Source organism: Streptomyces sp. NPDC101393 (assembly GCF_044767385.1).
Taxonomy (GTDB): Bacteria; Actinomycetota; Actinomycetes; order Streptomycetales; family Streptomycetaceae; genus Streptomyces.
Genome location: NZ_JBIWNU010000004.1, coordinates 339,335 through 397,005, shown reverse-complemented (window position 1 = coordinate 397,005; position 57,671 = coordinate 339,335). Strand labels below are relative to the sequence as shown.

The window sequence follows — 57,671 nt, the reverse complement described above, 5'->3', positions numbered from 1 at the left end:
CCGCCGCGCCCCGCACACGCCGCGGCCTTCGACACCGCTCCGGCCGCCGCGGCGCTCGGCCGGCTGCTGCCCGACCACGCCGATCAGTTCCGGCTCCGCGCGCTGTCCAGGGGCGAGGACACGGACACCGAACGGTTCCGGGTGGACGGCTCGGCGGGCCGGATCACCGTCGCGGGCACCAGCCCGGCGGCGCTGCTCACCGGCGTGAACTGGTATCTCAAGTACACCTGCCGGGCGCATGTGTCCTGGGCGGGCGACCAGCTGGACCTGCCCGGCCGGCTGCCCGCCCCCGGCTCCCCCGTCGAGCGCGCCACCGCACTGCGGCACCGCTTCGCCCTCAACGACACCCACGACGGCTACACCGCGCCGTACGCCGACTGGGCGCGCTGGGAGCGGATGATCGACGTCCTGGCGCTGCACGGTGTCAACGAAGTGCTGGTCACCCCCGGATCGGAGGCGGTCTACCACCGCCTGCTGAGCGGTTTCGGCTACTCCGACGCCGAGGCCCGCGCCTGGATCCCGGCGCCCTCGCACCAGCCGTGGTGGCTGCTGCAGAACATGAGCCACTACGGCGGCCCGACGAGCACCGAACTGATCGGCAAACGCGCCGCGTTGGGCCGGAAGATCACCGACCGGCTGCGCGCCCTGGGCATGCACCCGGTGCTGCCCGGCTACTTCGGCACCGTCCCGGAGGGCTTCGCGGACCGCAACCAGGGCGCGCGGACCGTACCGCAGGGCGACTGGGCGGGCCTGACGCGCCCCGACTGGCTGGACCCGCGTACCGAGGTGTTCGGTGAGGTGGCCGCCGCGTTCTACCGCCTCCAGCACGAACTGCTCGGTCCCGCGGACCACTTCAAGATGGACCTGCTGCACGAGGGCGGCGACCCCGGGGACGTCCCGGTGCCGGATGCCGCGCGCGCCGTGGAGAAGGCGCTGCGGACCGCGCGCCCGGACGCGACCTGGGTGATCCTCGGCTGGCAGCAGAACCCGCGCCGCGAGCTGCTGGACGCCCTCGACCACGACCGGACACTGATCGTGGACGGGCTCAGCGACCTGGACACGGTCACCGACCGCGAGGCGGACTGGGGCGGCGTGCCGTACGCGTTCGGCAGCATCCCCAATTTCGGGGGCCGCACCACCATCGGCGCCAAGACCCATATGTGGGCGAGACGCTTCACCGTCTGGCGCGACAAGCCGGGCAGCAAACTCGTCGGCACCGCCTATATGCCGGAGGCCGCCGAACGCGACCCGGCGGCCTTCGAGCTGTTCAGCGAACTGGCCTGGCGCGAGCGCCCGGTGGACCGGGCCGCGTGGTTCGACGCGTACGCCGATGCCCGCTACGGCGCCCGCGACGTCGGGGCCCGCGCCGCGTTCGCCGCGCTGCGCACCAGCGCGTACGAGATCAGCAGCAAGGACGGACGCCCGCACGACTCGATCTTCGCGGCCCGGCCGAGCCTGACCGCCCGCTCCGGCACCCAGTACGCCACCCAGTCCCCGGCGTTCGACGCGGCCACCTTCGACACCGCGTTCGCCGCGCTGCTCACCGTCCGCCCGGCACTGCGCAAGAGCGACGCCTTTCGCTACGACCTCACCGACGCCGCCCGCCAGGCCCTCGCCAACCGGTCCTGGCAGCTGATCCCGCAGCTCTACGAGGCGTACCACCACAAGGACCTGAAGACCTTCCGCGCGCTGTCCCGGCTGTGGCTGCGGCTGATGCGGCTCAGCGAGGAGGTGACCGGCGCGCACCGGCGGTTCCTCCTCGGACCGTGGCTGGCGGACGCCAAGGCGATGGCGTCGAGCCCCGAGGAGGAGGCCCGGCTCGAACACTCCGCCCGCACGCTGATCACCACCTGGGCGGACCGGCCCACCGCCGACGGCGGCAAGCTCGCCAACTACGCCAACCGCGACTGGCACGGCCTGATCGGCGAGGTGCACCTGCCGCAGTGGCAGTCCTACCTCGACGAGCTGGAGGACGCGCTGGCCGCGGACCGGGCGCCCGAGCCGTTCGACTGGTACGCGATCGAGGAGCCCTGGACCCACGAGCGCACCAGCCATCCGCTGCGCCCCACCGCCGACGCGTTCCGCACCGCGCAGCGGGTCCACGACATCCTCGCCAGGGCGCCGTACCAGGGCACCGTCACCGTCGAGGCGGAGCCGGCCGCGCTGCCGCCCGGCGGCGAGGCCACGGTGACCGCCGCGCTGCACAACGCCAACGGACTGCGCGCCACCGGCCGGGTCAACTTCGCGCTGACCGGGCTCGACGCCGACGCCTCGGGGCCGGTGTCGCTGCGGTCCGTGCCGCCCGGCGGCACCGGCCGGGCCCGCTGGCGGGTGACGGCCCCGGACGGCCCCCTCGACGAGCCGCTGGTGCCGCTCGACTACGACCTGACGGTCGACTACGGCCCGAAGGGCGAGTCCCGCGTCCGCGCGTCCCGGCCCGGGTCCCTGCTGGTGGCCGGGCCGCTGGACCCCTACCTGCGGACCGTCACCACCAATGCGGCGGTTTTCGGTCAGGCGGACGACCGTTTCGGGATCAACGGCTCCGGTGTCGACCTGTGGAAGGCCACCGCCGAATTCGGCGCCGTCTACCGGCCGGGCGCGCTGGCCGAGGGCGGCTCGGTGACGGTCGAGGTGACCCGGCAGGACGTGACCGGCTCCTGGGCCCGCGCCGGGATCATCGCCCGCAACCGCCTGGCCTCCCCCGACCCGGGCACCCCCGGCGCCCTCGGTTTCGTCAACCTCTCGGTGACCCCCGGCAACGGCGTCGTGCTGTCCTTCGACGCCAACGGCTCCGGGACCCTGAACACCTACCGGCGGATCACCGGCGTCACCGCCCCCGTGCGGCTGCGGCTGACCCGCGGCCAGGACGAGGACGGGTCCGGTACGTACACCGGCGCCTGCTCCACCGACGACGGCGACAGCTGGCGCGAGATCGCCACCGTCACCGTCCCCGGGGCCGCCGCCGCACAGGACACCGGCCTGCACCAGTCCGCCTCCAACTCCGGTACGGGGCAGCGCGGGACGGCCGAGTTCCGCCGCTGGAAGGTGACCTGACCACCGCGTACGCTGGCCGGGCGCCCGATACGGCATCGCCACGGCGATGCCGCAGGAACCGATCACTAGCGAGGGATCACGGATGAGTGCGGCAGCTGAGAAGGAGTGGCTCTACGCCCTCGACATCTCCGACGCCACCTGGCAGCGCGCTCCGGGTGATGCCGTGGAGGCGGTGGAGATCGCCTTCCTGGAGCGCGGCGCGGTGGCCATGCGCAACTCCACCGACCCGGATGTGGTGCTGCGCTACACCGAGGCGGAGTGGCGCGCGTTCGTGCTCGGCGCCCGGGACGGCGAGTTCGACCTGCGCTGACGTCCGCGCGGCACCACCCTGCACCACGACCGGTGACGGTCACCCGGAAACGGCTCTCCACTCCTCCGGGTGACCATCACCGGATTCACTCGTTTCACCGAACGTGGAGCAGCAGCAGGCGACAACCCCGCGTCCGGACCGTACGACCGACAGCTTCGGCGACGGCGATCTCGGTGACGCCATCGACGTCGAACAGGCCGAAGCGGCGCTGGTGGAGCACTATCCCCGGCTCGTACGGCTGGCCTATCTCGTCCTTCCGCCCGGCGCGAGCCGCGGCCGCCGCGTCCTGACCGCCCATGCGGTCGTGCAGCGGTCCCTGCCGCGCCAGCGCGCCTCCACCCGCGATCTCCCGCTGCCCGTCCCGCGCAGCGGCACCGACGCGTCCGACGGCCCCGGCTACGCCTTCGTACGCCTGCGGGTGCTGCGCGCGGCGCTCGCCACCGGCCGCCGCTCCCGCCTGCGGCTGCCCGCGCTGCCGCCGCCGCTCCCCCAGGTGTGGGGGCTGCGGCTGTTCCCACGGTCCGGCGGTGCCGATGAACTCGCCCTGGACCAGGCGCTGTCGGAGCTGTCGGCGCCCGGCCGGGCGGCGTTCGTGCTGCGTGACCTGGAGCGGCTGACCGCGCCGGACGCGCGCCGGGTGCTGGAGGCCGCCGGGGTGAGCGAGGCCCGGGAGGCGCTGGAGGAGGCGGAGCGGGCCGCGACCCCGGCCGGCAGCCGGGACCGGTCGCTGCTGGAGTCGGTGGAGTTCGACCCCTGCGCGCTGCAGGCCCGGCCGACGGACCTGATCCGGCGGCGGCAGCACTTCCGGGCCGTGCTGGCGGCGGGGGTGGCGGTGCTGGTGTGCGGGGCGCTGCTGGGGCTGCCCGGCGAGGGCTGGGGCCCGGACGGCGCCGCCGCCCCGGTCTACGCACAGAACCCGGCTGCCGAAGCGGCCCTGGATCCTGGCAAGTTGACGAAGGTGCCGGCCACTGCCTGGAAGACCGCGGCGCGCGTGGACTTCGCGTCCTGGCCGGCCCGCGGCGACCGGGTCGATGACCGCGCCCTGCTGCGGCGGGCGCTGGCGGTGTGGGCGCGGCCCGGCGCCGGGGTGCCGGTCTGGGCGACGCCGGGGACCTCCACCGGGCCGGCGGCGGGTCCGGCGCAGCTGCTGTTCGCCGGCGTCGTGGACCACGCGGTGGTGGTGCTGCTGCACGACGGGCTGCGGGTGGTGCGCTACGCCGAGGCGGCGGATGCCGAAGGGCGGAGCGACGGGACGGGCGCCGCGCTCGACTTCGCCCGCGCGGACGGCGCCTCGGCGGCCTCGGCCTCCGCGCTGGTCCTGAACCGCACCCAGCGCAACGTCCGCTATCTGGCGGCGCCTTGGGTGACGTCGGCGCGCTCGGTGGATCTGCTCAAGCCGGATGAGGCGGGCACCCGGCTGGCGATCGACAAGGACGGCGTGGCCGATCCCGTCCCCTTCCCCTCCGCCGATGCGAAGTGCACGTCGTGGCCCGCGCTGCGGATGGGCGGCCGGCTGCTGACCGACCTCGGCGAACTGGCCCCGGCGCGGCTGACGTACGGCTCGCCGGGCAAGCCGGGCGAGGTGCAGGGCCCGAAGGCGCGGGCGGCATGGGCCCGGACGGCCTGCCATCTGCCGGCGGTGCGCGGGCAGGGCGTACGCACCGTGAATTCCTGGGAGTTCGCCGAGCAGCCGGTGCCCGGCGGCGCGGGCACCGCGGCGTGGGTGTGCACCCGCGCCGAGACCTGGCGCGGTGCGGGCAGCCGGACCCTGGCGCAGTTCCAGGCGCCGGCCCCGGGCGGGCAGCCGTACGCGCCGGGTGCGGTGGCGGCGCGGGCCGAGGGCGGTACGGCCTGCGGGCCGCGCGGGCCGCGGGTGCTGGCCGGGGTGCTGTGGAAGGCCCCGGACGGGCGGTGGTGGCTGCTGGCGGCGGGCAGCAAGGCGGTCTCCTCGATCCGTGCGACGGGCGGGGTGCAGGGCGAGGTGACGGGGCGGCTGCTGGCGGTCCCGTCGAAGGCCGGTGACCGGGCGGAGCTGGACGGGCAGCTGGCGGACGGCAAGAAGATCCGGGCGCTGCGCTGACGGGAGCGGGGCGGCGGGCGGAGTACCGGGCGGGCCGGCAGCGCACCGCGCCCGCCCTGCCCCGCCCTCCGCACCGGCAGCTCACCGCACCCGCATCGCCCTCCACACCACGCGATTTCTGCCGCCCGAGGGGTATTGCGGACTCCTTACCCCCCAGTACATTGACGCCATGTCTAATACGGCCTCGTTGCGGCCCCAGCCGGTCGCGTCCGAGCACATCCCGCTGAAGGCCCGCAACGTCGCCTTCGACTGGGCGGACACCCCCCTGCACTGGATACCGGGCGACCCCTCCAGCACCCACACGATCAACGTGCTGCATCTGCTGCTGCCCGCCGGGGAGCGCTGGTTCGTGCACGTCTACAAACAGGTGCTGCCGTACATCCGCGACCCGCGGCTGCGCGAGGACGTCATCGGATTCATCGGCCAGGAGGCGATGCACTCCCAGGCGCACGATGACGTCCTGCCGCATCTCAAGGCGCAGGGCCTGGACCCGACTCCGTACACCGCGCAGGTCGACTGGCTCTTCGAGAAGCTGCTCGGCGACCGCACGCTGCCGCCGGGGCGGGCACGCAAGTGGTGGCTGCTGGAGAGGGTCGCCACGATCGCCGCGATCGAGCACTACACCGCCTTCCTGGGCGACTGGGTGCTCAACGCCGGGGCGCTGGACGCCAAGGGCGCCGACCCCACCATGCTCGACCTGCTGCGCTGGCACGGCGCGGAGGAGGTCGAGCACCGCTCGGTCGCCTTCGACCTCTTCGTCCACCTCGACGGCGGCTACCGGCGCCGGGTGCGCACCTGGGCCACGGCGTTCACCGCGCTGGTCTTCCTGTGGCAGCGCGGCACCCGCTTCTTCATGGCCCACGACCCGTCACTGACCGACGGCAAGGCCGCCTTCGGGGACTTCCTGCGGGGCGGGCGGCAGGGCGTGCTGCCGACCACCGGCCAGATGCTGCGCTCCATCCCGCAATACCTCAGCCGCACCTACCACCCCTCCCAGCACGGCAGCACCGAGCAGGCCGTCGCCTACCTCGACCGCTCGCCCGCCGCGACCGCCGCCGAGTCCGCTGCCACGGCCCCCGCCACCGGAGGCGCCTGAGATGCCCGCACCGCCCCGCATACCGAGCGCGCGCACCCTGTGCGTCGCGGCCGGCCTCACCACCGGCGCCGCACTGGCCCGCCGGGCACTGCGGCGCCGCATCGAGCGGTCCCCGCTGTGGCCGATGCCCGCCCTGGAAGCCCCGATATCGGGCCAGGGCCGGGACCGTGGGGCACCGCCCCTGCGCCTGCGGATCGCCGAACGGACCACGGCCGCCGACGGCGTGATCACCCTGCGTCTGACGGGCGCGGGACTGCCGGCCTGGGAACCGGGCGCGCACATCGACCTGGTGCTGCCGTCGGGCACCGTGCGCCCGTACTCGCTGTGCGGGGACCCGGCCGAGGTGCGGCATCCCGACGGCGGTGCGTACACCATCGCCACCCGCCTCATCGAGGACGGCAGGGGCGGCTCACGCGAGGTGCACGAGGCCCTGCGCGAGGGCATGAGCGTCGAGGTGCGCGGCCCCCGCAACCGCTTCCCGCTGGCCGAAAGCCACTCCTACCTCTTCATCGCGGGCGGTATCGGCATCACCCCGATCCTGCCGATGGTGCGGCAGGCCGAGGCCGCGGGCGTGCCGTGGCGGCTGGTCTACGCGGGGCGGTCGCGGGCGTCGATGCCGTTCCTGGCGGAGGCCGGAAAACTGGCGGGCACCGGCGGCGGCCGTCTGACGGTGGTCGCCGAGGACGAGGCCGGGCGCCCCGATCTGGCGGCGGTGCTCGCCGAAGCGCCCCCGCACACCGCCGTTCACTGCTGCGGCCCCGGCCCCCTGATGGACGCGGTCGCCGCACTGCTGCCCGACGGTCCCAAGGGCCTGACCCTGCACACCGAACGCTTCGCACCGGCCGGGGCGGCGCCCGGTGCGGACCTCCCCTTCGAGGTGGAACTGCGGCGCACCGGCCGTACGGTCACCGTCCCCGCGGGCACCAGCGCGCTGCGCGCGATCCGCGAGCAGGCGCTGCCGGACCTGCCCTACTCGTGCGAGCAGGGCTTCTGCGGCACCTGCCGGCAGCGGGTGCTGTCCGGTGAGGTGGACCATCGCGACGCGCTCCTGACGGACGCGGAACGCGACGACTCCCTGCTGCTCTGCGTCTCGCGGGCCCGGGGCACCTCACTCGCCCTGGACCTGTGACCCCGCCCCTGGAACGGTTCCCACCCGAGGGGCGATTGCCGCCGCCCTCCGTCCGATATCCGGTCCATGATTCCGTGCCGGGCCCCGGGTCGTTAGGGTGTGGCGCATGACGACCGGGGCGCGCCGCAGAATGGGCGTCGAGGAGCGGCGCGAGCAGCTCATCGCCGTCGCACTCGACCTTTTCAGCCACCGTTCCCCCGAGGACGTGTCGATCGACGAGATCGCCGAGGCGGCCGGGATATCCCGGCCGCTGGTCTACCACTACTTCCCGGGCAAGCAGCAGCTCTACGAGGCCGCGCTGCGCCGGGCCGCCGACGAGCTCGCAGCCCGCTTCGTGGAACCGCACGAAGGCCCGCTCGGCGCCCGCCTGCTGCGCGTCATGGAGCGCTTCTTCGATTTCGTCGACGAGCACGGCCCCGGTTTCTCCGCGCTGATGCGGGGCGGCCCGGCGATCGGTTCCAGCCGTGCCGGCGCGATGATCGACAGCGTCCGGCAGGCCGCGTACGAGCAGATCCTCGCCCATCTCGGCATCCCCGACCCGTCCCCCCGCCTCGCGCTGGTGGTGCGCTCGTGGATCTCGCTCGCCGAGACCACCGCGCTGCTGTGGCTGGACGGGCGGCGCATCCCGCGTGCGGAGTTGGAGCGGCAGTTGGTGCACGACTTCGCCGCGCTGGCCGCCGTGAGCGCGGCGTACGACGAGCGGATGGCGGAGCTGGTCCGCGAAATGCTGACGTCCGAACCCCCGGACGGCATGTTCGCCGACCTGGTCACCAAGCTGCTGGCGCTGCCCGAACCGGTGTGAGCCCCGCCGGGGCGACCCTGACGCCGGCGGGGTGCCGGTCATGCCGGGCAGCCACGGCATGCGGGTCATCCCGCCCGCCGAGCCCCCTGCGCGCGGTCACCGGTGACGGAAGACCGCCACCGTGCGGCCCGGGACGTCGAAGGTGCCCGAACTCCGCTCGTAGGCAGCCGACTTGACCACCGGGTCGCTGCCGTGGGCTTGAAGCGGGTGCAGGGCGTAGCGCTCGCCGGATACGGCCGGGACGGTCTGTGTCCGGCGGTGCGGGGTGGCGTTGAAGACGACCACGAGGTTGCCGAGGCGCATGGTCAGCACGCCGGGCGTCTCCTGCTTCCCGGACAGCGGGAAGGAGAGGGCGGACTGCACGCGGGCGCTGGTCGGCAGGTCGAAGGCCGGTTCGGTGGCGTGGATGCGCAGCAGGTCGCGGTAAGCGGCGGAGGTGGCGTTGATCGCGGAGCAGCCGGGGCGGAGTGCCGGGTCGGCCAGCAGGGGCCGGGCGTAGGGCCACTTGTCCTTGTTGTCGGCGGCCGGGGGCAGCCCACGCCCGAAGCCGTTGCCGTCCGCGCAGCGGAAGTGCAGGGCGTTGAACCAGTCGCCGCTGTCGAAGGAGTTGCGGTCGAGGGACTTGGAACGCAGCAGTTCGGAGCCGGTCTGGGAGAGCGCGGGCCCCTGGGAGAGGGCGGCGGTGGCCAGCGCGAGGACCTGCATCCGGGAGCGGTCGGCGGGGGCGGTGCCGGCCGGGAGTTTGAAGGCCAGGGTGTCGTAGAGGGTTTCGTTGTCGTGCGCGTCGGCGTAGGCGAGGGCGTCGCCGGGGTCGGCGGCGTAGCCGGCGGGCGCGCCGTTGTAGTCGATCTGGGAGCCCTTGACGCGGCGCCCGGCGGTGTCGGTGAAGGTGTAGTCGGCGAGGCTGCCGGTCAGGCCGACCTTGATGAGGTCCTGATAGTGCAGGAGCCGGGACCGCTGGGCGGCCGGAGTGCCGTTCCCGGGCGAGGAGTTGGGGTCGGTGAAGAGACCGGAGGCGAAGCCCTGGACACGCGGGTCGGCGTCGAAGGGGCTGCCGCCGCGTACGGCGTCACGCGCCCGGTCGCTGAAGGTGGCGATGCCGGTGCCGGCCATGTTCCGTTGGGTCGCCTGGACGAAGCGGGCGTCATCGGCGGCCTCGCCGAAGTTCCAGCCCTCGCCGTAGAGGACGACCGACCTGCCGTCCACTCCGTCCTTCTGCGGCGTCAGCGCGTCCAGGGCCTTGCGGACGGCGAGGATGTTGGCCTTGGGGTGGTGGCCCATGAGGTCGAAGCGGAAGCCGTCGACCTTGTACTCCTTCGCCCAGGTGACGACGGAGTCGACGACGAGCTTGCCCATCATGGTGTGCTCGGGCGCGGTGCCCGAGCAGCAGGTGGAGGTGGCGACGCTGCCGTCGTCGAGGAGGCGCTGGTAGTAGCCGGGCACGATCCGGTCCAGGACGGATTTCGGGTCCTGGCCGCTCGCGGCGGTGTGGTTGTAGACGACGTCCATGACGGCACCGAGCCCGGCCCGGTTGAGGCCCTGCACCATGCGGCGGAATTCGACGGTGCGGGCCGTCCCCTCCGGGTCTGAGGCGTAGGACCCCTCGGGGACGGTGTAGTGCAGCGGGTCGTAGCCCCAGTTGTAGGCGTCCTTGGCGGCGGCCTTGCCGGTGCACTCCTGCTGGCGGTCGGAGTCCGGTGCGTACGCGGCCGGGTCGCAGTCGGGGTGCGCCTGGTCGGCGGGGCGTTCGGGGACCGTGGCGAAGTCGAAGGCCGGCAGCAGGTGCACGTACGACGTCCCGCTCCGGGCCAGGGACTTCAGGTGCCGCATACCGTCCGAAGCGCGGTCGGTGAAGGCGAGGTAGCGGCCCGGGTGGCGGGAGGTGCGGTCCTCGATGGAGAAGTCGCGGAGGTGCAGCTCCTGGATGCGGGCGTTGCGGAGCGGGTCCGGGCGGGCGGCGGTGGCCCGCGTCGCGGCCGGTTTCCGCAGCGCCCGCCATCCCCGGGGGGCGAGCTCCGGATCGTCCAGGTCGACGACGAGGCTGCGGGTGGAGTCGGCGGTCAGCGCGGTGGAGTAGGGGTCGGTGACCTTGTTGGTGACCGTCTTGCGGACCGTCGGCGCCCAGACGGTCACCACATAGCGGTAGGCCTTACCGGCCCAGTCCGGCCGCCCCTGTACCCGCCACACCCCACTCGTGTCGTCGCGCCGCATCGGCACCGTACGGCCGTCGAGTTCGAGCGCGACGGTGCGGGCGGTGGGTGCCCAGACGGCGAGGGTGGGGCGGTGGCCGCGGTGGAAGACCGGGCCGAGGGCGGTCTTCGCCGCGGCCTTCCCGTACAGGTCGTCCAGCACTCCGGGTATCTGCACACCGGTCGTCCGGCGCTTCCCCGACGGTGACTTCTGGGTGGCGGCCAGACGGCCCCGCAGGGCGGTACGGGCCTTGGCGCGGTCCCGGGGCTCGACCGTGAAGGCCCGGAACGCCGTGAGATGGGGGTACGCCGCGCGTTCGGACGGGCTGAGGGTGCCGGGTGTGAGGTGGATCCGGCCGCGGCCCCGCGGCCCGTACTCCAGTTGTGCGGGGGCGCGCTCCGCGCCCTTCCAGACGACGGTGTCGCGGTCGATCCACTGCGCGGAAGCCGTGGGGGGCGCGGCTGCCGGCTCGGCGGTCGCGGCGGGCGCAGCCGGGAGGGCGGTGGCGCCGAGGACCAGCGCCACGGCGGCGACGGTACGGCGGAGAGGGCCGTTCACGAAGAGGCTCCTTGGGAGTCGTACGGGGGCGGGCGGGCCCGGTGGGGGGCGGGGCGTGGCCGCCCGGCAGGCGGGGAGGGTGCCGGGCGGCCGGTCGGGGCGGGAGGCGGGCGGCGGGTCAGCCGCAGTCGCGCGCCCCCCTGTGCAGGGCCAGTGCGGTGTGGGCGGCCAGCGTCGCGGTGAAGCGGCCCGAGCCGTCCACCGTCACCGGCCGCCCGCTCTGCACATCGCAGTAGCCGCCGGCCGGCAGCGAGGTCTGGAAGGTGCGGCTGAGCGCGGAACTCTCGTGGTTGATCGCGACATAGCCCAGGTCACCGCGCCCGAAGGCGATGGCGTCGCCGCCGTTGTCCCACCAGTGGGTGACGGCGGCGCCGCGCACGGTGTTGCGGAAGGCGACCATGCTCGCGATCTCGGGCCACTTGTGCTGGCACTTCCAGCCGTCCTGCCAGCAGGCCTTGACCTGGCCGCCGAGGGGCGGACCGGCGTCCCGGTCGGTGAACTCGTAGCCGGAGTGGACGTCGGGTGCGCCGTAGGGCCAGGCCAGCATGAAGACGTGGGCGAGGGTGTAGTCGGCGCCGTCCTTGTAGCTGAGGGTGTCGCCGCCGCGCTCGGTGTCGTGGTTGTCGACGAAGACCGCGGCCTTGGCGCCGGGGAGGTAGCCCCAGCCCTCGCCGTAGTTCTTCAGGTAGGCGAGATTCTCGCTGGTGAAGACCCTTTTGAGGTCCCGGGCGTAGCGGAACTCCTGGACGTCGCCGGTGGCTTGGTACTCGTCCGGGGAGACGGCCTCGCCCCCGCCGAAGATGGCCTCCTGCTTCCAGTAGGCCTGCGGATTGCTCAGCCTGCCCTTGATGTCGGCGAGGTCCTCGGCCGCGATGTGCTTGGCGCCGTCGATGCGGAAGCCGTCGACGCCGAGGGACAGCAGGTCGTTGAGGTAGGCGGCGATCCGGCCGCGGACGTACGGCTCGCCGGTGTCGAGGTCGGCGAGGCCGACGAGTTCACAGTGCTGGACGTTCCAGCGGTCGCTGTAGTTGGTCACCTCGGCCGTGCAGTCGTCGACGTCGTGGGCCGAGTAGGTGCCCGGGTAGTCGTACTTGGTGTACGGGGAGCCGCCGGTGCCGGTGCCGGACCCGGCCGCCATGTGGTTGATGACCGTGTCGGCGACGACCTTGACCCCCGCGGCGTGGCAGGTGGCCACCATGTTCGCGAAGGCCGTGCGGTCGCCGAGCCGACCGGCGATCTTGTAGCTGACCGGCTGGTACGAGGTCCACCACTGCGCGCCCTGGATGTGCTCCTGGGGCGGCGATACCTGGACGTAGCCGTATCCGGCGGGGCCCAGGGTGTTGCGGCATTCCGCGGCCACCGAGTCGAAGCGCCACTCGAAGAGGACGGCGGTGACGTCCTTGTCCCCGGGCGGCGCGGCATGGGCCGGCAGCGGCTGCTGGGGCACCAGGAAGGCCGCCGCGCCCGCCACAAGGGCGAGACCGACAGCCGCGGGTCTGCGGAGGGCTTGCCTGATCCGGTGCAGCATGGTTCCTCCTGAGGGGGTGGAGTGACCTTGCTCGGCAACGCGCCGTGCCCGTAAGGCCGTTGAACCGGCGCCGACTGACGGCGGCGCCCCTGATGTTGACGGTTCTAGCTGTCGGAGCCCCACGGTGCAAGGTCTTACGCAAAACATTGCAACGGTGTTACGTTCAACGACAAGCCCCGGTCCGGCCGACCGGAGGGGCAGCTGATCCGTCGGCCGCCTCCACGCGCCCGGCCGGTCGGACCGGACCCACGGGACTCGCCCTACGCACCGCCCGGCAGGTCGAGTTCGGCGCGGACGATCTTGCCGACGGGCGGTCGGTCCAGGACCGTCCAGCAGGTGGCGAGCTCCGCGACGAGCAGCAGTCCGCGACCGGATTCGGCGTCCGGCGGCGGGAGTTCGAGCGCACCGGGGACCGGCGGGCGTTTCTCCGTCCGGGTGTCGGCGACCTCGATGCGGAGCGTGCCGGGGCGGGCGGAGCCGGGCAGTCGCGTGAGGCGCAGTTCGAAGTCCCGGCCGGGCACGCGGCCGTGGGTGACCGCGTTGGCGGCCAGTTCGCCGACGATCACGGCGGCGGACTCGGAGAGTTCGCTGCCGTACGGGAAGCCCCACAGGTCGAGCTGGTGGACGGCGAGATGCCGGGCGAGCCGGGCACCGAGGCGGGTGGCACTGAAGCGCTGCGTGAACATACGTACGGTGAGCGGGTCTTGCGGGGTGCGGTGGGTGGCGTGGGCTGACATGGGGCCAACGGTGGCGCCCACGCGGCCCTTGTGGCCAGGGTTTCCGGCCCTACGGAGCCCGTACGCCGCCCGTACGGAGGGTGTGCGTGCGGGTACTTGGGGTAGACGGCGCGCGTAACGGACCGTAACCATGGACGCGTTGCGTGGCAGACACCATGGGAGGGGCCGGAATGAGCGGCAACGGCGAACCGGAATCGACGGACAGCCTCAAGCAGTTCGGGGCGGTACTCAAGGCGTTCCGGGAGCGGGCGGAGATGACGCAGGAGGCACTCGCCCGGCGGGTGCAGTTCTCACCGGCGACGGTCGCCTCCATCGAGCAGGGGCGACGGCTGCCGCCGCCCTCGGTTCATCGAGCGGGCGGGAGAAGTTCTGGATGCGCTCGGCGTACTGAAGGCCGCGGCGCAATATCTGTCGAGGCAGCCCGGATTAGCAGCCTGGTTCCGGCAGTGGGCCGAGCTGGAGGAGCAGGCGATCAGCCTGTACACCTACGAATGCCGGTTGATTCCGGGCCTGTTGCAGACGGAAGCGTACGCACGGACGCTGTTCGACGAGCGCGTCCCGCCGCTGACCGACGAGGAGTCCGAGACCCAGGTGGCGGCCCGTCTGGCGCGCCAGGAGCTGCTGCGGACCAGGCCGAACACGGCGTTCAGCTTCATCGTCGATGAGCACATCCTCCAGCGACGGACGGGTGGCGTGGAGACCAGCCGTGAACTCATCGACCACGTGCTGGAGTCCTCGGCGCGCCTGCGGAACGTTGAGTTCCAGGTCATGCCTCTGAAGAGGGGTGTCCATGCCGGGCTGAATGGGCCGATCCGGCTTCTGGAAACCCCGGAGAATCAGTGGTTTGCCTACTCCGAAGGGCAGGAAAGCGGCCAGTTTCTCTCCGACCCGAAGACGATCAGCACCCTTCACATGCGGTATGCAAAACTGCGATCGCAGGCCCTCACCCCTGAGGACTCCCGGAGCCTGCTGAAGCAGATGCGAGGAGCGCTATGAGCACCGACGAACTGGCCTGGTTCAAGAGCAGCTACAGCGGCGACTCCGGCGACGACTGCGTAGAAGTCGCCCTCTCCTGGCGCAAGTCCAGCCACAGCAGCGGTGACGGCGACAGCTGCATCGAGATCGCCGCATGCCCCACCACCATCCACATCCGCGACTCCAAGAACGCGGACGGCCCCCAGCTCGCCGTACCGGCCTCCGCCTGGGGGGAGTTCGTGTCGTACGCCAGGGGCCTGGGTCGCTGAGGGACGGGAAACCCTCACCCGGGGGGCGGCAGGCTTCACACGTGGACTCCATGTCCCACCGCAACGAACCCGTGACCAGGATCTGGGCCCCCGAGCACACACGCTGCCCGCCGCAGCCCTCGCACACGGTGAGGTATTCGATGGCGAGGGTGACGGCGCCGGGCCGGCCCCCGTGCCCCCGTGGCCCCCACCGAAGCCGCCCACCCGGCGGCTAGGTGCGCACGGCCCGCCCCGTCGACCCCCTCACCACCAGCTCCGGCTGGAAGACGAATTCGGTGCGCTGGACCGGGACTCCCTGAATCTCCTCGATCAGTGCGCCGACCGCCGCCGTGGCCATGGACTGCACCGGCTGCCGGACGGTGGTCAGCGGCGGGTCGGTGAAGGCGATCAGCTGGGAGTCGTCGAAGCCGACCACCGAGACGTCACCCGGGACGGTCAGGCCGCGCTGGCGGGCCGCGCGGACCACGCCGAGCGCCATCAGGTCGCTGGCGCAGACGATGCCGGTGCAGCCGTCGTCGAGCAGGCCGGCGGCCGCCGCGTGGCCGCCCTCGACGCTGAACAAGGTGTGATGGATGCGCCGTTCGGCCTGCCCCCTCGACAGGCCGAACGACTCCTCCAGTGCCGCCGTGAACCCTTCGGCCTTGCGGCGCGAGGGCACGTAGCGGGCCGGGCCGACGGCCAGCCCGATCCGCTCATGGCCCAGTTCGGCCAGGTGGCGCACTGCCATCCGGGCCGCGGCGCCGTCGTCGGGTGAGACGAAGGGCGCGTCGATGTGCTCGTTGTAGCCGTTGATGAGCACGAACGGGACGCCGCGGGAGGCGAGGCGGGCGTAGCGGGAGGGGTCGGCGGCGGTATCGGCGTGCAGGCCGGACAGGAAGACGATGCCGGTGACGCCGCGTTCCTCCAGCTGCTCGACGAGTTCGTCCTCCGTCGCACCGCCCGGCATCTGCGTGCAGAGCACCGGGGTGTAGCCGTGGCCGGCCAGGGACTGCTCGATGATCTGGGCGAAGGCCGGAAAGATGGGGTTGGTCAGTTCGGGGATGACGAGGCCGACCAGGCCCGCGCTGCGGCGGCGCAGCCGTACCGGCCGCTCGTAGCCGAGGACGTCGAGCGCGGCGAGCACCCGCTGCCGGGTGCCCGCCGCGACGCCCGCCTTGCCGTTCAGGACGCGGCTGGCGGTCGCCTCGCTGACCTGCGCCTGCGCGGCGATGTCAGAGAGCCGCGGGGTGGCGCGGGAGGCGGGAAGGGTCACACCTCCCACCAGACGGCGGTGTCGGCGGGTAGGTCGAACACGTCGGACACGGCTGCCAGTTGGCGGGAGGCGAGGAGCATCCGGCCGGGGGCGTCCAGGCGGACCGGGGCGCCCGTGGTGTTGACCGTGCACACCAGGCCGCCGGGCCGCCGGAAGACCAGGACGCCGTCCGGCGCGTCCAGCCACTCCACCGCGTCCCCCGCCCCGAGCCCGCCGTGCGAGCGCCGCAGCGCCAGCGCGGTGCGGTACAGCTCCAGGGTGGAGTCCGGGTCGCCGGTCTGGGCCTCGACGGTCAGGGCGCGCCAGTCGGCCGGCTGCGGGAGCCAGCTGCCGCCGGACCCGAAGCCGTACGGCGCCGCGTCACCACTCCAGGGCAGCGGCACCCGGCAGCCGTCGCGCAGGCCGTCCTGGCCGGACTCCCGGAAGAAGGACGGGTCCTGGCGCACCTCGTCCGGCAGGTCGATGACCTCGGGCAGCCCCAGCTCCTCGCCCTGGTAGACGTACGCGGAGCCGGGCAGCGCCAGCATCAGCAGGGCGGCGGCGCGGGCCCGGTCGAGGCCGCCGCCGAGCCGGGTGCGGTGGCGTACGACGTCGTGGTTGGAGAGCACCCAGGTGGTGGGGGCGCCGACCGGGCGCATCGCGTCGAGCGAGTCGTCGATGGTGGCGCGGAGCGCCGCCGCGTCCCAACCGGTGTTCAGGTAGTGGAAGTTGAACGCCTGGTGCAGCTCGTCAGGGCGCAGGTAGAGCGCGGTGCGGTCGGCGCTCGGCGTCCAGGCCTCGGCGACCGCGATCCGGTCCCCCGCGTACTCGTCGAGGACGGTGCGCCAGGAGCGGTAGATCTCGTGCACGCCGTCCTGGTCGAAGAACGGGAGGGTCTGCGTGCCGAGGAGTTTGAGCTGTTCACCGTGGCCCATGTCCGGCAGGCCCGGGGCCTTGACCAGGCCGTGCGCCACGTCCACCCGGAAGCCGTCCACGCCCAGGTCCAGCCAGAAGCGCAGGATGGAGCGGAACTCGTCCTGGACGGCGGGGTGTTCCCAGTTGAAGTCGGGCTGTTCAGGAGCGAAGAGGTGCAGGTACCACTCGCCGTCGGGCTCGGGCAGCCGCGTCCAGGCGGGGCCGCCGAAGAGGGACTCCCAGTCGTTGGGCGGCAGTTCGCCGTCCGTGCCGCGGCCGGGCCGGAAGTGGAACCGTTCGCGCAGCGGTGAGCCGGGGCCCTCGCGCAGCGCCTGCTGGAACCATTCGTGCCGGTCGGAGCAGTGGTTCGGCACGACGTCGACGATGATGCGCAGGCCCAGGTCATGGGCCTCGCGGATCACCGCGTCGGCGTCGTGCAGGGTGCCGAACATTGGGTCGATGGCGCGGTAGTCGGCGACGTCGTAGCCGGCGTCGGCCTGCGGCGAGGCGTAGAACGGGCTCAGCCAGACGGCGTCCACGCCCAGGTCACGCAGGTACGGCAGACGGCTGCGGATGCCTTCGAGGTCGCCCATGCCGTCGCCGTTGCCGTCGGCGAAGCTGCGCGGATAGACCTGGTAGATCACCGCGTCGCGCCACCAGTCGGCCGTGGCGCCGGGTGCGGGCCCCGTCCGGGGGGAGGGGGCGGCGTAGTGCTGGGTCATGTCATCCCTTGGTGGTGCCGGCGGTCAGTCCGGATACGAGGTGGCGCTGGGCGAAGGCGAAGACGAGCGCGGCCGGGACGGCGATGATCACGGCGGCGGCGGTCATCGAACCCCAGTCGTTGGTGTACTGGTTGACGAAGGTCTGCAGGCCGCCGGCGAGCGTCAGGTTCTCCTCGCCGGTCATGAACGCGGAGGCGTAGGCGACCTCGGCCCAGGCGGTGACGAAGGTGTAGAAGCCGGTGACGGCGAGCCCCGGACGGGCCAGCGGCAGGATGAGCCGCCAGAAGGTGCCGAAGGGGTTGAGGCCGTCGACCCGGCCCGATTCGTCGATCTCCACCGGGATGGTGTCGAAGTAGCCCTTCATCATCCAGGCGCAGAACGGGACGGCGATCGTCAGATACGTGATGATCAGGCCCATGGGCTGGTTGAGCAGACCCAGCGACGCCATCAGGTTGTAGAGCGGCACGATCAGTACGGCGACCGGGAACATCTGGGTGATCAGCAGCAGCCACATCAGCGGCCGCATGCCGGGGAAGCGGAAGCGGCTGACGGCGTAGCCGGTGGTGGCCGCGACGAAGACACCGAGGACGGTGGTGACGCCGACGATCAGCACGGAGTTCTTGAACCAGGTCAGGAACTCGGTGTCGGCCAGCACATGGGTGTAGTTGGCGAGGGTGGGGTGGCTGAAAAGGGCGGTGGTGAAGGCGTCGTCCTTCGGCTTGAAGGAGGTCACCAGCAGCCACAGCGGCGGGAAGACCGCGACGGCGGCGGCGAGCGCCAGCGCGAGGTGCAGGCCGACGGAGGCGAGCGGGCTGCGCTCATGGCGTTTACGGGGCATGGTCACCACACCTCTCCCTGCTTGCGCAGTGCCCGGCGGTAGACCACGGCGACGAGCGAGAGCATCACCAGGATCAACACGCCCCAGGCCGCGGACCCGGAGAAGTCGCGGGGGCTGTCGATGAAGGAGAGCCGGTAGGCGTAGGTCACCAGGATCTCGGTGGCGTCGCCGGGCCCGCCCCGGGTGAGCAGGAAGATCACCGGGAACATGTTGAAGGTCCAGATGGTGGAGAGCAGGATCACCGTGCTGCTGACCGCGCGCAGGCCCGGCACCGTGATGTTGCAAAACCGCTGCCAGGGGCCGGCGCCGTCCATCTCGGCGGCCTCGTACAGCTCGCCGGGTATGGACTGCAGTCCGCCCAGCAGGGCGACGAGCATGAACGGCACGCCCAGCCAGACGTTGACGGCGATGACCGAAAGCTTCGCCCAGGTCGGGTCGTTGAGCCACGGGACCGCGTCGATGCCGCCGCCGGCCAGCAGCTTGTTGAGGATGCCGTTCTTCTCGTTGTAGAGCATCCGCCAGGTGAAGACGGAGATGAACGCGGGGATGGCCCAGGGCAGGATCAGCGCGAGCCGGTAGAAGGTGCGGCCGCGCAGCGTGCGGTTGAGCATGTTCGCCAGTGCGAGGCCGAGCACGAAGGTGAGCGAGACGCAGCCGACGGTCCACAGGACGGTCCAGCCGAGGCGGTCCCAGAAGACGGAGTCGCCGAGCACCGCCTGGTAGTTGTCCAGCCCGACGAACTTGTACGTCGCGGGGATGTGGTTGACGCCGATGTCCCGCTGGACGTTGGCCTCATTGGCGTCGGTGAGGGAGAGATAGGCGCCGCGCACCAGCGGATAGCCGATGATCACCCCGATGACGAGTACCACCGGGGCGACCATCGTCCATGCGTACCAGTGGGTGCCGAAGGCCCGGCGCACCCGTACAGCGAAGGTCACTTGTAGTCCTTGAGCAGCTTCCGGTAGGCGTCGCCGGTCGCCTTGGCGGCCTGCTCGGGCGAGGCGGCGCCGGTGAGTACCTTGTTCATCTGCACCTTGATCGGCTCGAAGAGCGAGTTGCCCTCGGCGATCCAGGGGCGCTGGACGGCGCCGTCGACGGCGGGCTTGAAGAACCTGACCATCTCGTTGTTCTTGACGGCCGGCACGTCGTACACGGACTTGCGGGTCGGCAGCAGGCTGAGCTTGTCCGTGGTCTGCTGCTGGACCTTGGCGGAGCTCATGTACCGGACGAAGGCGTAGGAGGCGTCGAGGTTCTTCGAGCCGGCGTAGACGGAGAGGTTCCAGCCGCCCTGCGGGGAGCCCTGGGCGGCGCTGCCGCCGGGGACGGGGGCGACGCCGAGGTTCTGCTTGTCCTTGAAGGCCTTGCCGGCGCGGGCGCCCTCGATGTCCCAGGGGCCGTCGACCGCCATCGCGGCCTTGCCGTCCTTGAGGGCCTTGAGCTGGTTCTCCTGGCCGTCGGTGGCGTCGGTGACGGCGGCCTTGGAGTCGACCAGGTCCTTGATGGTCTTGAAGGCCTTGATGCCGGCGCCGTCGTCGATCTCGACGGTCTTGTCGCGGGCGTCGACCATGTCGCCGCCCTCGCCGTAGAGGTAGGGCAGGAACCAGTAGGGGTCGTCGCCGCGCAGGTAGAGGGCGGTGGCGCCGGTCTTCGCCTTGATCTTCTTGGCCGCGCCGGCCAGATCGGCGAAGGTCCGGGGCACCTCGACGCCGGCGTCCTTGAGCAGCTTCTTGTTGTAGAAGAGGCCGAGGGTGTCGATGACCTGGGGGGCGGCGTAGGTCTTGCCGTGGAACTTGGTGCTGCCGACGGCCTGCGGGAGGTAGTCCTCGGTCTTGTCGAGAGCGGCGGTGCCGTCCAGCGGGGCGAGGTAGCCGAGGTTGGCGAAGTCGGCGACCCAGGCGACCTCGGTGCGCATCACGTCGGGGGCGCCGGAGTTGCCGCCGGCCGCGTTCTTGAACTTGGCGTTGGCGTCACCGAAGGGGACGCTCACATACTTGACGTGGACCTTGGGGTGCTCCTTCTCGAACCCCTCCGCGAGCTTCTTGTACGTCGCCTTCTCGGCGTCGTTGGAGGTGTCCCAGAAGGTGACGGTTCCGGACAGTTCGCCACCGCTCTTGGCGCCGCCGCTGTCCTCCCCGCCACCGCACGCCGTCGCCGACAGTGCCAGACCCGCTACCAGCGCGGTGACAGTCGCGCCACGTATGCCACGCCGCATGTGAACTCCTTAGGGAATCGCCTCAGATGGCGGTCTGGAACGTAACAGCGCCGCAATCAAACGGAAAGACCTTGCGGCAAATTGCTGCAAGAACACTGGAACAAATTGCACCGCAGTGGCCGGAACGGCACCCTCCCGACACCCCCTTCCCCGTCACCACCTGCCCACTAGAGCGTTGATTGCGTGGAAGGACCGGAAAGAACCGGCAAGAACCGGCGTACCGGCCATCCGGACACCGGCGTACCGATACGACGTACCGACGCAGCAGGGACGGCAGATGACCCAGGAGCTCACTTCCCCCACCCGCGCCCGCCAGGCGCCAGCACCGGACCGCGGTCCGCAGTGGTGGCGCGACGCCGTCATCTACCAGGTCTACGTCCGCTCCTTCGCCGACAGCGACGGAGACGGCATCGGCGATCTGCGCGGGGTGCGCCGGCGGCTGCCGTACCTGAAGTCGCTGGGCGTGGACGCCGTCTGGCTCACGCCCTTCTACGCCTCACCGCAGGCCGACGGCGGCTACGACGTCGCCGACTACCGCGCCGTCGACCCGCTCTTCGGCAGCCTCCAGGACGCCGACGACCTGATCCGCACCGCCCACGAGGCGGGCCTGCGGGTGATCGTCGACATCGTCCCCAACCACACCTCCGACCGGCACCCGTGGTTCATGGACCCCGACCTCGCCAGGGAGCGCTACGTCTTCCGGCCCGGCAAGGGCGCGAGCGGTGAACTCCCGCCCAACGACTGGGAGTCGGTCTTCGGCGGGCCCGCCTGGACCCGCACCGACCGGGGCGACTGGTATCTGCACCTCTTCGCCCCCGAGCAGCCCGACCTCGACTGGGACAACCCCGAGGTGCACGCCGAGTTCGCCGCCATCATGCGCTTCTGGCTGGACCTCGGCGTCGACGGCTTCCGGATCGACGTCGCGCACGGCATGGTCAAGGCCCCCGGCCTGCCCGATATCGGCCGCGGCCGGCAGGCCACCCTCATCGGCACCCAGGCGCTGCCGTTCTTCGACCAGGACGGGGTGCACGCCATCCACCGCTCCTGGCGCCGGCTGCTGGACAGCTACCCCGGCGACCGGATCGGTGTCGCCGAGGCCTGGGCGCCGACCGCCGCCCGCCTGGCGCTCTACGTCCGCCCCGACGAACTCCACCAGGCCTTCAACTTCCAGTTCCTGAACGCTCCTTGGGACGCCGCCCCGCTGCGCGACGTCATCGACGACTCGCTCGCCGCCACCGCGTCCGTCGGCGCCCCCACCACCTGGGTGCTCTCCAACCACGACGTCGTACGGCACACCACCCGGCTCGGCGGCGGCCTCGACCGGGCCCGCGCCGCCACCCTCCTGATGCTCGCACTGCCCGGGTCCGCCTACCTCTACCAGGGCGAGGAGCTGGGGCTGCCCGAGGTCACCGACCTGCCCGACGAGGTGCGCCAGGACCCGGCGTTCTTCCGCGGCGGCCGGACCACGCAGGCCGCCGGGCCGGGCACCGACACCGACACCGCCCCCGACGGACCGGCCGGGGCCAGTGGCCAGGACGGCTTCCGCGACGGCTGCCGGGTGCCGCTCCCCTGGTCCGGCGAGCGGCCGCCATACGGCTTCGGGGCGGGCGGCAGCTGGCTGCCGCAGCCGGCCGACTGGGACGCGCTGACCGTCGAGGCCCAGACCGGCGACCCGGCCTCCACCCTGGAGCTGTACCGCACCGCGCTCCGCCTGCGGCGCGAGCTGCCCGGCCTCGGCGACGGCCGGATGAGCTGGCGGCCGGCCCCCGAGGGGGTGCTCGCCTTCGCCCGCTCCGGCGTGCTGATCACCGTCAACACCCTCGGCCGGACGGCCGAACTCCCGCTCCCGGGAAGGGTGCTGCTGTCCAGCGCCCCGGTGCCCGTCACCGGGTCCACGGCCCTGCTTCCGGGCGACAGTTGCACCTGGTGGGCAATCTGACACGCGAACGGTAAGGTCCCCTTCATGACCGCCCGGCTGGCCGATATCGCAGTGCAGGCGGGTGTCAGCGAGGCCACCGTCAGCCGGGTGCTCAACGGAAAACCCGGCGTCTCCGCGACCACCCGCCAGTCCGTGCTTGCCGCCCTCGACGTGCTGGGCTACGAACGCCCGGTGCGGTTGCGGCAGCGCAGCGCCGGGCTGGTCGGCCTGATCACGCCGGAGCTGGAGAACCCGATCTTCCCGGCCTTCGCCCAGGTCATCGGGCAGGCGCTGACCCGCCAGGGATACACGCCGGTCCTGGCGACACAGACACCGGGCGGGTCCACCGAGGACGAGCTGACCGAGATGCTGGTGGACCGCGGGGTCGCCGGCATCATCTTCGTCTCCGGTCTGCACGCCGACACCTCCGCCGACATGCAGCGCTACGAGCAGCTGCGCGGCCAGGGCGTGCCGTTCGTCCTCATCAACGGCTTCTCCGACAAGGTGCAGGCGCCGTTCGTCTCCCCCGACGACCGCGCGGCCGTGCAGTTGGCCGTCACCCACCTCACCGCGCTCGGCCACCGGCGGATCGGGCTGGCGCTCGGCCCCAAGCGGTTCGTCCCCGTCCAGCGGAAGATCGAGGGCTTCGTGCGCAGCATGCACGAGCATCTGGACCTCGGGCCCGCGGAGGCCGAGCAGTTCATCCAGCACTCGCTCTACACCCTGGAGGGCGGGCAGGCCGCGGCGGGCGCGCTGATCGACCGCGGCTGTACGGCGATCGTCTGCGCCAGCGACATGATGGCGCTCGGCGCGATCCGTTCGGCGCGGCAGCGCGGTCTGGACGTGCCGCGCGAGATGTCCGTCGTCGGCTTCGACGACTCCCCGCTCATCGCCTTCACCGACCCACCGCTGACCACGATCCGGCAGCCGGTGCCCGCGATGGGACAGGCGGCGGTACGCGCGCTCCTGGAAGAGATCGGCGGTACCCCCGCCCCGCACAGCGAGTTCGTCTTCCACCCCGAGCTGGTGGTTCGCGGTTCAACCGCCTCCGCACCAAAAGGGGCGAAGATCCCCAAACCCCTGCACGCACCCTGAGAGGTACGGGGTCCGGCATCCGTCGTGAGACTGATACAAGCCATCGAATACCCGACCGAAGGATGATCGGCGGGACGTCGCTTTCTGGCAGACTGTCTACCTATGGGTGATGCGCATGTGAGGACGTTGGACGGTCGGTCGGACGGTCAAAGAACCACCCCGCCACCCCACGGCAAGAAGCCGGCCCGCCCCTCGGGCGGTGGCCGGATGGCCCGGCTCCGTGCCCCTCGCACGCCCCGTCTGTGGTTCGAGATCCTGTTGATCGGGGTCAGCTACTGGACGTATTCCCTCATTCGCAACGCGGTACCGGAGCAGAAGGGCCAGGCGCTCCGCAACGCCGACTGGATCTGGCGGGCGGAGCACTCCCTGGGGATCGCCGTCGAGCACACCGTCAACCACGCGGTGAACTCCGTGACGTGGCTGATCGTCTCGATGAACTACTACTACGCGACCCTGCACTTCATCGTGACCATCGGTGTCCTGATCTGGCTCTACCACTGGCATCCGGGCCGCTATTCCGCAGCCCGGCTGGCCCTTTTCGCCACCACCGGTGTCGCGCTGCTCGGCTACTACTTCTACCCGTTGGCGCCACCCCGGCTGATGCCCGGCGGCGGTTTCGTCGACACCGTGGTCCAGCACCAGACCTGGGGCTCGATGGCGTCCGGCAACCTCGCCTCGATGTCCAACCAGTACGCCGCGATGCCGTCGATGCACATCGGCTGGTCGCTGTGGTGCGGCATCACCATCGCGCTGCTGGCGAAGCCGCTGTGGGCCAGGGTCCTCGGGCTGCTCTACCCCACCCTGACCCTGATGGTCATCGTCTCCACCGCCAACCACTTCTGGCTGGACGCCGTCGGCGGCGTGCTCTGCCTGGCCTTCGGCTTCGGACTGGCCTGCGCCTGGTACGGCACGCTGCCGCACCGCCTGGCGCGGTATGTCGGGGTGCCCGAGCCGGGTCTGCTCAAGGCCGGCTGAGCGCGGTTCACGCGACGCCCGCGGGCCTCGCCCGCCGTCACCCGTATGGCGTAACGGCGGGCCGTGCATAGATATACGGGGCGGCGCGCCGCCGAGCGGCCCGTCAGCGCTCCTCAGCCCACGCCCCGGTGGGTCACCAGGCCGCCGGTCATCGTCAGCCGTACGGGCGCCGCAGCCACGTCGTCGGCCGGGGCGGTCACCGGATCGACGGCCAGCGCCGTGAGATCGGCCCGGAATCCGGGCGCGATCCGGCCCGCCTCCGCTTCCTCGCCGACGGCCAGCGCCGCGTGCGAGGTACAGCCCTCCAGCGCCATCAGCCCGGTCAGGGCCTGGCCAGGGGTGACCGGCGCGACCCCCGGATCGCCCGCGGGGCGGCGCAGCCGGGCGGTGGCCAGGACCTGGCGCGGGTCGTGGTGGGCGATGGGCCAGTCGGAGCCGAGGACCAGCACCGCACCCGCGTCGCGCAGATCGCGGCAGCGCCAGGCCCGCCCGGCGCGCTCCTCGCCCACCCGCTGCGACCAGGCGTCGGTGTGGTCGGCGCGGGTGTAGGCGGTGTGCGTGGGCTGCATCGACGCGGCGACGCCGAGGCGGGCGAAGCGGGCCAACTGCTCGGTCGGGACCGTCTCGATGTGCTCGATGCGGTGCTGGTGGCGGGTGCTGCGGGGGTCGTCGGCCAGCAGCTCGACGGTGTCCAGGACGTGCCGTACGGCGGCGTCGCCGATGGCGTGGGTGGCGGTGCGAACCCCGGCCCGCGCGAGGTGGTGCACGGCGTGGGTGTACGCCGCCGGATCCGGCCAGAGCGCCTCGGTGCCCTGGCCGTGGCAGTCGGCGTGCTCCAGCCAGGCCGTCCCGCCCTCGACGGTGCCGTCCATGAAGAACTTCACCCCGCCGACCCGCCAGTGCCGGCCTGCGAGCCGCTGGAGTTCGACGAGATGGTCGAGGCCGTCCTTGCCGATCCCCGGCATGCACCAGGGGGCGAGCCGCAGCCGCAGCGGAAGGTCACCGTCCGCCTCGATGTCCGCCAGCAGCTCGGGGACGTCCGCGTGCTGGAGGTCCATGACGTGTGCGCCGGTCAGTCCGACCGCGGCCATCTCGCCGAGCAGCGCGAGCAGTCGGGCGCGCCGGTCGGCGGCCGACGGGCGCGGCATGACCGGCAGCAGCAGGTCCATCGCCGCATGCTCGATCAGATGCCCGGTGGGGCGGCCCGCCTCGTCACAGACCACGCTGGCGCGCTGGGCGAAGCGGCGCGGGCCGTCGATCCCGGCGGCCTCCAGCGCACGGCTGTTGGCCAGCGCCGAATGACCGTCGTAGAGGCGGATGAAGGCGGGTGCGCCGCCGAGCGCGTCCTCGATCAGCGCGCGGTGCACGGGGTGGTCGCCGAAGACGTTGTGGTCCAGGCCCCAGGCGGTCACCCAGCCGCCGGGGGGCAGGGCGCGGGCGGCCGTAGCGAGGGCGGCCCGTAGCGCGTCGAGGTCGCGGCAGCCGGACAGGTCGGTGCCGGTGGCCATTTCGACGCCCCAGACGGGGTGGCTGTGCCCGTCGACCAGGCCGGGGGTGAGGGTGGCTCCGGCCAGGTCGATGACCTCGGTCGCCGCGTCCCGCCAGTCCCGCACGTCCCGTTCGTCACCGACCGCGGCGATCCGCCCGTCCTTGACGGCGACCGCCTCGGCCCACGGCCGTGCCGGGTCGAGGGTGCGTACCCGCGCCCCGGTCAGCACGGTGTCGGCGGCGGTACGGGAAGGGGTGGGAGAGGCGGACGGGGCGGGGGTCACGGGGGCTCCTCGGAGTGGGGCGGGTGGGGTGGCGCGGGCGGTGCGGGTCAGCGGGCCGTCGGGGTGGTGCCCCTCCCCGCCGGACGCGCCGAGCGCGCCGGACCCGCAGGCTCCCCCGGCTCCCCCGGCTCGTCCGACTCCTCGCGCTCCTCCGGCTCGTCCGACCCCGCGGACTCCTCCCGCTCTTCCAGCTCCTCCGCCTCTTCCGGTTCCGCCGCGAAGCCCGCGTAGACCGCGGGACGGGTGCGGCGTACGCGGCGGGCGAGGAAGAGGCCGAGGACGAAGGCGGCGGGGACGCTGAGGACCAGGGCGGCGTTGGTGGTGAAGGAGGCGCCGGTCATCAGGTCGATCTTGGCGATGACGAGCCAGAGGGCCCCGGCCATCAGGACGGTGGCGACGACCGGCGCGACCCGGGTGCGCAGCGCCCCCTCCTGGTGGGAGAGGCGGCGGAAGTAGCAGGGGACGGCGACCGCGGTGATCGCCTGGAGCGCCAACAGGCCCAGCATTCCCGGGGTGTTCATCCACAGCAGCAGCTGCTGGTAGGGGTCGGCGCCGGCGAGGGCGAAGCCGAGGACGATCAGCACGGCGAGGGCGCTCTGCAGCGCGCCGGCGACGTACGGGGAGCGGTTGCGGGGGTGGATGCGGCCGAGCGCTGCGGGCAGCACGCCTTCCTGGGACAGCGCGAGGCCGTAGCGGTTGATCGCGTTGTGGAAGGCGAGTTGGGAGGCCAGGATGCTGGTGACGATGAACAGGTGCATCAGGCCGGCGGCCCAGGTGCCGACGTATTCGGTGGTGGCGGTGAAGAACAGCCCGGCCGGGTCGTGGACCGCGGCCGCCACGATCTCGTCGCCGCCGAACGCCTGGATGATGATCCAGATGGTGAAGGCGTAGAAGAGGCCGAGGAAGGCCACCGCGATGTAGGTGGCGCGCGGGATGGTGCGGGCCGGATTGCGGGCCTCGCGGCGGTAGATGGCGGTGGATTCGAAGCCGGTGAAGGCGGCGAAGGCGAAGGCGAGGACCGCGCCGGTGCCGGGCACCAGGACGTTGCCGGGGGTGAAGGAGTCCGGTGCCAGGCCGTGTGCGCCACCGCGCAGCAGCACACCGCCGGCGAGCAGGACGAGGATGCCGGTCTCGGCGACGAGCAGCACGCCGAGGACCTTGGCGCCGAAGTCGATGCTGCGGTAGCCGAGGAACCAGATGACGAAGACGCCGGCGACGGCGATCGGCGGCCAGGGGACATGGACGCCCCAGAAGGCTTCCAGGGCGTCCTGGGTGGCGGTGGCGAGCAGCCCGTAGACGCCGATCTGCATGCCGTTGTAGGCGAGCAGGGCGAGGGTGGCGGCGCCGAATCCGGCCGGGCGGCCCAGGCCGCGGGTGATGAAGGCGTAGAAGCCGCCGCCGCTGCGCACGTGCCGGGCCATGGTGGTGAAGCCGACGGCGAAGATCGCGAGGGTGATGCCGGCGAGGAGGTAGCCGACGGGGGCGCCGAGGCCGCCGGTGCCGAGGGCGATCGGCGAGGTGCCCGCCATGACGGTGAGCGGGGCGGCGGCGGAGATGACGAAGAAGGCGATATCGGCGACGCCGAGGGTGCCCCGGCGCAGCGTGGGTGCCGCCGTGTCCCCTCCTGCCGCGTCAGGCGTCCCGTCCGCCTCGGGCCCGTCGGCGGACGGTGGGGGTGCGGGCTGCTGCGGCGACCCGTGACGGGTCCCGGACTCTGGGGCCATGGCGCTCGGTGTCCTTCTGCGTCGGGAGGGAGGAGGGGCGGCCCGGCGCGTACGGGGTGGGACGGCAGCACGACCGCGAAGAGGAAACCTAAAGCCTTTCGGTTTCTGCAATGTAGCCCCGCCCGTACGATTCGGGAAGACCTCGGGGGCGGCACACGGCGGGAGCGACACGATGGGGCGGCCGCGGAAAGCGCTGCTGGACCGGGAGCGCATCGGCGCGACCGCGCTCGAACTCGTCGACGAGAAGGGCGACTTCAGCGTCCCGGAGGTGGCCCGTAGGCTCGGGGTGCAGACCGCCTCGGTGTATCACCATGTGGACGGCCGGGCCGGCGTGATCGAACTGCTGCGGGAGCGGGTCACCGACGCCATCGACCCCGGCTCCCTGGACGCCGCCCCCTGGGACCGGGCCCTCGCGGCCTGGGCACGCTCCTACCGCGCCGCCTTCGCCGCCCATCCGCGCACGATCCCGATGCTGATGACCTCACCGGTCCGCGCCCCGAAGGTGCTCGCACAGTACGAGCAGGTGGCCGCGATACTCCTGGACGCGGGCTTCCCGCCGCCCACCGTGATGCCGGTGATCACCGGCCTGGACAACATCGTGCTGGGCTCGGCGCTGGACATGTCGGCGCCGGAAACCATGTGGGTGGTGGCCGAGGGCGTCAGCGCGCCCCGGCTGTCCGCCGCGCAGGACGCCACCGGCCCGGCCCGCGCCGACCAGGCCTTCGATCTGACCCTGGCCGGTTTCCTCGCCCACTGCCGGAGCCTGCCGGAGGGCGGGCAGGCGCCGTCAGACCCGCCTCACGCCCCGTAGAACAGCTCCTCCACCACACCGCGCGCCCGGCGGGTGATCCGGCGGTAGTCGTCGAGCATCTCGCCGACGTGCCCCTCCTCGTAGCCGAGGTAGCGGCCGACCGCGGCCAGCTCCCGGCCGTCCACCGGGAAGGTGTCGCCGGGGCGGCCGCGCACCAGCATCACGGCGTTGCGCACCCGCGCCGCCAGCACCCACGCCTCGTCCAGCGTCTGCGCTTCCTCGGTGCCGATCAGATCGGCGGCGTGCGCGGCGGCCAGCGCCTCGCGGGTCCGCGTCGTCCGCAGCCCGGGGATCTCCCAGCCGTGCCGCATCTGCATCAGCTGCACCGTCCACTCGACGTCGCTCAGGCCGCCGCGGCCCAGCTTCGCGTGGGTGGTCGGGTCGGCGCCGCGCGGCAGCCGCTCGGATTCCATCCGGGCCTTGAGCCGGCGGATCTCGCGCACCGCGTCGTCGCCGAGCCCCTCGGCCGGATAGCGCAGCGGATCGATGAGTTCCACGAACCGCTGCCCCAACTCCACGTCGCCCGCGACCGGTTCGGCGCGCAGCAGGGCCTGCGCCTCCCACACCAGCGACCAGCGGCGGTAGTAGGCGGCGTACGAGGCGAGGGTGCGCACCAGCGGCCCCGACCTGCCCTCCGGGCGGAGGTCGGCGTCAATGGGCAACGGCGGGTCCGCGGACGGGAGTTGAAGCAGCCGGCGCATCTCGTTGGCGACGGCCTGGGCGGCCTTCGCGGCCTCCTGCTCGCTGGCGCCCTCGCGTGGTTCGTGCACGAACAGCACATCGGCGTCCGAGCCGTAGCTCAGCTCGTGACCACCGAACCGACCCATGCCGATCACCGTGAAGCGGGTGGGCAGGGTGTCGCCCCACTGCTCGCGGACGGCGGCACGCAGCGCGCCGGCCAGGGTCACGGCGTTCACGTCGGAGACCGCGGAGCCGACGGCGTCCACGAGATGGCCGCGGTCCTCCTCCGCCGGGCTGCCCTCCGTGCCGTACGCGCCGATCAGGTCGGCGGCGGCGGTACGGAACAGCTCCCGGCGGCGCACGCCGCGTGCCGCGGCGACGGCCGTCTCCGAGGCGCCCGCCCGGCCGACCGCCGCCAGCACCTCCTGCTCCAGCGCCGCCCGGCCGCGCGGGCGCAGCCCGTCGGGGGCGCCGAGCAGCGCGACGGCCTCGGGGGCGCGCAGCAGCAGATCCGGCGCGAAGCGGCCGGCGGACAGCACCCGGGCGAGGTTCTCGGCGGCCGCGCCCTCGTCGCGCAGCAGCCGCAGATACCAGGGTGTCTTGCCGAGCGCGTCGGAGACCTTGCGGAAGTTGAGGAGTCCGGCGTCCGGGTCGGCGGAGTCGGCGAACCAGGCCAGCAGCACCGGCAGCAGCGTCCGCTGGATCGCGGCCTTGCGGGTCACGCCGGATGCCAGCGCCTCCAGATGCCGCAGCGCACCCACCGGGTCGGCGTAGCCGAGGGCCTCCAGGCGGTGGCCCGCGGCCTTGGCGGACAGCCGGGTCTCGCCGGTCTCCAGATGCGCGACGGCGTCCAGCAGCGGCCGGTAGAAGAGCTTCTCGTGCAGCCGGCGCACCTCGCGGGCGTGCCACTTCCACTCTTTGCGGAGGGTGTGGACCGGTTCGCCCCGCACGCCCAGCGAGCGGGCGAGGCGCCGCAGATCCGCGTCCTCCTCGGGCATCAGATGCGTACGGCGCATGCGGTAGAGCTGGATGCGGTGTTCCAGGGTGCGCAGGAAGCGGTAGGCGGTGTCCAGCGCGGCGGCGTCCTCGCGTCCGACGTAGCCGCCGGCCGCCAGCGCGGCCAGCGCCTCCAGGGTGGTGGCGCTGCGCAGCGTCGCATCGCTGCGTCCGTGCACCAACTGGAGCAGCTGGACGGCGAATTCGACGTCCCGCAGCCCGCCGGGTCCGAGCTTGAGCTCGCGGTCGACCTGGGCCGCGGGGATGTTCTCGACGACCCGGCGGCGCATCTGGCGCACGTCGGTGACGAAGTTCTCCCGCTCGGAGACCTGCCACACCATCGGCGACAGCGCGTCGACGTACGCCGTGCCCAGCTCCACGTCACCGGCCATCGGACGGGCCTTGAGCAGCGCCTGGAACTCCCAGGTCTTGGCCCAGCGCTGGTAGTAGGCGAGGTGGCTGCTGAGCGTGCGCACCAGCGGGCCGTTGCGGCCCTCGGGGCGCAGGTTGGCGTCGACCGGCCAGATGGTGCCCTCGGGGGTGACGTCCGAGCAGAGCCGCATCATGCGGGCGGCCAGCCGGGTCGCCGCCCGCACCGCCTCGTCCTCCGGCGTCCCGTCCCTGGACTCGCCGACGAAGATCACATCGACGTCGGAGACGTAGTTCAGCTCACGGCCGCCGCACTTGCCCATCGCGATCACGGAGAGCAGGCACACCGCCGCGTCCTCCGGCTGCTCCTCGGACGCGATCTCCAGCGCGGCCCGCACCGTGGCGGTGGCCAGGTCCGCCAGCTCCGCCGCGGCCTCGGCGACATCGGTCGTCCCACACACGTCGCGGGCCGCGATGCCGAGCAGCGAGCGGCGGTAGGCGACCCGCAGCGCGTCCGCGCGCGAGAGCCCGGCGCCCCGCTCACCCCAGATCCCTTCGGCCAGTGCCTGCTCGAACTCGGGGGTGGTGGGGTGCAGATCGACCGACTCGTAGGTGACCAGCGACTGCCAGTCGTGCGGATGCCGGGTGAGGTGGTCGGCGAGCGCCTCGGAGGCCCCCAGCACCCCCAGCAGCCGGTCGCGCAGCGGCTTGGCGCTGACGAGGGTGCTCAGCAGCGCCTGCTGTTCGTCCGGCTCCTGCGCCTCGACCAGGCGGACCAGGCCGAGCAGCGCGAGATCGGGGTCCGCGGTGGCCCCGAGCGCTTCGAGGAGCACCGAGTCGTCACGTACGGAGGCGAGTTCGGGAGCGTCGAGCAGCTTCCCGGCCGCCGAGGGATCGATGAAACCGTGCCTCAGCAGCCGGGTGAAGGTACTGCTCCGCCGTCCCTGCGGAGCGGGTAGTGCCATGATGCGGCCTCTCGGGGGCTCGAAGCACGGTCGGAGCGCGGGCGGTCAGCAGGGTGGGGCGGGCGTCCCGGTGGGATCAGAGCACCGGCAGCATCTTGCGCAGCTCGAAGGCGGTGACCTCGGAGCGGTACTCCTCCCACTCCTGCTTCTTGTTGCGCAGGAAGAAGTCGAAGACGTGCTCGCCGAGGGTCTCGGCGACGAGTTCGCTGCGCTCCATCAGGTCGATGGCCTCGCCGAGGTTCTGCGGCAGCGGCTCGATGCCCATCGCCCGGCGCTCGGAGTCGGACAGCGCCCAGACGTCGTCGTCGGCACCGGCCGGGAGTTCGTAGCCCTCTTCGATGCCCTTGAGGCCGGCGGCCAGGAGGACGGCGTAGGTGAGATACGGGTTGGCGCCGGAGTCGATCGAGCGGACCTCGACCCGGGTGGAGCCCATCTTTCCGGGCTTGTACATCGGGACGCGGATCAGCGCGGAGCGGTTGTTGTGGCCCCAGCAGATGTACGAGGGGGCCTCGCCGCCGGCGCCCGCGGTGCGGTTGGCGCCGCCCCAGATGCGCTTGTAGGAGTTGACCCACTGGTTGGTGACGGCGGAGATCTCACCCGCGTGCTTGAGCAGGCCTGCGATGAACGAGCGCCCCACCTTGGAGAGTTGGTATTCGGACCCGGACTCGTGGAAGGCGTTGCGGTCGCCCTCGAAGAGCGAGAGGTGGGTGTGCATCCCGGAGCCGGGGAACTCCGAGAACGGCTTCGGCATGAACGTGGCCTGCACGCCCTGCTCCAGCGCGACCTGCTTCATGACCAGACGGAACGTCATGATGTTGTCGGCGGTGGAGAGGGCGTCGGCGTAACGCAGGTCGATCTCCTGCTGGCCGGGCGCGCCCTCGTGGTGGCTGAACTCCACCGAGATGCCCATCGACTCCAGCATCGTGATGGCCTGCCGGCGGAAGTCCATACCGACGTTCTGCGGGGTGTGGTCGAAGTAGCCGGAGGAGTCGCCGGGCGTCGGCCGCCGGCCGTCGACGGGCTTGTCCTTGAGGAGGAAGAACTCGATCTCGGGGTGCGTGTAGAAGGTGAACCCGAGGTCGGAGGTCTTCGCCAGGATGCGCTTGAGGACATAGCGCGGGTCGGCGTAGGAGGGGGAGCCGTCCGGCATCAGGATGTCGCAGAACATCCGGGCGGTGCCGGGGGCCTCGGCGCGCCAGGGCAGGATCTGGAACGTGCCCGGGTCCGGCTTGGCGATCATGTCGGACTCGTACACGCGGGCGAAGCCCTCGATGGCGGAGCCGTCGAAGCCGATGCCTTCGTCGAAGGCCTGCTCCAGCTCCGCCGGGGCCACGGCCACGGACTTGAGGAACCCGAGTACGTCGGTGAACCACAGCCGGACGAAGCGAATGTCGCGCTCTTCCAGCGTCCGGAGCACAAACTCCTGCTGCTTGTCCATGGGTCACCAATCCTTGCAGGTCAATCGGCCTGTCCACGCACGTGGAACAACGCGGCGTGGCACACCAGTATCACGTGCGGGGGTTACCGTCACATTACGCATCCTTGGCCTGAACCAGAACCGCTTGCCCGTTACCCCGCCCCCATCCTTCCCGCACCGCACCGGTTCAGGCGAGCCGGACGGTTCAGGCGGGCGGCGCCGCCGCGTCCCGGCCACTTCCCGACAGGTCCAGCACGGCGCGCGCCACCGACTCGGGCGCGTCGGCCATCACCAGGTGACCGGCCGGCGCGGCGACCGCGAACCGCCCGCCCAGCTCGGCCGCCAGCGCCCGCTGCCGCTCCAGCCACCGCAGTTCGCGCGCCGTCTCGCTGCCGTCGTACGCCGCCAGGACCGCCACCGGCACGGCGGGCAGCGGACGGCCGCCGCGCAGCGCGGACAGATCGGCGGCCAGGTAGGAGTAGGTGGCGTTCTCCAGCGCGCAGGCCCGCAGCACCCGGCTGGTGCGGTAGCCGGCGCGCTCCCAGGGGTGGCGCGGGTGGCTGCCGACGGTCGAGGACCAGCCGATGAGGCGGCGGGTCGCGGGGCCGAGGGCGCGCGGAACCCCGGCGGCGGAGAGCGCGCCGGCGACGCCGCCCGCCCAGGCGGTACGCACCGGGCGCGGCAGCCGGGGCCGCGGGTCCTCCTCGACGCTGCCGTCGACCAGCACCAGCCCCGCGCAGCGGTCCGGGTGCAGCCGGGCGAAGGCCTCGGCGTGGAAGGCGGCGAGGGAGTGCCCGACGACGGTGGCCGGGCCGAAGTGGCCGAGCGCGTCCAGGACGTGGGCGATCCGGTCCGCCTCCCCGGCCAGCGTGGGCGGCCGCGGCGCCGGGGCGCTGAGGCCGAGGCCCGGCCGGTCGAAGCGGACGACGGTGCGGTGCGGGGCGAGCAGCCCGGCGACCACGTCCCAGTCGAACCAGGCCATCCCGAGACCGCCGCTGAGCACACACACCGGGCCGCTGCCCTGGGACAGCACATGCAACGGGACGCCGTTCACCCGCAGCATGCGGCCGGGGGCGCGCGGGATTCGGCGTGGGCTCATCGGTCCTCCTGGGACGGGCGGGCGGTGCGGTGACCGGGGCGGGCGGGCCGTGCGGGTGCGGCGGGAAGCACCGGGGCGGTGTATGCGACGGCGCCGGGCGGCAGCGGCGGAGCGGACGCCCGGCGGCGGACGGCGGCGGGGCGCGGTGGCGCCGGCGGGGTGGGGCTCCGGGTCACGTACGTCCCTGGTGGTCGGGTGAACCCGGGCGGTCCTACGGGATGCCGGGTACGCCGATGGCGCGGGAAGGCCAAGGATAGGCGGGCCGCCGACAGCGGGCGGTGATCACGACGCGGGGCGCGGCACCCGCGCTCGGCCGCACCGCGGCCCGGCACCGGATCCCATACCCCGCGGGGGTAGGGTGCCGAGGGGCGGACCGGTCGGCCGGTCCGCTGTATCGGTTGCATGGGTTCGGTGCGGTGGGTTCGGTGCGGTGGGTTCGGTGCGGTGGGTTCGGTCGATCCGTGTCCCGCGGCCGTCGAGAGTCCGAGAGGTCAGCGATGCAGGCACCCGCGAGGGGTGAACAGGAGAGGGCCGCCGCATGGTGCGGCCGGCTGCTGCTGTTCGCGGCGCTGATCGCCGGCATCGTCACGATGCACACCTTCGGCCATCCCATGGCCGGGCACGGCGGCCACGCCACCCTCACCGCGTCCGCCTCCGCCTCTTCTTCTCCCTCCGCCTCCGCCTCCGCCGCTGCCTCTGCGCCTGTCGCCCCCGCCACGTCCGGACCGGTCTCCGCCGCGTCCGGACCGATGGGCATGGCGCACCCCGTGAGCACGACCGCCTCCGGCGGGCAGGCCGCGCACCCGTCCGCCGACCCCGGCGGCGGTGCGATGGATCCCGCCGCCGTCTGCCTGGCCGTGCTCTCCGTATGGGCGGTGGCCCTGCTCGTCCTGCTCGGCGCCGGACTGCCGTCCGGGGACCTCGAAGCAGACCGCCTGGCCGCCCTGCGCACCCGCCTGGCGCGCGGACTGCGCTCGATACCGCCGCCGCCCCGTCACAAACTCCTCGCCCGGCTGTCGGTGCTGCGGGTGTAGGAGCGCGCGGCCGCCGACGCCTTGCCGCGTCCGCTGCCGCGCCTTCACTCACCCACCCACGTCACCACCACACCGCACGAGGTGCTCACGCATGCCCCAGAACTCCACCCCCGCGAACACCCGCCCCGGGGAACCCGACCCCGGGCACACCGCCCCCCGCTCCCGCCGCACCGTGCTCGGCGCGGGTGCCGCGCTCGTCGGCGGCGGCCTGCTGGCCGCCTGTTCCGGCGGGGGATCCGGGTCGCACGCCGGCATGGACGGCATGAACGGCGACCGCTCCCCCGGCTCCGGCAGGGTCGACCCGCCCGGCTATGTCACCCCCGACGGCCCGGAGGTCGCGGCGGCCGAGAAGAAGCGGGGCTCGGGCCCCGTACGGAACGTGACGCTCACCGCCACGCCCACCTGGCTGGATCTGGGCAGCCGTGCCGTCAACTCCTGGGCGTACGGCGACGAACTGCCCGGCAAGGAGGTCCGTGTCACGGCGGGCGACACCCTCGCGCTGACCCTCGCCAACCACCTTCCGCAGTCCACGTCCCTGCACTGGCACGGGCTGGCGCTGCGCAACGACATGGACGGCGTCCCCGGCGTGACACAGCGGCCGATCAAGGCCGGTGCGTCCTTCGACTACCGCTTCGCGGTCACCGAGCCCGGCACGTACTGGCTGCATCCGCACTCCGGCGTCCAGCAGGACCGCGGGATGTACGCACCGCTGATCGTCGAGGACCCCAAGGAGCCGCTCTCGTACGACAAGGAGTGGGTCGTCGTCCTGGACGACTGGATCGACGGGGTGGACGGCAGCACACCCGACGCGGTGCTCGCCGAACTCCGCAAGGGCATGGGCACCGGCTCCCACTCCGACTCCGGCCAGGAGGGCATGGACCACGGGGAGACGGACCACGGGGACATGGACATGGGCGACATGGAGGGCGACTCCTCCGCCGAGGGCGGCCCGTCCCGGATGCTGATGGGCGCCACCAGCAAGCTGCTGGGCGGCGACGCCGGCGATGTGGACCACCCGTACCACCTCGTCAACGGCCGTACCGCCACGGACCCGCAGACCTTCCGCGCGCAGCCCGGCGACCGCATCCGGATCCGGTTCATCAACGCGGGCGGGGACACCGCCTACCGCGTCGCGCTCGGCGGGCACACCATGACCGTGACCCACACGGACGGCTACCCCGTCGAGCACGCGAGCACCGACGCACTGCTGCTGGGCATGGGCGAGCGCTACGACGTCCTGGTCACCGCCAAGGACGGCGCCTTCCCCCTGACCGCCCTCGCCGAGGGCAAGAAGCGCTCCGCGCTGGCCGTGCTGCGCACCGGCGCTGGCGCGCCGCCCACCTCGACCACCCGGCCCGCGGAGCTGGACGGACGGCTGCTGACCGCGGACCGGTTGAAGGCCGCCGAGGGCGTACGGACGGACTCACGCACGCCGGACCGCAGCACCACACTCACGCTGACCGGTTCCATGGCGAAGTACGACTGGGCGATCGACCGGAAGCCGTACACGCCCGACCAGCGGCATCCGGTGCTGGCCGGTGAGCGGGTGCGGCTCACCTTCCGCAACCACACCAAGATGTGGCACCCGATGCATCTGCACGGACACACCTTCGCGCTGCCGGACGGCGGGGCCCGCAAGGACACCGTGATCGTGCTGCCGGGGCGCAGCGTCACCGTCGATCTCGACGCCGACAACCCCGGGCTGTGGATGCTGCACTGCCACAACATCTACCACTCGGAGTCGGGGATGATGACGATCCTCGGATACCGGAAGAAGTAGGCGGAAGCGGGGGCGGGAGCCAGGGGGCGAGGCCTGCCCCTGGCTCCTCCCGCTCCCGCCACCTCCCCCATTGCGTCAGAAAGACGATTAGACTGGCGGAGTGCCTCAACTTCGCCTCGCCCTCAACCAGATCGACTCCTGTGTCGGCGATATCGCCGGGAATTCCGAGACGATCGTCCACTGGACCCGGCACGCCGCCGACCAGGGCGCCCACCTCGTCGCGTTCCCCGAGATGGCGCTCACCGGCTATCCCGTCGAAGACCTGGCGCTGCGCCCGTCGTTCGTCGAGGCGAGCCGTACGGCGCTGCGGGCACTGGCCGGGCGGCTCGCCGACGAGGGGCTGGGCGAACTCCCGGTGATCGTCGGCTATCTGGACCGCTGCGAGCGGGAGCGGCCGCGGTACGGGCGGCCCGCCGGGGCGCCGCAGAACGCCGCCGCCGTGCTGCACCGCGGCGGGGTCGCCCTCAGCTTCTCCAAGCACCACCTCCCCAACTACGGCGTCTTCGACGAGTTCCGCTACTTCGTGCCCGGCGACACGCTGCCGGTGGTCCGGGTGCACGGCGTGGATGTCGCGCTGGCCATCTGCGAGGACCTGTGGCAGGAGGGCGGCCGGGTGCCGGCGACGCGCAGCGCGGGGGCCGGGCTGCTGATCTCGGTCAACGCCTCGCCGTACGAACGCGACAAGGACGACACCCGGCTGGAGCTGGTCCGCCGGCGGGCCCGGGAGGCCGGCTGCACCACCGCCTATCTGGCGATGATCGGCGGGCAGGACGACCTGGTCTTCGACGGCGACTCGATCGTCGTCGGCGAGGACGGTGCGGTGATCGCGCGGGCACCGCAGTTCGCCGAGGGCTGCGTGCTCGTCGACCTGGAGCTGCCGGCCGCCGCGCCGGAGCCGCCGGCCGGTGTCCTGGACGACGGGCTGCGCGTCGAACACGTCGTGCTCTCCCCCGACCCGCTGGCCGCCTACCCGCCGCAGACCCTGGGCGGCGAGGCCGAACGCCTCGCGGACATCGAGGAGATCTACACCGCGCTGGTCGTCGGACTGCGCGCGTACGTCGCCAAGAACGGCTTCCGCAGTGTGGTGCTCGGGCTGTCCGGCGGGATCGACTCGGCGCTGGTCGCCGCGCTCGCCTGCGACGCGCTGGGCGCCGCGCATGTTCACGCCGTCGCGATGCCGTCCCGCTATTCGTCGGAGCACTCGCTCACGGACGCCGCCGAACTCGCCCGCCGTACGGGGCTGTCGTTCCGTACGGTGCCGATCGCCCCGATGTTCGACGCGTACATGGACGCGCTGGGCCTGACCGGTCTCGCGGAGGAGAACCTCCAGTCCCGGCTGCGCGGCACGACCCTGATGGCGATCTCCAACCAGGAGGGCCATCTGGTGCTCGCGCCGGGCAACAAGTCCGAGCTGGCGTGCGGCTATTCGACCCTCTACGGCGACTCGGTGGGCGGCTACGGCCCGATCAAGGACGTCTACAAGAGCGTCGTCTTCGAGCTGGCCCGCTGGCGCAACCAGGCGGCGGCCGACCGCGGACGGACCCCGCCGATCCCCGAGAACTCGATCAGCAAGCCCCCCAGCGCCGAACTCCGCCCCGGCCAGGTCGACACCGATGCGCTGCCCGGCTACGACGTGCTGGACCGCATCCTGGCGCTGTACGTCGACGGAGACCTGGGCCGCGAGGACATCGTGGCGGAGGGCTTCGACGAGAAGTTGGTGACCCGCGTCCTGCGGATGGTCGACCGTGCGGAGTACAAACGCCGCCAGTACCCGCCGGGCACCAAGATCTCCGCCAAGGGCTTCGGCAAGGACCGCCGCCTCCCGGTCACCAATCACTGGCGGGAGGGGGACCGAGGGGACTGAGGGGACTGACGGGGCCGAGGAGGCCGAGGGTGACCGGGCGGGAGGGGACCGGGCGGCCGGTCCCCTCCCGTCAGGCGGCGTGTTCCGCGGCCGGCTGCCCGGCGTCCGAGGCCGACGCGTCGGCCGCCCCGCCGCGGGCGACCACCCGGGACGTGTCGTGGCTGCCCCGGTCCAGGACGCCCGCCGTGACGGCGATGGCGAGGCCGATGGCGGCGAGGACGGCGCCGACCAGGGTCGGCGAGGTCCAGCCCCAGCCGGCGGCGAGCGCCAGGCCGCCGACCCAGGCCCCGCCGGCGTTGGCGAGGTTGAAGGCGGACTGGTTGGAGGCGGCGGCGAGGGTGGGGGCCTGCTGGGCCTTGTTCATGACGAGCATCTGCAGGGGTGTGGTCGTCATGAAGCCGACGGCACCGATGAGGACGACGGAGAGCATGGCGGCCCATTTCACCTCGGCGGTGAAGTGGAAGACGGCGAGGACGACGGTGAGCGCCGCCAGCGAGCCGTACAGGGTGGGGCGCAGCGCCCGGTCGGTGAGCGGGCCGGCGGCGAGGGCGCCGAGCGTCATGCCGATGCCGAAGAGGGCCAGCACGACGGGGACGGAGCCCTCGGAGAAGCCGGTGACCTTGGTCATCATCGAGGCGAGGTAGCTGTAGACGGCGAAGATGCCGGCGAAGCCGAAGACGGTGGTGAGCAGGCCGAGCAGCACCTGGCGGTTGCCCAGGGCGCGCAGCTCGCGGCGCAGGCCGGTGTGCTCCTCGGCCGGCAGCGGCGGGATCAGCCGGGCGAGCGAGGCCATCGCGACGAGGCCGATGCCGGCGACGACGAGGAAGGTGGCGCGCCAGCCGAGGTGCTGGCCGAGCAGGGTGGCGGCCGGGACGCCGACGATGTTGGCGATGGTCAGGCCGAGGAACATCGTGGCGACCGCGCGGGCCTGCCGTCCCTCGCGTACCAGCTTGGCCGCGACCACCGCGCCGACGCCGAAGAACGCGCCGTGCGGCAGGCCCGCCAGCAGCCGTCCCGCGATCAGCAGACCGAAGTCGGAGGCCAGCGCGGAGGCGAGGTTACCGACCGTGAAGACGCCCATCAGCAGGACCAGCATCCGCTTGCGCGGGATGCGGGCGCCGAGGGAGGTCAGGAGCGGGGCGCCGATGACGACACCGAGGGCGTAGGCGGAGACGAGGTAGCCGGCGGTGGGCACGGAGGTGCCCAGATCGTCCGCGACGTTGGGCAGCAGGCCCATCATCACGAATTCCGTGGTGCCGATACCGAAGGCCGAGATCGCGAGCGCGAGCAGAGCCAAGGGCATGAAGAACCTTTCGGGGGTGGGGTGCGTGCGCGGGCACGCGGACGTACGGGCATCGGGAGAGCGGTTAAGTTCTCTTGCGGAACAAAGTCTCTCAGGCTCAGTATTCCAGGGTGAAAACGGAACGTGACGAGCGTGTGTCCGCTCGCCCCGTGAGTCCCGTCACCCCGCCGCGCATCCCCGAACGCGGCGGTGGCCGTCCGCGCCCGCCGCCGGCGTCAGATCTTCACCGACGCCGCGATCGGCAGGTGGTCGCTGCCGGTGGACGGCAGCGACCAGGCGTGGACCGGGTCCATCCCCTTCATCATGATCTGGTCGATCCGGGCCATCGGGAACGCCGCGGGCCAGGTGAAGCCGAAGCCGTCGCCCGCCGCGCCCTGCGCGGAACGCATCTGCGCGGTGACCGGGGCCAGCGACCGGTCGTTCATCGTGCCGTTGAGGTCACCGAGCAGCACCGCCTTCTCCAGCGGATCGGCGGCGATCGCCTCACCGAGCGCCGCGGCGCTGCCGTCACGCTGGTTGGCGGTGAAGCCCGCCTCGACCTTGACGCGTACCGACGGCAGATGCGCGACGTAGACGGCGAACTTCTGGCCGTCGGAGGCGGTGACGGTGGCCCGCAGCGCGCGGGTCCAGCCCATCTTGATGTCCACCGGGGCCGCGTCGCTCAGCGGCCGCTTGCTCCAGAGGCCGACGGTGCCCTGCACGGTGCTGTGCGGGTACGCCTTCGCCAGCTCGCGCTTGTACGCGGGCAGCGCCTCGCCGGTCAGCTCCTCCAGCGCCACGACGTCGGCACCCGAGGTGACGATGTCCCTGGCGGTGGCGGCCGGGTCCGGGTTGCCGGCGTCGACGTTGTGGGTGGCGACGGTGAGATTGCCACCGGTGCCGGCCTTGTCGGTGACCTGCCCGGCGAAGAGATTGGCCCAGGCGACGGCCGGCAGCAGCAGCGCCACGAGCGCGGTCGCCGACCGGCGCAGCACCGCGAGGACCAGCAGCACCGGGATGCCCACGCCCAGCCACGGCAGGAAGGTCTCCAGCAGACTCCCCAGGTTTCCCACCGTGTTGGGGACCCGGGCGTGCAGGATCATCAGCAGCCCGAGCAGTACGCCGAGCACCGCGAGCACGATGCCCCGGCGCCACATTCCTTCCGGACGCCACCAGTTCAGCAGACGTCCGGCACGGGAACCGGCCCGATCAGGGTCCTGGCCCTGCCCCGGCTCCGTCATGTATGCCTGCGTCATTCCGCTGTCCTCACTGCCTTGCTCCGCCGCGCCTCGCCTGTGGTTCCCGACCCTAGGCGATGGTCCGTAATGCGCTTTCTTAGAAGTGAGGACGGCCCGAGTGCGGGTCGGGGTTCCTGCTTCGCCGCAGGTGAACGCGGCTGTGACAGAACGAGCATGGTCCGGTCATCCGGCGTGTGCCGCCGGCGGCGCCCCGGCCCTTCAGGAAGCCACCGTTCGCGGGCCCGGCCGTACGCCCTCCAGGACCATGTCGACGATGTCCTCGGCGAGGCCGTCGGGGAGTTCCTTCCACTCGTGCAGGACGGCGCGGGCCAGCATCGGGCCGACGAAGAGGTCGGCGATCGTCTCGATGTCGTGGTCGGCGCGGATCTCGCCGTTCGCCATGCCGCGCCGGAGCACCTCCAGCAGGGCTTCGTGGCGGGCCCGTATGACGGTCTCGTGGTACTCCGCCCACAGCTCCGGCTGCGCCTGGACATGGCTGACGACGGTCCGCAGCAGCGCGGAATTGCGCTTGGCCAGGCCGCGGCGGCGCAGGAATTCGAGGAGCGCGACCAGGTCGTCGCGTACCGATCGGCCCGAGGGCGGCAGCGGTGGGGCGTCCAGGGACCGCATCACGTCGAGCATCAGGGCACTCTTGCCCCGCCATCGGCGGTAGACGGTGGCCTTGCCCACACCGGCCTCGCGGGCGATGCGCTCCATCGACAGTTCCCCGATGGAGGCACCGTCCTCGATCATGCGCAGCACGGCCTCGATGATGGCGGTGTCGGCCGCGGCGCTGCGCGGCCGCCCGCGGCGCTCGGGTCCGGCCGGCGCCGCCGTGTCCGAAGCCGTGTCCGGGGCCCTGTCCGGGGCCGCCCGGGAGTCTTCCGCCGCCCCGCTCATCGCGCCGCGCCCGCCTTCCGGTCTTCCCGCGGCTCCGCCGTGTGCGGGGCCGCGGCCATTTTGCCCGGCAGGAAGACCGCGACGACCACCGCACCCACCAGGGCGACACCGGCCGAGCCGAGCGCGGTGAGGTGTATGGCGTGCACGAAGGCGGTGTGGGCGGCGTCGATCAGCGGCCGGCCCGCCGGGCCCATCCTGTCGGCGAGGCCGAGGGTGGCCTCGATGGATTCGCCGGCCGAATGCCGTGCGGCCTCGGGGACGCCCGGGAGCGCGTCGAGCGTGCCCTGGATGCCGTCGCGGTAGGTGGTGGACAGCAGCGAGCCGAGGACCGCGACGCCGAGGGTGCCGCCGACCTGCCGGAAGGTGTTGTTCAGGGCGGAGCCCGAGCCGGCCTTCTCGCGCGGCAGCGACTGCATGATCGTGACCGTGACCGGCGGCATGATGTGCGCCATGCCGGTGCCCTGGACGAAGAACAGCACCTCCAACACCCACATGGGGGTATCGGTGTCCAGCAGCAGCATGCCGGTCATGGTGACGGCGACCAGCAGCATCCCGACGGTGCACACGGCGCGGGCGCCGAACCGGCCGACGGCGTGCCGGGCCCGCGGCGAGAAGATCAGCTGGGCGGCGGCCAGCGGCAGGATCAGCAGGCCGGCCTGCAGCGGGGTGCAGCCGCGCACGCTCTGGACGTAGAAGACGATGAAGAACGTGACGCCCATCAGCGCGAAGAAGACCAGTGCGACCGCCGCGATGGCCGCCGAGAAGGCCGGATCGCGGAAGTAACCGATGTCGATGGAGGGGTGGTCGCTGCGCTTCTGGTGCAGCACGAACACCACCAGCACCAGGAGCCCGCCGAGGACCGTGCCGAGCACCTGCGGGTCGGTGAAGTCGGCGAGCCGGCCGCCCCGGATGATCCCGTAGACCAGCAGGACCAGGCCGACGACGGACAGCAGGACGCCGACCGGATCCAGCCGGCCGGGGCTGGGGTCCCTCGAATCCGGCACCAGGACGATCATCGAGGCGAGCGCGATCAGCACGATCGGGACGTTGACGAGGAAGACCGAGCCCCACCAGAAGTGGTCGAGCAGCAGCCCGCCGGCGATCGGGCCGATCGCGATGGCCAGGCCCACCCCGCCCGCCCAGATGCCGATCGCCCGGGGCTGCTCGTCGCGTTCGAAGACGTTCATCAGGATGGCCAGGGTGGCGGGCATGACGAAGGCGCCGCCCAGGCCCATCACCGCACGGAAGGTGACGAGTTCGGCGGGCGAGGCGGCGAAGGCGGCGAGCACCGAGCCGGAGCCGAAGACCACCAGCCCGAACAGCAGCACCTTCTTGCGGCCCAGCCGGTCGCCGAGAAGACCCGCGGTGAACAGCAGCCCGGCGAAGACGAGGGTGTAGGAGTTGATCGCCCACTCCAGCTCGCTCTGGGACGCGCCCAGACCGGCGGGTGCCGGGGTCGCGATCGTCTTCATGGCGACGTTGAGGATGGAGTTGTCCAGCACCACGATCAGCAGGCTGAGCATGAGGGCGGAGAGGATCAGCCAGCGGCGGCGGTGGATGCGGTCCGGGATCCGGCGGGCGTCGGCGCTGCCCGGCGTGGTGGGTGGTGTGGGCATGGAAGCACCTTACGCCTTTTCGATACGGCCCCGTTCCGTATCGATGAATTGCCCGACCGCGGGCCTTTCCCGGACCCGTATCGCATGCCAGCATGGAAGGGAGTCCGGGGACGCCGTCAGGGCGCCTCGAGATGACGAACAGGAGACGTCACCATGACGCAGCCTTCGCCTGCCCCGAAGCCGGCCGCGGGATCCGCCTCCCCCGCCGGGCCCGTGGCGCCGCAGCCCGCCTCCGCGAGCGGTACGTCCGCCGGCGGCGCATCCAGCACCTCGCTCTACGGCGGCACCAGCTCCCGCCGCATCACCGTCCGCGACATCGCCCGCGCCAAGGAGCGCGGCGAGAAGTGGCCGATGCTCACCGCCTATGACGCGATGACCGCCTCCGTCTTCGACGAGGCCGGCATCCCGGTGCTGCTCGTCGGTGACTCGATGGGCAACTGCCACCTCGGCTACGAATCGACCGTCCCGGTCACGATGGACGAGATCACCCTGCTCTCCGCCGCCGTCGTCCGCGGCACCAAGCGCACCCTGGTCGTCGGCGACCTGCCGTTCGGCTCCTACCAGGAGTCCCCGGTCCAGGCGCTGCGCAACGCCACCCGGCTGGTCAAGGAGGCGGGGGTGGGCGCCGTCAAGCTGGAGGGCGGCGAGCGCTCCGCGCACCAGGTGGAGCTGCTGGTCTCGGCCGGCATCCCGGTGATGGCGCACATCGGCCTGACCCCGCAGTCCGTCCACGCCTTCGGCGGCTACCCCGTCCAGGGCCGTGGGGAGGAGGCGGCCCAGCAGATGCTGCGGGACGCCAAGGCCGTGCAGGACGCGGGGGCGTTCGCCGTCGTCCTGGAGGCGGTCCCCGCCGAGCTCGCCGCCGAGGTCACCCGCTCGCTGCACATCCCGACCGTCGGCATCGGCGCCGGTGTGGAATGCGACGCCCAGGTCCTGGTCTGGACGGACATGGCCGGGATGACCGCCGGACGGCTGCCGCGCTTCACCAAGCAGTACCTCCAGCTGCGCGAGCTGCTGGGCGGCGCGGCCAAGGCCTTCGCCCAGGACGTCGTCGAGAGCGCCTTCCCCGCCGAGGAGCACACCTTCCACTGAGCCTGCGCACGGCGTGAGCCGACGGACCGCCGACAGCCGTCACCGCAGGCTGTCGGCGGTCTGTCGGTGCGTTGTCAGTGGCGGCTGTCATCTTTGGGTGCATGACGCGACAGACGAAAACCACCCGGGGCGGAAACGCCGTGGAGGTGCGCGGTCTGGTCAAGCACTTCGGCGACGTCAAGGCCGTCGACGGTGTGGACCTGGACGTGCGGGAAGGCACCGTGCTCGGCGTGCTCGGCCCCAACGGCGCCGGCAAGACGACCCTCGTACGCTGCCTGTCCACCCTCCTCGTCCCGGACGCCGGCAGCGCCTTCGTGGCCGGCTACGACGTGGTGCGCCAGCCCCGCGCGCTGCGCCGCACGATCGGCTTGACCGGGCAGTACGCCTCGGTGGACGAAAAGCTCTCCGGCTGGGAGAACCTCTACATGATCGGGCGGCTGCTCGATCTGTCCCGCAAGGACGCCCGCCGGCGTGCGGACGAGATGCTGGAGCGGTTCTCGCTGACCGAGGCCGCCAAGCGCCCCGCGGCCAAGTACTCGGGCGGTATGCGCCGCCGGCTGGACCTGGCCGCCTCGATGATCGGGCAGCCGTCGGTGCTGTATCTGGACGAGCCGACGACCGGACTCGACCCCCGCACCCGCAACGAGGTGTGGGACGAGGTCCAGCGGATGGTGCGGGAGGGCGCGACGGTCCTGCTCACCACCCAGTACATGGAAGAGGCCGAGCAGTTGGCCAACGAGCTGACGGTCATCGACCGCGGCCGGGTCATCGCCGAGGGCAAGGTCGACGAGCTGAAGGCCAAGGTCGGCGGCCGTACGCTGCAGATCCGCCCGGCGGACACCGGCGAGCTGGACCGGCTCGTCGGCGCCATCGCGCAGGCCGGCCTCGACGGCATCGCGGGCGCCACCGCCGACCACACCGGAGGTGTGGTCAACGTCCCGATCATCAGCGACGAGCAGCTGACCGCGGTGGTCAATGAGCTCGGACAGCGGGGCTTCGCGCTCGCCGGGATCAGCACCCATCTGCCCAGCCTGGACGAGGTGTTCCTGGCGATCACCGGCCAGAAGACCTCCGACCCCGGGGCCACCGACGGCTCCGAGGACATTCAGGACGAGACGTACGCGGAGGTATCGGCATGAGTGCCGCGACATTGACGGCACCGGCCGTACAGCCGGGGACCGACGAGGGCCGGATCGGCTTCCGGGGCAATCTGCGGCACATCGGGGCACTGGTGCGACGCAACGCCATGCAGATCAAGAACGACCCCGAGTCGATGTTCGACGCGCTGCTGATGCCGATCGTCTTCACGCTGCTGTTCGTCTACGTCTTCGGCGGCGCGGTCGGCGGCAGCCTCGGCGGCGACCGCTCCGTCTACATCAACTACATCATCCCCGGCCTCATGGCCATGGGCGGGCTGAACATCGCCATGTCGGTCGGCTCCGGCGTCAACGACGACTTCAACAAGGGGGTGATGGACCGTTTCCGTACGATGCCCATCGCCCGCTCGTCGGTGCTGATAGCCAAACTCGTCGTGGAGACCGGCCGGATGATGGTCTCGACCGTCATCCTGCTGTCGCTGGCCTTCCTGATCGGCTTCGACCTGAAGACCGGGCCGCTGGAACTCCTCGCGGCGGTCGCCCTGGCGCTGGTCTTCGGCTCCTCCCTGACCTGGGTCTTCATGCTGCTCGGGCTGTCGATGAAGACGCCGCAGGCGGTGCAGGGCGTCGGGTTCCTGGTGCTGATGCCGCTGCAGTTCGGTTCGTCGATCTTCGCCCCGCCGACCACCATGCCCGGCTGGATGGAGGCCTTCACGAAGTACAACCCGCTGTCCAATCTGGCGGACGCGGCCCGCGCGCTGATGAACGGCCAGGGCCCGGTCGCCCACCCCACGCTGATCACCCTCGCCTGGGCCGTCGGGATCACCGTCGTCATGGCGCCGCTCGCGGTGGCGAAATTCCGCAACAAGACCTGACGCGTCAACCTTCGCCCGGCTCGCGTCAGATGAGGGCGGTGGCCTCTTCCAAGGAGAGGCCACCGCCTTCCGCGTACGCCCGCTCGAAGGCGGCCTCGCCCAGCACCGCGCGCAGCGCCGTCTCCACCCGCTCCCGGTCGAAGCGGAGGACCAGCGTCGGAACGTGTTCCGTCATCCGCAGCGCGTCGCGCGCACCCAGCAGCCGCGCCGCGTCCGCACCGGCCGCCTCGCCCCGCTCGGCCAGCAACACCCGCGCTCCGGTGACGAGTTGGATCGCCGGCAGATCGGGCGCGACCAGCTTGGCCATCGGATCGTCCAGCAGCGCCAGCGCCGCGCGGAAGCGGGGCACCAGGCCGGTGCGCGCCCCGTCGTCGATGTCCAGGGAGACCAGCGCCGACTCCAGGATCCCGACGAACATGTCGGGCGCACGGCGGCCGAACGACTTCTGGACCGTGAGCAGTGCGGCACGCGCCTCGTCGGTCCGCCCGGAGACCGTCAGCCACGTCGCGAGCTGCAGGTGTGCGAAGGCCGTGGTGTCGGGCCCGCTGTTCTGTTCCGGCGCCTGCGCCAGCACCTCGCGCAGCATCCGCTCACCGGCCTCCCCCTGGCCCAGCTCGATCAGCAGACCGCCCAGCCGGGTGCGCAGCATCAAGATCTGGGCGTGCGCGCCCAGATCCTCGGCGTATCCCATCGCGGCGCGGTAGTCCTCGGCCGCGAGGGTGTACTCACCGCGCTTCTCGCGGACCTCGCCCCGTCCCTCCAGGGCCTCGGCCGCTCCCCAGGCGTCGCCGATCCGGCGGAAGATGCGCAGCGCCTCGTCGGCGTCCGCCGCGGCACGTCCCAGTCCGCCGGGGCGGTCGTTGAGCATCTTGGAGCGCAGTTGCAGCATGAAGGCCAGCTCCCATGCGTAGCCGAAGCCACGGCAGGCGTGGACCGCGGCGTCGACCCGCTCCATCAGCTCCTCGCTGCGGCCGGTGAGCATCACCGCGTAGTACCACATGACGCCCGGCACCTTGACGGTCTGCGGCATCCCGCTCAGATAGGCGTCGAGGACTCCCGCCAGCTCCTCCTGCGCGCCCGGGTCCCGCAACGCCTCGATGTCGCTGTCCATGCTGGACAGCGCGACCAGCCGCACCTCCCGGCGGGCCTCCTCCAGCTGTTCGGGGTCCATCGGCGGCGGCCGGTCGATGGGGCGTTCGTGCAGCGCGGGAGCGACCTTGACGGGCGGCAGGAAGGGGTTGGGGCCGAGCGTGCCGGCCGCCGCCGACCAGCTGCGGGCGTCGCTGCGGTGATCGCGCAGCGACCAGAACCAGTGCAGGGACAGCACCAGGCACAGCGCCTCGTGCTCGTCGCGGGCGGCGACGGCGCGGCGCAGCGCGGTGCGCAGATTGTCGTGTTCGAGCTCCAGGCGTTCCATCCAGGTGCGTTGGGCGGGGCCGCGCAGCAACGGGTCGCCGGCACGGGCCAGTTCGCGGTACGTCACGAGATGGCGGCGCTCGGTGGCGGCGCGTTCCCCGGCCTCGTCCAGCCGCTCGCCCGCGTACTCCGCGACGGTCTCCAGCAGCCGGTAGCGCATCTGCCCGCCGGTCCACGCGCCGTCCTGTGCGCCCTCGTCTCCTGCCCCGCGCTCGGGGCCCCGCTCGGTCAGAGGGGACTCCCACGCCCCGGCGCTGCCCCCCTCGCCGGGGCCGCCGGCGCCGCGTCCCTGGTCGGCAGGGGAAGCCACCAGCAGCGACTTGTCGATCAGCGAGCCGAGCAGCGCGGCCACATCGCGCCCGTCGACGCCGTCGCCGGCGCACACCTCCTCGGCGGCGGCCAGATCGCAGCCGCCGGCGAAGACGGACAGCCGGCGCAGCACGGCCCGCTCGGGTTCGTCGGTCAGGTCCCAGGACCAGTCCACCACCGCGCGCAGGGTCTGCTGCCGGGGCAGCAGGGTACGGCTGCCGCTGGTCAGCAGCCGGAAGCGGTCATCGAGGCGGTCCGCCAGCGCCCGCGGGGAGAGCATCCGCAGCCGGGCGGCGGCGAGTTCGATGGCCAGCGGCAGGCCGTCCAGCCGGCGGCAGATCTCGGCACAGGCCGCCGGATCGTCCTCGACCCGGAATCCGGGCCGGGCCGCGGCGCCCCGGTCGGCGAGCAGCCGCAGCGCGACCGGGTCGGGCAGTGGCTCGACGGGCCGCAGCACCTCGCCCGGCACGGCGAGCGGCTCGCGGCTGGTGGCCAGCACCGACACCCCGGGGCATTCGGCCAGCAGCCGCTCGGCGAGCTGGGCGGCGGCACCGATCACATGCTCGCAGTTGTCCAGGACCAGCAGCATCCGACGGCCCGCGCACCGCTCGGCGAGCTGGGCGAGCGGGTCGAGGGCGGTGGGGTCGGTGGCGGCGCGCAGGCCCTCGGCGGTGGTGCCGCGGACGACGGTCTCGCGGGCGCCGAGGGTGGTGAGCACCGTCTCGGGCACGGTCCGCGGATCGTCGACCGGGGCCAGCTCCACCAGCCAGACGCCGTGCGGCCAGGCGTCCGGCGCGGCGGCCGCGGCCCGCTCCGCGCCCTCCTGCGACAGCCGGGTCTTGCCGGCGCCGCCGGGTCCCAGCAGGGTCACCAGGCGGTGCGCGGCCAGATCGGCACGGATCGCCGTCAGATCGGCGTCCCGCCCGACGAAGGAGGTGAGCCGCGCACGGAGATTGCCGGGGAGGGCGGGGCCGGGCCGGTCATCGGGTCCCGGCGGCGCCTGTGGCGCGACGGGCACGGGCTCCTCCGCCGAGGGCGGGCTCAGCAGCTCCGCGTGCAGTGCCCGCAGCTCCGGTCCGGGGTCGGTGCCGAGGCGGTCGGCGAGTTCGGCGCGTATGCCCTCGTAGGCGGCGAGCGCCTCCGCGGGGCGGCCGGCGTCCCGCAGCGCGCGCAGCCGCAGGGCCTGGAGCGGCTCGTCGAGGGGGTGGTCCTGGCACAGCGCGGTCAGGGCGGGCAGGGCCTGGCCGGGCCGGCCGAGGGCGAGGTCGGCGGCGAGGCGGGTGCGCCGGGCCTCCAGCCGACGGCTCTCGGCGCCGGCCGCCTCGACACCGCGGTCGGGCAGGTCGGCGAGGGCCGGGCCGCGCCACAGCGCGAGCGCCTCGTCGAGGAGGGCCGCGGCGCGGCCGGGGTCGCCGGCGGCCAGCTGCCGGCCGCCCTCCGCCGCGAGCCGTTCGAAACGGTGCAGGTCGACGGCGTCCGGCTCGGCGTCCAGGCGGTAGCCGCCGGTCACCGAGGCGACCGCGGGGTGGCCGAGGGCCCGGCGCAGCCTGCCGACCAGCGCCTGCAGGGCACCGGCCGCGTCGGCGGGCGGGTCCATGCCCCAGATGTCGGCGATCAGCGCCTCGGCGCCCCTCGCCCGGCCCGGCCGCAGCGCCAGCGCGGCGAGCAGCGCGCGCAGGCGGGCGCCGCCGAGGGCGACGGGGGTGCCGTCGGCCCGGTGGGCCTGGGTGGTTCCGAGGATTCCGTAGCGCACCGAGCCATTGTCGTTCACCGGCACGCCCCCCACTTCCCGCCCACAGCCTTACCCGCCCCGAAAACCCCTGGACCGCCCCCACGGCCGGGCTCGCCCCGTCACGGAGGGCCCCCTCGCACACCCCGATACGCACCGTAGTGGAGAGGGACGGGGCGGCGCCCGTGCTTTTACGGCGGCCCGGCGCCTTCCGCCGGGTCACGGCCCGGACTTCGCGGGGTCCCGGCCCCGGATTCCGTCCCGGCCCCGTGCACCGGGCGCCGCACCGCGGATACGGTCGGGGCTGCCCCACCACAAAACTCTCGGGAGCCCCGCAGCATGACCACAGCAATCCAGCGCGCCGACCGCCGCGTCAGCCCGGTCTTTCTGGCGCTCGTCGCCGTCATGGCGGTGTCCGGTTGGGCCGTCTGGAGCGAGCAGCTCGCGGCGAGCACCGGCTTCGCGGTTTTCCTGTTCGTGGTGTCCGGGTGGGTGGTGTCGCTGTGCCTGCACGAGTACGCACACGCCCGTACCGCGCTGCACAGCGGTGACATCTCGGTCGGCGCCAAGGGCTATCTGACGCTCAACCCGCTGAAGTACACGCATGCCCTGCTGAGCATCGTGCTGCCGGTGATCTTTGTGATCATGGGCGGGATCGGTCTGCCGGGTGGTGCGGTGTTCATCGAGCGCGGCCGGATCCAGGGGCGCTGGCGGCACAGCATGATCTCGGCCGCCGGTCCGCTGACGAACATCCTTTTCGCCGCGGTCGTCTCGGCGCCGTTCTGGCTGGGGCAGATGGACGGCGTGCCGGATCCGTTCCGCTATGCGCTGGCGTTCCTCGCCCTGCTGCAGGTGACAGCCGCGATCTTGAACTTCGTCCCGGTGCCGGGCCTGGACGGCTACGGCGTGATCGAGCCGTGGCTGTCCCTCAAGCTACGGCGCCAGGTGGAACCGTTCGCGCCGTTCGGCCTGCTGGCGGTCTTCGGGCTGCTGTGGGTGCCGGAGATCAACCACGTCTTCTTCCAGCTGGTCGACACGATCCTGCGCACCCTGGGCGTCACGACGTGGGACACCTACTGGGGCCAGGAATTCTTCCGCTTCTGGCAGGGCGAGCCGCAGGTTCCGCCCCTCGGTGGTCTCGGCTAGCCCGCAGCTCCCGGGGCCCGGCGGGCAGGCCCGCGGCGCTCAACGCCGGAGCAGCCGGGGGTCGCGCTGCGCTGCGGCGGGGCGTGCGGAGGGCCCGAAGCGGTAGTCCTCGACCTGCTGGGCGGAGGGTGTCCACTTCTCCTTGCAGCGGGCGCACCACCACAGCCATTCGTCGTCGCCGTGCCGGGTGGTCGTGGTGTCCTTCCACAGATACGGGCGTCCGCACGGCGTGTTGGGGCAGACGGGCGGCTGTGGCATCGGGCGCCTTCCGTAGGCAGGGCACGGGCCACCATGCCTACGCCCTCACGGCCGCGCGCGTGCGGCGATCCGGTGCGCGCCCTTCGAACGGGTGACGCGCGCCGCTCGCCCGGGTCAGCCGGAGGCCGCCGCCCGGTCCAGCTTGGCCTTGCGTACGTAGAACCACGCCATGTTGCTGGAGATGCCGGCCATCAGGATCCAGACGACGCCGAGCCAGCTGCCCTGGACGAAGGAGACGACGGCCGCGGCGACGGCGAGGACGCACACGACGCCGGCCCAGAGGGCGAGTCGCGGGACCGGGCTGGGGGTGGGCGCGGAGGGCATGGGGTCGGCTCCTGTCGGGCGTGGTGCGGGCCCGTCCAGTGTCCCCCATGCGCGGTGTGTGCCCCGCGCGGGCCCGGGGCGCCGCCGGGGCGCCCGCCCCGGCGGCGTCCGCGGCGGCTCAGACGTCGGTGACGCGCAGGCCCGCGTGGGCCTTGTAGCGGCGGTTGACCGAGATCAGGTTGGCGACCAGGGACTCGACCTGGTGGGCGTTGCGCAGGCGGCCGGCGAAGACGCCGCGCATGCCGGGGATGCGGGCGGTCAGCGCCTGGACGATGTCGGTGTCGGCGCGGGCCTCGCCGAGGACCATCACGTCGGTGTCGATCTCGGCGGTCTCCGGGTCCTGGAGCAGGACGGCGGAGAGGTGGTGGAAGGCGGCGGTGACGCGGGACTCCGGCAGCAGGGCCGCGGCCTGTTCAGCAGCGCTGCCCTCCTCCGGCTTGATCGCGAAGGCGCCCTTCTTGTCGAAGCCGAGCGGGTTGACGCAGTCGATGACGAGCTTGCCGGTCAGCTCCTCGCGGAGGCCTTCCAGGGTCTTGGCATGGCCGTCCCAGGGCACGGCGACGATCACGACATCGCTGCGCCGGGCACAGCCGGCGTTGTCCTCGCCCTCGACGCCCAGGCTGCTCAGCTGGGGGTCGGCGGCCGCGGCCTGGGCGCGTTCGGCGGCGCGGGAGCCGATGATCACCTTCTGGCCGGCCTTGGCGAACCGGTAGGCGAGCCCGCGGCCCTGGTCACCGGTGCCGCCCAGGACACCGACGACCAGGCCGGAGACGTCCGGCAGGTCCCACGGGTCGCGCTTGAGGGCGGCCTTGACGCGGGTGGCGACATTCTCGGACTCGGAGGCGGGCCGGGCATCGTCAGGAGTAGTCATGACAGCGATCCTGTCACGCCTTGACACCGCCCTCCGTCAGACCCGTACGCCAGTACCGCTGGAGGACCGTCATCAGCACCATCAGCGGCACCACGGACAGGAGCGCGCCGCCCACCGTGTACTGGTAGAGCACCGGTTGGCGGTCCGCGTAGCCGGTCCAGGACGTCAGGCCCAGCTGGATCGGGTAGAGGTCGGAGTCGGAGAGCATCACCAGCGGCAGGAAGTAGTTGTTCCAGATGTGCACGAACTGGAACAGGAAGACGGTGACCAGCGCCGGCGTCATCAGCCGCAGTCCGAGACCGGCGAAGATCCGCGCCTCGCCCGCGCCGTCGAGCCTGGCCGCCTCCAGCAGCGAGTCAGGGACCGCGGCCGCGGCGTAGATCCGGCACAGGTAGACGCCGAAGGGGCTGACGACGCTGGGGATCAGCACCGCCCAGTACGTGTTGGACAGGCCCATCTCGCTGAAGAGGAAGTAGAGCGGGAGGGCGAGGGCGGTGCCGGGGATGAGGACTCCGGCGAGGACGAGGTTGAAGACCGCTTCGCGGCCGCGGAAGGGGAATTTGGCCAGTGCGTAGCCGGCCGCGGCGGACAGCAGGGTGGCGCTGACCGCGCCGATCCCGGCGTAGAGCAGGGAGTTGGCGAACCAGCGGGCGTAGATGCCGTGGTCGTAGGTCAGCACGTCGACGAGGTGGTCGATCGGGTGCGGGTCGGCCGCGAACCAGAAGCCGAAGGTCCCGAAGAGGTCGGCGCTGCTCTTGGTGGACGAGACGATCAGCCAGTAGACGGGGACCAGGAAGTAGAGCGCGGCGATGGTGAGCACGGCCGCGGTGATGATCCGGTAGCGGACCGGGGGGCGGTTCATCCGCGCCCCTTCCCGCGCCCGCCGACCAGCCGCAGGAAGCCGAAGGACATCGCGCAGGCCACCAGCGCGAGCAGCACCGCCTCGGCCGCCGCCACATGCGGGTTGTCGCCGACGAACGCCTCGCTGTAGGCGTGCAGGTTGGGGGTGAAGCCCGAGTCGATGGAGGAGGCGAGCGGGCGCAGCACCATGGGTTCGGCGAAGAGCTGGAGGGTGCCGATGATGCTGAAGACGGTGGTCAGGACGAGTGCCGGGCGGATCAGCGGGATCTTGATGTGCCGGGCGACCTGCCAGGCGTTCGCGCCGTCGATCCGTGCGGCTTCGTACAACTCCCCCGGTACGGCCTTGAGCTGGGCGATCAGCACCAGCATGTTGTAGCCGGTGAACTGCCAGGTGACGATGTTGGCGATGGACCACAGCACGGAGCCGCGGGAGAGGAAGTCGACGTCCCAGCCGATCGAGTCGGCGATCTTCACCAGCGGGCTGATGCCGGGGACGTAGAGGAACCCCCACAGGATCGAGGCGATCACCCCGGGGACGCCGTACGGGAGGAAGAAGGCGCTGCGGAAGAAGGGGACGCCGCGGGCGCTCGCGCTCTCCAGGAGCAGGGCCAGCCCGGTGGCGAGGACGAGCATCAGCGGGATCTGGACGGCGCCGAAGAGCAGGACCCGGCCGAAACCGGCCAGGAAGCGGTCGTCGGAGAGCGCGTGCGTGTAGTTGGCGAAGCCGGCGAAGGCCTCGGTCCGGTGGCCGCCGAGGCCGAGCGGTCCGGTGCGTTCGGTCCTGTGCAGGCTCTGGTGGACGGCGTAGACGATCGGCGCGAGGAAGCAAAGGCCGAAGAGCGCGAGGAAGGGCAGTACGAAGCCGGCCGCGGCACGGGCGTTGCGGGCCTCGGTACGCGAGGGGCGCCGCCGCCCGGGGCCGGTCCCGGGGGCGGCCGGCTTCCCGGCGCGGCGGGTGGCCCGGTCCGGCCGGCTCAGGGTGTCCCGGCTCACGCGCCGCTCTCCGCCTTCAGGCCCTTGCCCTTGAGGTCGGCGACGGTCTGGCCCTGCACCTTGGCCAGTACCGAGCGGAAGGAGCTGCCGTCGGCGAGGGCGTCGGTGAAGGCGTCGCCGAGGCGCTGGTAGAGGGTGTCGACGCCGGGGCCCCAGCGCCAGCTGGTGTCCACATGCGCGCCGGCGTCCGCGAAGACCTTGCTGTAGGCCTGGCCGCCGAAAAAGTCCTTGCCGACGTCGAGATCGGTGGACGCGTAGCCCTTCTTGGCGCTGGGGAAGCCGTAGCCGCCGTCGATCAGCAGCGCGATCGACTCGGGGTCGGTGTTGAGCCAGACGGCGAAGTCCAGGGCGTCCTGGGGGTAGCTCGCCCCGGCGAAGACCGCGGTGGTCGAACCGCCCCAGTTGGCGTGCGCGTTCGCGCCCTCCTTCCACTGCGGCATCGGCGCGGCGCGCCATTTCCCCTTGGTGCCCGGCGCGTTGCCGACCAGCAGCGCGTCGCCCCAACTGGCGCCCAGCCAGGCCGGGATGGCCCCGGTCTGCAGATCCTTGTACCAGGCGTTCTGCCGGTCCGGGATGGTCTTGACGAGCTTCTGCTTCACCAGCGATTCCCAGAAGTCGGCGACCCTGCGGGTGGGTTCGTCGTCGATGTGCACGATCCAGGTGTCGCCCTCGTTGGCGTACCACTTGGCGCCGGCCTGCCAGGCGAGTCCGGCCAGGCGGTTGCCGTTGGTGGGGGCGAAGGTCTCGATCCAGGCGCCCTTCTTGCGGACCGTCCTCGCGGCGGCCTCGTACGCGTCCCAGGTCCGCGGGACGGCCACCTCCCACTTGTCGAAGAGGTCCTGCCGGACGAACAGGCCCATCGGGCCGGACGCCTGCGGGATGGCGTAGATGCCCTTGCCGAAGACGGACTGCTGCCACTGCCAGCCGAAGAACCGGTCCTTGTAGCGGCCGGCGCCGAGCGGGGCGAGGTCGAGCAGGCCGTCGTCGAGCAGGAAGCCGGGGAGGACGGGGAATTCGATCTGGCCCAGGTCAGGCGGGTTGCCGGCCTTGATGGCGGCGTGCATCTTCGCGTACTGCTGGCCGTTGACGGCTGACACCTTCTCGGCCTTGACCTGCACCTCGGGGTGCGTGCGGTTCCACAGGTCGACGGGCTTGTCGATGCCCGGCACCCACGACCAGAAGGTCAGGTTGATCTTCTGCCCCTTCTTGCGTTCGCGGGGCGCGCCGCCCTCGCCGTCGCCGCCGTCGCCGCAGCCGGCGAGCGCGAAGCCGGCGGCGACGGCGGCGGCGCCGCCCAGAACCGTTCTGCGGTGCATGTCGTAGCTGGTCATGCCGGCTCCTCCACGGGGATGCGGCGGAAGGTGATCGTCGAGTAGGCGCTGAAGTCGCCTGTTTCGTAGAGCAGTCCGACCGTCTCGGCGTCGATCCGTACGAGGTCGGAGTAGGCGGCCGGGAGCCCGGAGACGGTGTGCGCGGTGCGCCAGGTCGCGCCGCCGTCGCGGCTGGTGCGGACGGTCATCAGGGCGCGGGCCGCCGGGTGCGCGGGCCCGGAGAAGAGCAGGGCGCCGCGGTCGTCGAGGTGCAGCAGGCTGCCCTGGACGGGCGGTCCGGCGAGCCCGGCCTGCGGACGGAAGGGGGTGTGGAGGTGTGCGCCGCCGTCCGCCGAGACGGCGTCGGCGCGGCTCCAGGCCGCGCCGGATTGATTGCGTGCGCTGAAGTAGAGGGTGCCGTCGGGGAGTTCGGCCGCGGTGGTCTCGTTGGGCGCGACGGCGCGGTCGGTGTCGCCGTCGGTGTAGCCGATCCGCCAGGTGGCGCCGTCGTCGTCGCTGAGCAGGGCGTGGCCGCCGTAGTAGCGGGGTTCGGTGCCGTCGTCGGCGGCGTCGGCGGGCGGGGTGGAGTGGTTGGCGGGGACGACCAGGCGGCCGGCGTGCGGCCCGTGGCGCAGCCGCAGGGCGTGGCCGGGCCCGGTGGCGTACCACCGCCAGTGCGGCAGCTTGGTCTGCGCGGTGATCTCCCGGGGCGTGCTCCAGCTCGCCCCGTCGTCGTCGCTGTACTGGAGGTAGGTCCGGCGGCCGTCGGCGGCGGTGACCTGTCCGCGGCGGATGCGGTCCTCGGTGGCGTCGGCGGCGTTGTGGACCTGGAGCAGCAGCACCCGGCCGCCGGCGAGGACGACGGGCGCGGGGTTGCCGGCGGTGCCGGCGTTGTTGCGGGCGACGACCTGGAGCGGGCCCCAGGTGCGGCCGCCGTCGGCGGAGCGGGTGAGGACGATATCGATGTCGCCGGAGTCGGCGGCCGAGGAGACCCGGCCCTCGGCGAAGGCGAGGACGGCGCCGGACCGCGCCCGGACGACGGCCGGGATCCGGAAACTCGCGTACCCGTCCGTCCCGGCCCGGTACGGCACTGAGCTCTCGTACGCCACGGGCACCCCCAACGGCCGGACGTAGGATGTCCCTTGTCCTGCGGCGACCATAGGGAGTGCCCAACTGACCGTCAAGGCACCGGACATGACCCTTTTTCG

The 57,671-nt window shown here is 72.5% G+C and carries 41 protein-coding genes and 3 pseudogenes (1 of these 44 cut by a window edge); 19 read left to right on the top strand and 25 right to left on the bottom strand.

Going from position 1 to position 57,671, the window contains the following annotated elements:
• The 6 genes from ACIRQ7_RS15230 to ACIRQ7_RS15205 all read left to right on the top strand — a co-directional run.
• Positions 1-3,054, top strand: partial view of an alpha-N-acetylglucosaminidase TIM-barrel domain-containing protein gene (locus tag ACIRQ7_RS15230; RefSeq protein ID WP_404262741.1) — the 3' portion only. The gene continues 120 nt to the left of window position 1, outside the view; the window shows 3,054 of its 3,174 coding nt (coding positions 121-3,174); its start codon lies off the left edge, out of view; the stop codon is at positions 3,052-3,054.
• An 82-nt stretch (positions 3,055-3,136) separates the two neighbouring features.
• Positions 3,137-3,364 carry a DUF397 domain-containing protein gene (locus ACIRQ7_RS15225; RefSeq protein WP_401476249.1) on the top strand — a complete coding sequence of 76 codons (228 nt, stop codon included), beginning with the start codon at positions 3,137-3,139 and terminating at the stop codon, positions 3,362-3,364.
• A 103-nt stretch (positions 3,365-3,467) separates the two neighbouring features.
• Positions 3,468-5,444, top strand: a complete 1,977-nt coding sequence (locus tag ACIRQ7_RS15220; protein ID WP_404262740.1) for a hypothetical protein — start codon at positions 3,468-3,470, stop codon at positions 5,442-5,444.
• Between the two features lie 169 nt (positions 5,445-5,613).
• Positions 5,614-6,540, top strand: coding sequence for a metal-dependent hydrolase (locus ACIRQ7_RS15215; protein ID WP_404262739.1), 927 nt, complete (start codon positions 5,614-5,616; stop codon positions 6,538-6,540).
• 1 nt (position 6,541) lies between these two features.
• Positions 6,542-7,669 carry a PDR/VanB family oxidoreductase gene (locus tag ACIRQ7_RS15210; protein ID WP_404262738.1) on the top strand — a complete coding sequence of 376 codons (1,128 nt, stop codon included), beginning with the start codon at positions 6,542-6,544 and terminating at the stop codon, positions 7,667-7,669.
• A 106-nt stretch (positions 7,670-7,775) separates the two neighbouring features.
• Positions 7,776-8,471 (top strand): TetR/AcrR family transcriptional regulator, encoded by a 696-nt coding sequence (locus tag ACIRQ7_RS15205; protein ID WP_404262737.1) that lies wholly within the window; start codon positions 7,776-7,778, stop codon positions 8,469-8,471.
• 96 nt (positions 8,472-8,567) lie between these two features.
• Here the strand turns inward: ACIRQ7_RS15205 and pulA are convergent.
• The 3 genes and pseudogenes from pulA to ACIRQ7_RS15190 form a co-directional block, all read right to left on the bottom strand.
• Positions 8,568-11,177: pseudogene (pulA, locus tag ACIRQ7_RS15200) on the bottom strand (pullulanase-type alpha-1,6-glucosidase); the annotation flags it as partial.
• A gap of 163 nt (positions 11,178-11,340) precedes the next feature.
• A pseudogene (locus ACIRQ7_RS15195) lies at positions 11,341-12,747 on the bottom strand (alpha-amylase family protein); the annotation flags it as partial.
• A 260-nt stretch (positions 12,748-13,007) separates the two neighbouring features.
• Positions 13,008-13,484 (bottom strand): ATP-binding protein, encoded by a 477-nt coding sequence (locus ACIRQ7_RS15190; RefSeq protein WP_404262735.1) that lies wholly within the window; start codon positions 13,482-13,484, stop codon positions 13,008-13,010.
• A gap of 155 nt (positions 13,485-13,639) precedes the next feature.
• On the opposite strand from ACIRQ7_RS15190, the pseudogene ACIRQ7_RS15185 reads away from it, so the two are divergent.
• Together ACIRQ7_RS15185 and ACIRQ7_RS15180 are read left to right on the top strand one after the other, a co-directional pair.
• Positions 13,640-14,480: pseudogene (locus tag ACIRQ7_RS15185) on the top strand (helix-turn-helix domain-containing protein).
• On the top strand, positions 14,477-14,728 hold the full coding sequence (locus ACIRQ7_RS15180) for a DUF397 domain-containing protein (RefSeq protein ID WP_404262733.1): 252 nt from the start codon (positions 14,477-14,479) through the stop codon (positions 14,726-14,728). Before ACIRQ7_RS15185 ends, ACIRQ7_RS15180 begins: the two are co-directional and overlap by 4 nt.
• Before the next feature lie 211 nt (positions 14,729-14,939).
• On the opposite strand, the gene ACIRQ7_RS15175 is transcribed toward ACIRQ7_RS15180, so the two are convergent.
• From ACIRQ7_RS15175 to ACIRQ7_RS15155, 5 genes are read right to left on the bottom strand one after another with little or no spacing between them, the layout of a single operon-like run.
• The gene (locus tag ACIRQ7_RS15175; RefSeq protein ID WP_404262731.1) at positions 14,940-15,989 is read right to left on the bottom strand and encodes a LacI family DNA-binding transcriptional regulator; all 1,050 of its coding nucleotides are present in this window, start codon (positions 15,987-15,989) and stop codon (positions 14,940-14,942) included.
• Positions 15,977-17,596 (bottom strand): glycoside hydrolase family 13 protein, encoded by a 1,620-nt coding sequence (locus ACIRQ7_RS15170; protein WP_404262730.1) that lies wholly within the window; start codon positions 17,594-17,596, stop codon positions 15,977-15,979. The genes ACIRQ7_RS15175 and ACIRQ7_RS15170 overlap by 13 nt, the downstream gene beginning before the upstream one ends.
• 1 nt (position 17,597) lies before the next feature.
• The gene (locus ACIRQ7_RS15165; RefSeq protein WP_404263143.1) at positions 17,598-18,434 is read right to left on the bottom strand and encodes a sugar ABC transporter permease; all 837 of its coding nucleotides are present in this window, start codon (positions 18,432-18,434) and stop codon (positions 17,598-17,600) included.
• 2 nt (positions 18,435-18,436) lie between these two features.
• Complete coding sequence (locus ACIRQ7_RS15160) at positions 18,437-19,315, bottom strand: carbohydrate ABC transporter permease (protein WP_404263142.1); 879 nt, start codon at positions 19,313-19,315, stop codon at positions 18,437-18,439.
• Positions 19,316-19,368: 53 nt separating this feature from the next.
• Positions 19,369-20,646: an extracellular solute-binding protein gene (locus ACIRQ7_RS15155; protein ID WP_404262728.1), complete on the bottom strand. Its 1,278-nt coding sequence runs from the start codon at positions 20,644-20,646 to the stop codon at positions 19,369-19,371.
• Between the two features lie 277 nt (positions 20,647-20,923).
• Between ACIRQ7_RS15155 and ACIRQ7_RS15150 the strand changes: the two genes are divergently transcribed.
• From ACIRQ7_RS15150 to ACIRQ7_RS15140, 3 genes are all read left to right on the top strand, one after another.
• Positions 20,924-22,585 (top strand): glycoside hydrolase family 13 protein, encoded by a 1,662-nt coding sequence (locus ACIRQ7_RS15150; protein ID WP_404262726.1) that lies wholly within the window; start codon positions 20,924-20,926, stop codon positions 22,583-22,585.
• Between the two features lie 24 nt (positions 22,586-22,609).
• On the top strand, positions 22,610-23,659 hold the full coding sequence (locus ACIRQ7_RS15145; RefSeq protein ID WP_404262724.1) for a LacI family DNA-binding transcriptional regulator: 1,050 nt from the start codon (positions 22,610-22,612) through the stop codon (positions 23,657-23,659).
• A gap of 102 nt (positions 23,660-23,761) precedes the next feature.
• Positions 23,762-24,634 (top strand): phosphatase PAP2 family protein, encoded by an 873-nt coding sequence (locus ACIRQ7_RS15140; RefSeq protein WP_404262722.1) that lies wholly within the window; start codon positions 23,762-23,764, stop codon positions 24,632-24,634.
• Positions 24,635-24,747: 113 nt separating this feature from the next.
• Here the strand turns inward: ACIRQ7_RS15140 and ACIRQ7_RS15135 are convergent, their stop codons facing one another.
• Both ACIRQ7_RS15135 and ACIRQ7_RS15130 read right to left on the bottom strand, forming a co-directional pair.
• Positions 24,748-26,406, bottom strand: a complete 1,659-nt coding sequence (locus ACIRQ7_RS15135; RefSeq protein WP_404262720.1) for an amidohydrolase — start codon at positions 26,404-26,406, stop codon at positions 24,748-24,750.
• Positions 26,407-26,453: 47 nt separating this feature from the next.
• The gene (locus tag ACIRQ7_RS15130) at positions 26,454-28,130 is read right to left on the bottom strand and encodes an APC family permease (protein WP_404262719.1); all 1,677 of its coding nucleotides are present in this window, start codon (positions 28,128-28,130) and stop codon (positions 26,454-26,456) included.
• Positions 28,131-28,302: 172 nt separating this feature from the next.
• Here ACIRQ7_RS15130 and ACIRQ7_RS15125 point away from each other — a divergent pair, with 172 nt between their 5' ends.
• Complete coding sequence (locus ACIRQ7_RS15125; protein ID WP_404262717.1) at positions 28,303-28,941, top strand: TetR/AcrR family transcriptional regulator; 639 nt, start codon at positions 28,303-28,305, stop codon at positions 28,939-28,941.
• On the opposite strand, the gene ACIRQ7_RS15120 is transcribed toward ACIRQ7_RS15125, so the two are convergent.
• The 3 genes from ACIRQ7_RS15120 to ACIRQ7_RS15110 all read right to left on the bottom strand — a co-directional run bounded on the left by ACIRQ7_RS15120 (position 28,929) and on the right by ACIRQ7_RS15110 (position 34,468).
• Positions 28,929-31,952, bottom strand: coding sequence for a bifunctional [glutamine synthetase] adenylyltransferase/[glutamine synthetase]-adenylyl-L-tyrosine phosphorylase (locus tag ACIRQ7_RS15120; RefSeq protein ID WP_404262715.1), 3,024 nt, complete (start codon positions 31,950-31,952; stop codon positions 28,929-28,931). The two genes, ACIRQ7_RS15125 and ACIRQ7_RS15120, sit on opposite strands and share 13 nt — an antisense overlap.
• A gap of 76 nt (positions 31,953-32,028) precedes the next feature.
• The gene (glnA, locus tag ACIRQ7_RS15115) at positions 32,029-33,390 is read right to left on the bottom strand and encodes a type I glutamate--ammonia ligase (RefSeq protein ID WP_006606004.1); all 1,362 of its coding nucleotides are present in this window, start codon (positions 33,388-33,390) and stop codon (positions 32,029-32,031) included.
• A 184-nt stretch (positions 33,391-33,574) separates the two neighbouring features.
• A complete protein-coding gene (locus ACIRQ7_RS15110) occupies positions 33,575-34,468 on the bottom strand; it encodes an alpha/beta fold hydrolase (protein ID WP_404262712.1) in 894 nt (297 codons plus the stop codon).
• Positions 34,469-34,965: 497 nt separating this feature from the next.
• On the opposite strand from ACIRQ7_RS15110, the gene ACIRQ7_RS15105 reads away from it, so the two are divergent.
• The 3 genes from ACIRQ7_RS15105 (at position 34,966) to ACIRQ7_RS15095 (ending at position 39,146) form a co-directional block, all read left to right on the top strand.
• The gene (locus ACIRQ7_RS15105) at positions 34,966-35,502 is read left to right on the top strand and encodes a hypothetical protein (RefSeq protein WP_404262711.1); all 537 of its coding nucleotides are present in this window, start codon (positions 34,966-34,968) and stop codon (positions 35,500-35,502) included.
• A 91-nt stretch (positions 35,503-35,593) separates the two neighbouring features.
• Entirely contained in the window at positions 35,594-37,282 is a 1,689-nt protein-coding gene (locus ACIRQ7_RS15100) for a multicopper oxidase family protein (RefSeq protein WP_404262709.1), read from the top strand.
• A 100-nt stretch (positions 37,283-37,382) separates the two neighbouring features.
• Positions 37,383-39,146, top strand: coding sequence for an NAD+ synthase (locus ACIRQ7_RS15095; RefSeq protein WP_404262707.1), 1,764 nt, complete (start codon positions 37,383-37,385; stop codon positions 39,144-39,146).
• A 70-nt stretch (positions 39,147-39,216) separates the two neighbouring features.
• On the opposite strand, the gene ACIRQ7_RS15090 is transcribed toward ACIRQ7_RS15095, so the two are convergent.
• The 4 genes from ACIRQ7_RS15090 to ACIRQ7_RS15075 form a co-directional block, all read right to left on the bottom strand.
• Positions 39,217-40,449 (bottom strand): MFS transporter, encoded by a 1,233-nt coding sequence (locus ACIRQ7_RS15090; RefSeq protein WP_404262705.1) that lies wholly within the window; start codon positions 40,447-40,449, stop codon positions 39,217-39,219.
• A 215-nt stretch (positions 40,450-40,664) separates the two neighbouring features.
• Complete coding sequence (locus tag ACIRQ7_RS15085; RefSeq protein WP_404263141.1) at positions 40,665-41,585, bottom strand: endonuclease/exonuclease/phosphatase family protein; 921 nt, start codon at positions 41,583-41,585, stop codon at positions 40,665-40,667.
• Positions 41,586-41,885: 300 nt separating this feature from the next.
• A complete protein-coding gene (locus ACIRQ7_RS15080) occupies positions 41,886-42,566 on the bottom strand; it encodes a TetR/AcrR family transcriptional regulator (protein ID WP_404262703.1) in 681 nt (226 codons plus the stop codon).
• Positions 42,563-44,182 (bottom strand): MFS transporter, encoded by a 1,620-nt coding sequence (locus tag ACIRQ7_RS15075; RefSeq protein ID WP_404262701.1) that lies wholly within the window; start codon positions 44,180-44,182, stop codon positions 42,563-42,565. The genes ACIRQ7_RS15080 and ACIRQ7_RS15075 overlap by 4 nt, the downstream gene beginning before the upstream one ends.
• Before the next feature lie 153 nt (positions 44,183-44,335).
• Here ACIRQ7_RS15075 and panB point away from each other — a divergent pair, with 153 nt between their 5' ends.
• The 3 genes from panB to ACIRQ7_RS15060 all read left to right on the top strand — a co-directional run bounded on the left by panB (position 44,336) and on the right by ACIRQ7_RS15060 (position 47,246).
• Entirely contained in the window at positions 44,336-45,274 is a 939-nt protein-coding gene (gene panB, locus ACIRQ7_RS15070) for a 3-methyl-2-oxobutanoate hydroxymethyltransferase (protein ID WP_404262699.1), read from the top strand.
• A 101-nt stretch (positions 45,275-45,375) separates the two neighbouring features.
• Positions 45,376-46,413 (top strand): ATP-binding cassette domain-containing protein, encoded by a 1,038-nt coding sequence (locus ACIRQ7_RS15065; protein WP_404262698.1) that lies wholly within the window; start codon positions 45,376-45,378, stop codon positions 46,411-46,413.
• Complete coding sequence (locus ACIRQ7_RS15060; protein WP_401476335.1) at positions 46,410-47,246, top strand: ABC transporter permease; 837 nt, start codon at positions 46,410-46,412, stop codon at positions 47,244-47,246. Before ACIRQ7_RS15065 ends, ACIRQ7_RS15060 begins: the two co-directional genes overlap by 4 nt.
• Before the next feature lie 25 nt (positions 47,247-47,271).
• Here the strand turns inward: ACIRQ7_RS15060 and ACIRQ7_RS15055 are convergent, their stop codons facing one another.
• Positions 47,272-50,724: an ATP-binding protein gene (locus ACIRQ7_RS15055; RefSeq protein ID WP_404263139.1), complete on the bottom strand. Its 3,453-nt coding sequence runs from the start codon at positions 50,722-50,724 to the stop codon at positions 47,272-47,274.
• A 315-nt stretch (positions 50,725-51,039) separates the two neighbouring features.
• On the opposite strand from ACIRQ7_RS15055, the gene ACIRQ7_RS15050 reads away from it, so the two are divergent.
• Positions 51,040-51,846, top strand: a complete 807-nt coding sequence (locus ACIRQ7_RS15050; protein ID WP_404262696.1) for a site-2 protease family protein — start codon at positions 51,040-51,042, stop codon at positions 51,844-51,846.
• Positions 51,847-51,885: 39 nt separating this feature from the next.
• Here the strand turns inward: ACIRQ7_RS15050 and ACIRQ7_RS15045 are convergent, their stop codons facing one another.
• From ACIRQ7_RS15045 to ACIRQ7_RS15015, 7 genes are all read right to left on the bottom strand, one after another.
• Entirely contained in the window at positions 51,886-52,104 is a 219-nt protein-coding gene (locus tag ACIRQ7_RS15045) for a hypothetical protein (RefSeq protein WP_404262694.1), read from the bottom strand.
• 114 nt (positions 52,105-52,218) lie between these two features.
• Positions 52,219-52,428, bottom strand: coding sequence for a hypothetical protein (locus tag ACIRQ7_RS15040; RefSeq protein WP_401476348.1), 210 nt, complete (start codon positions 52,426-52,428; stop codon positions 52,219-52,221).
• A 118-nt stretch (positions 52,429-52,546) separates the two neighbouring features.
• Positions 52,547-53,299 carry an NADPH-dependent F420 reductase gene (gene npdG, locus ACIRQ7_RS15035; RefSeq protein WP_401476350.1) on the bottom strand — a complete coding sequence of 251 codons (753 nt, stop codon included), beginning with the start codon at positions 53,297-53,299 and terminating at the stop codon, positions 52,547-52,549.
• Between the two features lie 13 nt (positions 53,300-53,312).
• Positions 53,313-54,161 carry a carbohydrate ABC transporter permease gene (locus tag ACIRQ7_RS15030; RefSeq protein ID WP_404262692.1) on the bottom strand — a complete coding sequence of 283 codons (849 nt, stop codon included), beginning with the start codon at positions 54,159-54,161 and terminating at the stop codon, positions 53,313-53,315.
• Positions 54,158-55,153 (bottom strand): carbohydrate ABC transporter permease, encoded by a 996-nt coding sequence (locus tag ACIRQ7_RS15025; RefSeq protein ID WP_404262690.1) that lies wholly within the window; start codon positions 55,151-55,153, stop codon positions 54,158-54,160. Before ACIRQ7_RS15025 ends, ACIRQ7_RS15030 begins: the two co-directional genes overlap by 4 nt.
• A complete protein-coding gene (locus ACIRQ7_RS15020) occupies positions 55,150-56,484 on the bottom strand; it encodes an ABC transporter substrate-binding protein (RefSeq protein ID WP_404262688.1) in 1,335 nt (444 codons plus the stop codon). The genes ACIRQ7_RS15025 and ACIRQ7_RS15020 overlap by 4 nt, the downstream gene beginning before the upstream one ends.
• Entirely contained in the window at positions 56,481-57,623 is a 1,143-nt protein-coding gene (locus tag ACIRQ7_RS15015) for an exo-alpha-sialidase (RefSeq protein WP_404262686.1), read from the bottom strand. Before ACIRQ7_RS15015 ends, ACIRQ7_RS15020 begins: the two co-directional genes overlap by 4 nt.
• Positions 57,624-57,671 lie beyond the last annotated feature (48 nt).

Bases quoted from the DNA above. Each gene is read 5' to 3' on its own strand.
- ACIRQ7_RS15225 (WP_401476249.1), top strand. From the start codon at position 3,137: ATGAGTGCGGCAGCTGAGAAGGAGTGGCTCTACGCCCTCGACATCTCC.
- ACIRQ7_RS15215 (WP_404262739.1), top strand. From the start codon at position 5,614: ATGTCTAATACGGCCTCGTTGCGGCCCCAGCCGGTCGCGTCCGAGCAC.
- ACIRQ7_RS15210 (WP_404262738.1), top strand. From the start codon at position 6,542: ATGCCCGCACCGCCCCGCATACCGAGCGCGCGCACCCTGTGCGTCGCG.
- ACIRQ7_RS15205 (WP_404262737.1), top strand. From the start codon at position 7,776: ATGACGACCGGGGCGCGCCGCAGAATGGGCGTCGAGGAGCGGCGCGAG.
- ACIRQ7_RS15190 (WP_404262735.1), bottom strand. From the start codon at position 13,484: ATGTCAGCCCACGCCACCCACCGCACCCCGCAAGACCCGCTCACCGTA.
- ACIRQ7_RS15180 (WP_404262733.1), top strand. From the start codon at position 14,477: ATGAGCACCGACGAACTGGCCTGGTTCAAGAGCAGCTACAGCGGCGAC.
- ACIRQ7_RS15170 (WP_404262730.1), bottom strand. From the start codon at position 17,596: ATGACCCAGCACTACGCCGCCCCCTCCCCCCGGACGGGGCCCGCACCC.
- ACIRQ7_RS15165 (WP_404263143.1), bottom strand. From the start codon at position 18,434: ATGCCCCGTAAACGCCATGAGCGCAGCCCGCTCGCCTCCGTCGGCCTG.
- ACIRQ7_RS15160 (WP_404263142.1), bottom strand. From the start codon at position 19,315: ATGGTCGCCCCGGTGGTACTCGTCATCGGGGTGATCATCGGCTATCCG.
- ACIRQ7_RS15155 (WP_404262728.1), bottom strand. From the start codon at position 20,646: ATGCGGCGTGGCATACGTGGCGCGACTGTCACCGCGCTGGTAGCGGGT.
- ACIRQ7_RS15150 (WP_404262726.1), top strand. From the start codon at position 20,924: ATGACCCAGGAGCTCACTTCCCCCACCCGCGCCCGCCAGGCGCCAGCA.
- ACIRQ7_RS15145 (WP_404262724.1), top strand. From the start codon at position 22,610: ATGACCGCCCGGCTGGCCGATATCGCAGTGCAGGCGGGTGTCAGCGAG.
- ACIRQ7_RS15140 (WP_404262722.1), top strand. From the start codon at position 23,762: ATGGGTGATGCGCATGTGAGGACGTTGGACGGTCGGTCGGACGGTCAA.
- ACIRQ7_RS15130 (WP_404262719.1), bottom strand. From the start codon at position 28,130: ATGGCCCCAGAGTCCGGGACCCGTCACGGGTCGCCGCAGCAGCCCGCA.
- ACIRQ7_RS15125 (WP_404262717.1), top strand. From the start codon at position 28,303: ATGGGGCGGCCGCGGAAAGCGCTGCTGGACCGGGAGCGCATCGGCGCG.
- ACIRQ7_RS15120 (WP_404262715.1), bottom strand. From the start codon at position 31,952: ATGGCACTACCCGCTCCGCAGGGACGGCGGAGCAGTACCTTCACCCGG.
- glnA (WP_006606004.1), bottom strand. From the start codon at position 33,390: ATGGACAAGCAGCAGGAGTTTGTGCTCCGGACGCTGGAAGAGCGCGAC.
- ACIRQ7_RS15110 (WP_404262712.1), bottom strand. From the start codon at position 34,468: ATGAGCCCACGCCGAATCCCGCGCGCCCCCGGCCGCATGCTGCGGGTG.
- ACIRQ7_RS15105 (WP_404262711.1), top strand. From the start codon at position 34,966: ATGCAGGCACCCGCGAGGGGTGAACAGGAGAGGGCCGCCGCATGGTGC.
- ACIRQ7_RS15100 (WP_404262709.1), top strand. From the start codon at position 35,594: ATGCCCCAGAACTCCACCCCCGCGAACACCCGCCCCGGGGAACCCGAC.
- ACIRQ7_RS15090 (WP_404262705.1), bottom strand. From the start codon at position 40,449: ATGCCCTTGGCTCTGCTCGCGCTCGCGATCTCGGCCTTCGGTATCGGC.
- ACIRQ7_RS15085 (WP_404263141.1), bottom strand. From the start codon at position 41,585: ATGTGGCGCCGGGGCATCGTGCTCGCGGTGCTCGGCGTACTGCTCGGG.
- ACIRQ7_RS15080 (WP_404262703.1), bottom strand. From the start codon at position 42,566: ATGAGCGGGGCGGCGGAAGACTCCCGGGCGGCCCCGGACAGGGCCCCG.
- ACIRQ7_RS15075 (WP_404262701.1), bottom strand. From the start codon at position 44,182: ATGCCCACACCACCCACCACGCCGGGCAGCGCCGACGCCCGCCGGATC.
- panB (WP_404262699.1), top strand. From the start codon at position 44,336: ATGACGCAGCCTTCGCCTGCCCCGAAGCCGGCCGCGGGATCCGCCTCC.
- ACIRQ7_RS15065 (WP_404262698.1), top strand. From the start codon at position 45,376: ATGACGCGACAGACGAAAACCACCCGGGGCGGAAACGCCGTGGAGGTG.
- ACIRQ7_RS15060 (WP_401476335.1), top strand. From the start codon at position 46,410: ATGAGTGCCGCGACATTGACGGCACCGGCCGTACAGCCGGGGACCGAC.
- ACIRQ7_RS15050 (WP_404262696.1), top strand. From the start codon at position 51,040: ATGACCACAGCAATCCAGCGCGCCGACCGCCGCGTCAGCCCGGTCTTT.
- ACIRQ7_RS15045 (WP_404262694.1), bottom strand. From the start codon at position 52,104: ATGCCACAGCCGCCCGTCTGCCCCAACACGCCGTGCGGACGCCCGTAT.
- ACIRQ7_RS15040 (WP_401476348.1), bottom strand. From the start codon at position 52,428: ATGCCCTCCGCGCCCACCCCCAGCCCGGTCCCGCGACTCGCCCTCTGG.
- npdG (WP_401476350.1), bottom strand. From the start codon at position 53,299: ATGACTACTCCTGACGATGCCCGGCCCGCCTCCGAGTCCGAGAATGTC.
- ACIRQ7_RS15030 (WP_404262692.1), bottom strand. From the start codon at position 54,161: ATGAACCGCCCCCCGGTCCGCTACCGGATCATCACCGCGGCCGTGCTC.
- ACIRQ7_RS15020 (WP_404262688.1), bottom strand. From the start codon at position 56,484: ATGACCAGCTACGACATGCACCGCAGAACGGTTCTGGGCGGCGCCGCC.
- ACIRQ7_RS15015 (WP_404262686.1), bottom strand. From the start codon at position 57,623: ATGGTCGCCGCAGGACAAGGGACATCCTACGTCCGGCCGTTGGGGGTG.